Below are 55595 nucleotides of genomic sequence, written 5' to 3' on the forward strand. Positions count from 1 at the left end.
CCGGTGCGTCACCACCGGCCGGCACCCGCACCGCGACGCCGGCGCCGACCCGCCGGGCACCCACCCTCGCCGGGCGGCCGGCCCGACCCGGCACGCCGCACCCGCGGACGCCGGAAACCCTGGTGGTGCGCGGGACCCAGCCGCTGCGGGACCGGGTGGCGGCACCGGTGGCCGCCGTCGTCGACCCGGTGGCCGACCCGGTCGTCGGCACCCTCGCGCCCGCGCTCGACCCGCTGCTGCGCAGCCTCGACCCGGTGCTCGCATCCCTGGACCCGGTGCTCGCATCCCTGGACCCGGTGCTCGCGCCGCTGGACCCGGTGCTCGCGCCGCTGGACCCGGTGCTCGCGCCGCTGGACCCGGTGCTCGCGTCCCTGGACCCGGTGCTCGCGCCGCTGGACCCGGTGCTGGGCGCCCTCCGGCCGCCGGTCGTGGTCCCTCCCCCCGCCGAACGGGCGCCCCTGGCGGACGACGCGTCCATGCGGCCACCGGCCGCGGCGGTGACCAGCCCGGGGGCGGCCGTCCCGGCGGCACCGTCCGCCACGTCACCGCACAGCGGGCGGCCCGCGACCTGGCCGGCCCTGGCCGGTCCGGCCAGGTGGAGCATGGCGGAACGGTCACCGGAAAGCGTGGGAGCCACCGCTCGCCCGGTCCGCCATCCCGTCCGACCCGAGGTCACCGCGCCCCCCGCCGCGCCGGCCACCGACACCGGCGGCGTGGGTTCGCCCGGCGGCGCCCACCAGGTCACCGGTGACGCGTCGGCGGACGCTTGGACGCCTCCCCCGCGGGGAGTGCGGGTCTGCCGCCCGGACGGTCCCGACCGACCGCCGTCCCGCTCACCCCGGCCCGGGAGCAGACCCGCCTAGCGCCGTCCGGCGACAGGAGGTGGGCGGACATCCGTCCCGTCGTCGGGGGCACAGCCGCCGAGCAGGGTCGGGGCCGACCGCAACGGCGTCGTCGCGGCCGCCCGTGCCCGCCACGTCGCCGGCCGCCCCACACCGGACATCCGTGACCGCTCCGGCGCCCGCCGCCGGACTGGTGGCCCTCAGCGGGCCCCGCGTCGCCGACCACCACCGGCGCCTGGTGTCACCAGGCGGCCGGCCGGTCGGGCATACGCCTGCCGTACCCCGATCATGATCTTGATCAGGAGTCACACCATGACCTCTTCCACACCCGTCGTCCGCGCCCGATGGTGCGACGTCGACAGGGTCGTCGACCTCGTCAGCGCGAGCCTCGACCCCACCGTGATCGGCGCCTGGCTGGTCCCCGACGAGCAGGAGAGACCGCTCGTGCTGGCCGACGTGGCCCGGATCTGGACCGAACACGCGCTGCTGGTCGGCGACGTGTTCGTGCTGCGGACCGGCACGGCCGCCACCGTCTGGTTCCACCGCTACCGTCCGATCCCGGCGCCCACCCGCTACGAGGAACGGCTCGCGGCGGCCTGCGGCGCCCACCGCGACCGTTTCCTCCTGCTCGACCGGGCCCTCGCCGCACACCGCCCCACCCAGGCGCACCACCACCTGGCGATCCTGGCGGTGCCGCGGGGCCCGGACCGCGCCGCACGGGCGGACGCCGTCCTCGCCGGCAGCCAGCGGTGGATGGACACGCTCGGCCTGCCGACGTACGCGGAGACCTTCACCGAGGCCCACCGTGGCCTGCACGCCCGGCACGGATACGTCGAGCGCGACAGCTTCCCACTGCTGAACGGGATGCTGGTCCATCCGATGTGGCGGCCGGTGTCGCGGGCGGGCTGGTTGAGCGCCAACGTCTCACGCTGGCCGGCCGGCCGACTGCCGCGCCCCGGGCAGAACGACCGGGCGAGGGGGTGGGCCCCGAGGTGACCAGAGGCGGCGGCAATGCACCGCCCCGACCACGGTGTCGATGAGCCGGGACGGCCCCGGGACAGGGGCCGCCCCGCCGCTCAGCGGATCAGCGGTGACCCGTGCAGGTTCAGCGCGGGCAGCCAGCGGTTCTCGACGGCCCGACCCGGACGCGATGTCGTACCGGTGGTCCATGATCCTCCTCGCACGGCGCTGCCAGTGGGGATCGGCGTCGGCATCACGATGGGCGACGCCGGTCTCCGGCGGGCGGGAGGTCGGAAAGTGGCGGACGCGGACCGGGCCGCGTGGCGGCGACGAAGCGTGCTGCGGGTGGTGCCGCCGGCTCGGCCCCGAAAACTGGCCAAGGTGCCCTTCGTCGAGCTGGCCGACGGGCGGCTGCAGGGCGTGGTGTCCAGCGGGTCGGACGTCGAACGGGTCTACGTCGCGTCGGTCACCGCGGGCACCCACGCCCATCACTGCAGCACGAACAACAACCGGCCCTGCGGGGGCCTGCGCGGCACCCCCTGCAAGCACCTGCACGCGCTGGCCGACGAGGCCGTGCTCCAGTACGGCGTCGACCGGGTCGCCCGCTACCTGCGGGTCGACGTCGGCGACGGGGTGGACACCGGCGCCGGGCTGCTGGCCCGGATGGATTCCCGGCACGAGCCGACCCCGGCGGCGGTGGTGTTCAGCCGCTTCCTGCGCCACCTGGCCTACCTGGAGCTCCCGGCCAGCACCGCGCCGGCGCCCGAGCTGCACTGGTTCCCGTCGACCGGGGCCGGCTGCTGATGCTGGGCACGCAGCTCGCGATCCTCCGCGACGGCACGCCGGTGGGGCTGCCCGACGCGCTCGACGTCGTCGCCGGCTTCGACGACGCCCTGACCCACGGCCTCGCCCGGGTCGGCGAGGAGGATGCCGCCGCCCTGGCCGCGCTCGCCGGCGCGCTGGCCCCGACGCCGCTGGGTGACCGGGCGGCGGAGGCGGTCGGCACGGTGGCCACCGGCTCGGTGGCTCCGGAGCACCTCGCCGCACTCGCCGGGGCGCGCTCGGCGCTGCTCGGCGCGGCCCACGACGCGCTGCTCGACCGGCTCGACACCGCCCTCGGGCGGGACCGCGCACCGTGGACCGTGCCGGCCACCCCGCCGGCCGGCGCCTCGCCCGTCCTCGCCGGGGCACGGGCCTGGCTGCACGAGGTGGCCCTGACCGGTTGGCGCGGCGTCGACCACGAACTGCTCTCCGCCGCCGGGACGTCGGTCGAGGCCGCGCTGGCGGTGCCCGCGCTTCGCCGGCTCGCGGTCCTGCTCGACGGCCTCGCCGCCGAGCTGCGGGCCAGCGTGCCGGTCGCCGCGATGCCGCAGGTGCCGGCCCGCCGCTGGGCCGACCTGTGGGCCCGGGGCGTGCTGCTGGCACAGGGCGCGCCCGTCGCGCCGGTGGCGAAGGACGTGGCGCGGGTCTCCGGACGGCTGCTGCCGCTCGGCGTGGACGTCCACGAACACGACACGGCGGTGCAGGTCCAGCTGCACGCGATCCTCGAACCGGACGGCGGCGGGTCACCCCGGCTGGTGCGCGTCACGGTGGGCGCCCCGAAGGTCGAGACCATCGTCGGGCCGGCGGTCTGGCGGCTGTTGCGGGCACATCCGATCCTGCTGGCCGCGCTCGCCGAGCGGCGCGCGGTGACGGTCACCGACCTGCCGTCGTACGGCGGCGACCTGCTGTGGCGCGACGACCTGGCCCGGCTCGGCGAGCCCGCCTGCCCGTTCGCCACGGCGCGGCTCCTCCTGTCCCGCGCGACCGCGGCGGCGGCACCGCCGCTGGACCGGCACCCGGCCGGCATCGCCGAGCCCGTGCTGCTGGAGGACTACCGGGTGCGGGACGACGACGGCTGCCTCGCCCTCGACCTCGACGGCCACCGGCTCGCGGTGGCCGTCGAGCGGCTGCCGTCCAGCGGCCCGCTCACCACCGAACTGGTCGCCGCCTCCTCGGCCTGCCTGGGCCTGGTCCGCTGGGACGACGGCGGGTGGCTGGTGCAGCCGTTGGCGGTGCGGGCGACCGTGAAACGACGGGCGGTCGAGGCGCACAACGGCGACTGGGCGGGCGGCGTCACCGACCCGAAGGTGGCCAGGAGCGAGGCCAGGGCGGGCGACGCGGTCGCCGTGCTGCGCGAGCGCGCGGGACGGTTGCTGCGCCGATGACCGACTCCGTCACCCCCGGCGACCTCGCCGACGAGAACCGGCGTCAGGTGCTCTACTGGCGGCTGCTGGCCCGGCTCTTCAGCCCCGACGAGCAGCCCACGCTGGAGTCGGCCAGCATGGCCGTCGTCGACGACCTCGACCTGCCCGCCGCGCTGCTGGACCCGGCGGTCTCGGTGGACACCGTGGTGCAACGCTTCCCGGCGCTGGCCGCCGAACTGCGCGGGCTGCTGGCGCCCGCCGACGACGCCCACGCCGCGGACGACGGGCCCGACCGCGCCGCCCCGGCCGACGCCGCCGGGCGGCACCGGCCCGGCCCGGCCGAGGTACGCCGCGCCGCCCTGGTGTCGAAGCTGCTGCTCAACGTGTTCGGGACCGGGTCCGGGCCGGTCAGCGCCGGGCAGCTGGCCCGCTGGCAGTCCGACGCCGGCTGGTTCGAGCAGGCGCTCGGCGCCGAGCCGGGCGAGCTGCGCCGGCAGGGCACCGGGCTGGGCGGCACGCTCGCCGGCCTGGAGGGTGGCCTCGTCCGCCGGATGCACCTGCGGGAGGTGCTGGCCGACCCGGTGCTGGCCAGCCGTCTCACGCCGAGCATGTCGCTGATCGAGCAGTTGCTGCGGGACAAGGCCAACCTCTCGGGGGTGGCCCTGGCCAACGCCAGGGCGCTGATCCGGCGCTTCGTCGACGAGGTGGCCGAGGTGCTGCGCACCCAGGTCGAGCAGACCAGCGTCGGCACGATCGACCGGTCGGTGCCGCCGAAGCGGGTGTTCCGCAACCTCGACCTCGACCGCACCATCTGGCAGAACCTGACGAACTGGAGCCCGGAGGACGAGCGGCTCTACGTCGACCGGCTCTACTACCGGCAGACCGCCCGGCGGACCACCCCGTCCCGGCTGATCGTGGTGGTGGACCAGTCCGGCTCGATGGTCGACTCCATGGTGAACTGCACCATCCTCGCGTCGATCTTCGCCGGCCTGCCGAAGGTGGACGTGCACCTGATCGCGTACGACACCCGGGCACTGGACCTGACCCCGTGGGTGCACGACCCGTTCGAGGTGCTGCTGAGGACCAACCTCGGCGGCGGCAACGACGGGCCGGTCGCGATGGCGCTGGCCCGTCCGAAGATCGTCGAGCCGAGGAACACGGTGCTGGTCTGGATCTCGGACTTCTACGAGTTCGACCGCTCCCAGCCGCTCTTCGACGGCATCGAGGCCGTGCACCGCTCCGGGGTGCGGTTCATCCCGGTCGGCTCGGTCAGCAGCTCCGGCCAGCAGAGCGTCAACCCCTGGTTCCGGCAGCGCTTCAAGGACCTGGGCACCCCGGTGATCTCCGGTCACATCCGCAAACTCGTCTTCGAGCTCAAGAGCTTCCTCACCTAGGAGACCCATCCCTCATGTCCGAGATGCTGCGTGCCCCCGCCGAGGTCAAGTACGCCGACGAACTCGACTACCTGGAGTCGGTCGACACCGGGCCGAAGCCGTTCTCGTGGCGACTCAGCCCGCGCATGGTCCGGCTGTTCGTCCTCGGTTCGGAACGGGCCGACGGCCTGACGCGGGAGATCCCACAGAAGTGGTTCGGCGACCGCAGCTTCGTCGAGCGCAGCATCGTGACCCTCGCGTCGGACCGGGGCCTGCTGCTGATCGGTGACCCGGGCACCGGCAAGAGCTGGCTCGCCGAGCTGCTCGCCGCCGCGATCTGCCGCAACTCCACCCTGGTCGTGCAGGGCACCGCCGGCACCACCGAGGACCACATCAAGTACTCCTGGAACGTGTCCATGGTCATCGCCAAGGGGCAGTCCCGCGAGTCGATGATCCCGTCGCCGATCATGACGGCGATGGAGCAGGGCGTGGTCGGCCGGTTCGAGGAACTCACCCGCTCCACCAGCGACGTGCAGGACGCGCTGATCTCGATCCTGTCGGAGAAGTACGTCTCCATCCCCGAGCTGGACCGCGACAACATCGTCTTCGCCCGACCCGGCTTCTCGATCATCGCCACCGCGAACAGCCGCGACCGGGGCGTCAACGACCTGTCCTCGGCGCTGAAGCGGCGGTTCAACTTCGTCCGGATCCCGGTGGTGACCAACAGGCGCAGCGAGGCGGAGATCGTGCGCTTCCGTACCGAGGAGCTGTTGCGCCGGCACCGGATCGAGCTGGACGTGCCGCCGACCCTGCTGGACATCCTGTTGCAGAGCTTCGCCGACCTCCGCGCCGCCGCCGCGTCGGCGACCAGCGACGACGACAAGCTGGAGTCGGCGCTGTCCACGGCCGAGCAGATCGGCGTACTGGAGGACGCCATCCTGCACAGCCAGTTCTTCGGCGACCGGACGCTGCGGGCGGAGACGCTCGCCGGGTCGCTGATGGGGTCGCTGGCCCGGCGCAGCCCGGAGGACCTGGCGATCCTCAACAAGTACCTGCACGGGGTCGTGGAACCCCGGGCCAAGCAGGACGGCCGCGGCTGGGAGGGTTTCCTCGACGGCGGCCGGCAGGCGATCGCGTCCCTGTCGTGACCGCACCCACCGTCGCCGGTCCGTTCGGCGCGCTGCGCGAGCAGCTCACCGACACGGTCGCCGCCTTCGCCGACTCCCCCGACGCACTCGCCGACATCCTCGCCGGCATGGTCGACGACGTCGACCGCGCCCTCGGTGAACGGTTGGAGATCTTCCCGGTCTGCCACCACTCGCCGGCCTCCGCCCTGGCCATGGTGCGCCGCCTGCGTGAGAAACAGCCGCGGGTCGTCTACCTGGAACTCTGCGAGGACCTCCAACCCCTGCTCGGGGAGCTGCGCAACTGCCGCCTCCCGGTAGCCGTGCAGGCCTTCGCCTCGGAGCTGGACGGCTTCCCGGCCGACTGGGGTCCGCTCAGCGTCGTCGCGCCGGTCACCGAGGCGTCCGCCGAGTACCAGGCCATCGCGTACGCCCTGGAGACCCCCGGCGTGGAGCTGGTGCTGGTGGACCGCTCCACCGACCACGTCTTCCAGTGGGCGCCCCGCGAGCAGCCGGCCGACGCCGAGCCGACCGCCGGGGCGGGCGAGGAGGCGCTGCACGGCGACGCGGTCGGTCTGGAGATCGGCGACCTGCGGCCCCGGTTCGCGGAGCTGGAGGCGCACCTGCTGCACCACGGCAAGGTGCGGCACTGGTCGGAGTGGTGGGACCAGTACGTGGAACGGCCGCTGGCGGACGCCGACCACGACACCTACCGGCAGGTGATGGTGCTGATCGGCAGCCTGTTCCGGCGGCTGCGCCCGGCCGGCTCGGACCGGCTGGACCGCGACGAGGACCGCGAACGGTACATGTGGACCCGGATGCGCCAGCACCTCGCCGCCTCCGGCGCGGACCCCGCCGACTGTCTCTACGTCTGCGGCGCCTTCCACGCGGCGAGCCGGGTCGAGCAGTTCGGCCTCGGCTCCACCGCCCCGGACTTCGAGATCAGTCCGCGTACCGGCACCCGCTGGCGGTACGGGCTGATCCCGTCCAGCCACTCGGCCATCGAGGCGCAGTTCGGTCTGGCCCCCGGCTCCGTCTCGATCGCCGCGGCGACCTGGACGAAGGCGGTGAGCCGCTCCGGCACGGCGCCGTTCCGGCTGGACGGCCAGCACGGAACCACCACCCGTGGCCGGCGCGGGCGGGCCGCCGTCGTGCCCTCGCCCGGCGCGGAACCGGTCGCCGATCGGCTCACCGGCTTCCTCGCCGCCCCGCCCCCGCTGGACGGCCTCGACGAGGCGGAACTGCGCGGCTGGTGCGTCGACATCGTCCGGCTGGCCCGCCGCAACGGCTACCTGGCCAGCACCGCCGACGCGATCGCCGTCTTCGAGACCTCGATCCTCCTGGCCGGGCTGCGCAACCGGGCCCGGCCCACCCCGTACGACTTCGCCGACGCCGCCGTAACCTGCATCGAGAAGGATGTCGTGCCTGGCCGCCGGGACGTCCGCCGGCTCTGCGAGATCATGCTCGGCGGGGACCGGGTCGGTCAGGTCGGCTACGACGCCCTGCCGCCGCTCGCCCGCGACGTGCTCGACCGACTGCGGCCGCTCGGGCTGGACCTGGAGAAGCGCACCATCCAGCGGGCGCTGCTGGACCTGCACGCAACCCCCGGGCTGGCCGGATGCTCGGACCTGCTCTGGATGCTGCGACGGCTGCTACCGCCGGACGCGGTCCGTCCGATCATGGGCGAACGGCGGCTCGGGCACCGCTCGATTCAGGAGAGCTGGGACCTGGCCCTCGGCCGCCACCAGCGCGCCCTCATCGAGCTGGGCTACGAGGGAGTGACCGTCGAGCAGGTGCTGGAGCAGCGCCTGCGGCGGACGGCCTGGGCCGCCGACGCGACGACCGCCGACGCGCTCACCGCCGTCGAGGACGCGATCTGCCTGCTCGACGGTCCCCGCCTGGTGGAGGAGCTGGGGGCGCGGGCGGTGGAGCTGCTCGCCGGCGAACGCACCGTCGACGACGCGCCGGAGGTGCTGCGCCGGATCCGCCGGCTGCTGGCCCACTACCGGGGGACCGCGCCGAGGCTGCCGGCCTGGTGCGAGGCGTTCGTGGCCGCCGGGTACGCGCACTACTGCACGCTGCTGCCGACCGCGGTCGTGGACGAGGAGACCGGGCTGCGGCAGGTCGGCGCCATGCTGGGGTTCCTGTTCGGCATGGAGAGTCTGGCCCTCGCCCTGGGCTGCGACCGGTCCCAGCTCGAACTCGCCGTCGCGCAGTCCCACCCGGAGGCGCCGGGAAAGGTCGCCCTGCTCTGGGCGGCCCGGCACCAGCTCGGCCTGCTGCCGCTGGCCGAGCTGCGGGCCCGCTGCGCCGAGCTGCTGGCGAACCCGCTGGTGGTGCCGGCCTTCCCGCAGTACCTGTCCGGCTTCGTGCACGCGTTGGAGCCGGCGCCCGGGCTGGCGCCGTTCGTGGTGGAGACGATGTCGACCGCGTTCGCCCGGCTGCCCGACCCGGTGCTGCTGCCGTGGCTGCCGACCCTGATCACCACCCTGCGCGACCAGGGGCCGGAACTGGTGCCGCTGCTGGTCCGCGAGGCGGGGCGCACCTTCCCGGGGACGCTGCCCGCGCTGGACGCCTGGGTGCCGTCCTGGGCGGCGGCCGCGCCCGCACCGCCCCCGGCCCGCCGGGCCGCCCCGACGGCGCGGGTCAGTGCCCTGCTCGCCGGTCATCCGGAGGCCGTGGAGGCGGTCGCCGCGCTGCTCGGCTGCGACGGCGGGTGGCGGCCGGACGGGGCCCCCGCCAACGGCGGCGACCTGGCCGCCCTGCTGGCCGCGCACCCGGCCACCGCCGACGCCGTCGCCGTGCTGCTGGCGACACCGCCCGGGTAGCGGCGGGCGGTCGACCACCGGCGGGTGGGGGTGGGGTGCCGAGCCCGTCGAGGAGGGGCTCTTCGGCAGTTCGCGTCAAGGCATGACGAGCCCGCCGTCGACGGGCACGGTCACCCCGGTCACGTACGACGAGGCGTCGCTGGCCAGCCAGATCAGCGTGGCGGCGAGTTCCTCGTGCTCGCCGAGCCGCCCGGCCGGGGCCAGCGCCTTGACCATCTCGAAGGTGCCCGGCTCCAGCTGGTCGCTCATCTCCGAGGCGAAGAAGCCGGGGGCGATGCAGTTGACCCGGATGCCCTTGCGGCCGGTCCACTGCGCCGCGAGGTCGCGGGTCAGGCCGATCACGCCGGCCTTGCTGGAGGCGTACGCGGCCTGCGGGATGCCGCCGGGGCGCAGGCCGATGACGCTGGAGATGTTGACGATGGCGCCGCCGTTCGTGGCGGCCCGGGCGAACGCCTGGGCCATCCAGTAGCTACCCATCAGGTTGACGTCGACGACGGAGCGGAACTGCTCCGGCGTCTCCCGGGTGGCGGGCACGGCGGTGCCGACCCCGGCGTTGTTGACCAGCACGTCCACCCGCCCGAAATGCGCGATCGCGGTGGCGACCAGCGCCTCGCAGTCCTCGGGCCGGCTGACGTCGGTGGCGCGGGCCGCGTACCGGCGGCCGGCCGCCTCGACCAGCGCGCCCGTCTCGGGCAGGCGCTCGACGCGGCGGGCGCCGAGCACGACGTCGGCGCCGGCCTCGGCGAGCGCGCGGGCGAACGACACCCCCAGGCCGGAGGAGGCGCCGGTCACGACGGCGACCTTCCCGTCGAGGCGGAACCGGTCCATCACGCTCACCCTGGGGCTCCTCACGTTCGCGGTGCTCTGGACGCCATACCGACCAGCCGGTATGTTCGGCGTCCGGCGACGGTAGCGAGCCGCCGACAGTCGCGTCAATGGGAGCAGCCATGGACTTCGAACCGACCGCGCGGGCCGCCGGGTACGTGCAGCGGCTCCAGGAGTTCATGGACGAGCACGTCCACCCCGCCGAACCGGTGTACGCCGCCCAACGCGCCGAGTTCGCCGCGGCCGGCAAGCGCCACCACCTGCCCGCCGTCGTGGAGGACCTCAAGGCCGAGGCCCGCCGCCGGGGGCTGTGGAACCTCTTCCTGCCCGCCGTCTCCGGCCTGACCAACGTGGAGTACGCCCCCCTCGCGGAGCTGATGGGCCGCTCCATCGAACTCGCCCCGGAGGCCACCAACTGCGCCGCCCCGGACACCGGCAACATGGAGATCCTGCACATGTTCGGCACCGCCGAGCAGCAGGAACGCTGGCTGCGCCCGCTGCTCGACGGCGAGATCCGGTCGGCCTTCGCGATGACCGAGCCGGACGTGGCCTCCAGCGACGCCACGAACATCTCCACGCGCATCGAACGCGACGGCGACTCGTACGTCATCAACGGCCGCAAGTGGTGGACCACCGGCATCGCCGACCCGCGCTGCGCCGTCATGATCGTGATGGGCAGGACGGACCCGTCGGCCGACACCCACCGGCAGCAGTCGATGATCCTGGTGCCGGTGGACACCCCCGGCGTCGAGGTGGTGCGCTCGCTGCCGGTCTTCGGCTACCACGACCAGCACGGCCACGGCGAGGTGGTCTTCTCCGACGTCCGGGTGCCGGCGTCGCACCTGCTCGGCGAGGAGGGCGGCGGGTTCGCCCTCGCCCAGGCCCGGCTCGGCCCCGGCCGCATCCACCACTGCATGCGCGCCATCGGACTGGCCGAGCGGGCGCTGAGCCTCCTGGTCCGCCGCGCCACCACCCGGGTCGCCTTCGGTCAGGAACTGGCCCGGCAGGGCGTGGTGCAGCAGCAGATCGCCGAGTCGCGGATGGCGATCGAGCAGGCGCGGCTGCTCACCCTGAAGGCGGCCTGGATGATCGACCGGTACGGCGCCAAGGCCGCCCGCACCGAGATCGCCGCGATCAAGGTGGTGGCGCCCCGCGTCGCACTGGAGGTGCTCGACCGGGCCATCCAGGTCCACGGCGGGGCCGGCGTCTCCGACGACTTCCCGCTCGCGTCGATGTACGCCGGCGCCCGTACCCTGCGCATCGCCGACGGCCCCGACGAGGTGCACGTGCGCGACGTGGCCCGCCGGGAGATCCGCCGCCAACTGGAGTCGCGGTGACCGTGGCGGCCGAGCCGGCCGTCGCGGCCGAGCGACGGCGGGCACCGCGCGGCTCGGCCCGGCAGAGCATCGTGGCGGCCGCCACCGAGCTGTTCGCCCGGCGCGGCTACGAGGCGACGAGCGTCCAGGAGATCGTGGTGGCGGCGGAGGTCACCAAGGGGGCGCTGTACCACTGGTTCGGGTCGAAGTCCGAGCTGCTGACCAGCATCTACCGGGAACTGCTCGCCGAGCAGACCCAGCGGCTGCGGGAGATCGCCGCCGGCGGCGGGCCGGTGCAGGAACGGCTGCGCGCCGCCGCCCTCGACGTCGTCGAACACACCGCCGAACACCTCGCCGAGCTGACCGTCTGGGCCCGCTCGGCGCATCTGCTCGACGACGAGCACGCCGGGGCCACCCGCGGCGAGCGCCGGCGCTACCACGACCTGTTCCGTGATCTCGTCCGAGAGGGGCAGCAGGCCGGTGTGGTCCGCACCGACGTCTCCGCCACGGTGGTCACCCACACGTTCCTCAGCGCCCTGGGCAACATCCACACCTGGTTCCACCCGGACGGCCCGCTGACCTTCACCGAGGTCGGTGACCAGCTCGTGGCGCTGTTCGTCGGCGGCCTGCGCGCCCCGGTGGAGTCCGGGCCGGCCCGGGACCCGGCGCCGAGCTGAGGCCGGCCGGGGTCAGATGTTCGCCGAGTCGGCCGGCACGTCGGCCGGCAGCGACGGCGCCCCCGCCGGCTGGTCGCCGCCCCGGCAGGACAACCCCACGGTGTACGCGGTCATCGACAGCGACCCGTACGCGTACCCGTCCACCAGCACCTCGGGCCGGGACCTGGTCGCACCGGCGATCCCGGCCAGGTAGAGCAGCGGGATGAAGTGGTCCGGCGTCGGCACGGCCGACCCGAAGTCGCGGTGGGCGTCCAGCCGGGCCGCCTCGGCGGGCTCGTCCCGCATCACCTCGCGGGCCGCGTCGTCGAAGCGCCGCGCCCAGTCGAAGCCCTGGTCGACCAGCCGCGGGTCCACCCCACCGAGGTTGTGCACCACGTTGCCGCTGGCCACGATGAGCACCCCGCGCTCGCGCAGCGGCGCGAGCTGGGCGCCGAGCCCCAGATGGTAGTCCAGCCCCTTGAACGCGTTGATGCTCAGCTGCACCACCGGGATGTCGGCCTCGGGGAAGGCGTGGGTCAGCACCGACCAGGTGCCGTGGTCGATGCCCCACGAGTCCAGGTCGGCGCCCACCCAGGTGGGGTGGACGAGGTCGCTGATCTCCTCGGCCAGCTCCGGCAGGCCGGGAGCCGGGTACTCCACGTCGAACAGTTGCGGGGGGAAGCCGTAGAAGTCGTGGATCGTGCGCGGCCGGGGCATCGCGGTGACGGCGGTCGCGCCGATGTACCAGTGCGCCGAGATCACCAGGATCGCCCGGGGCCGCGGCACCGCCCGGCCGAACGCCCGCCAGGCCGACGTGTACCGGTTGACCTCCAGGGCGTTCATCGGGTTGCCATGGCCGAAGAAGGCGGCGGGCATGGTGTCGGGGCTGGTCTGACCGCTCATGCCGCTCCCTTCGGGCGATGGTCCGAGGGTAGTCCGCCGGGGCCGGCGACGCCGGGTGTACCGCACATCAGGCCGGAACGGCCCCGGGACCGCACCCCCGGTCAGGCGACGAGGTAGGCCGGGGGCACCGCGTCGGTCAGCCACACCCCGTTGGCGCTGCGGTAGAAGACGTGCCCGGCGCGGGCCATCGCCGCCGCGTCGACGGTGAGCACCACCACCGCGCCGCCCCGGCGAGCGCCGACCCGCCGGGCCGTCGCCACGTCCGGCGACAGGTGTACGTGGTGCCGGCCGCCCCGATGCAGGCCGGTGGCCCGGATCGAGTCGAGCGCGGAGGCGCCGGTGCCGTGGTAGAGGCGCTCCGGCGGCACGGTGGACTCCAGCTGGAGGTCGACCGGGATGGAGTGCCCCTGGCTGGCCCGGATCCGCTCGACCCCGTCGGTGCCCCGCTCGACGGCGAAGCGCTGCTTGTCGTTGCCGGCCACGACCGCGTCGAGGTCGGCGCGTCCGATCCGGAGGGCGGCCAGCAGGTCGGCCACGGCGACCCAGCCGGCGCCGTCCGGGGTGAGGCCGAAGGCCCCCGGCCGGTGCCGCAGCGCCAGGGACATCCGCTTGCTGAGCCGCACCAGCGCCCGATGATCCATTCCGGCATTGTCGAGCACGGGTGCGGGCGACGGCAACGGGTTGTCGCCCCGCCCCGGACGCGGCGGGGCGGGACGACCTCTGCCCCTCAGCCCAGCTCGGCGACCAGCTTCGCGGTGAGTTCGCGGACGACGTCGACCAGCAGGTCGACGTCGGCCTCGGTGGTGCGCCAGTTGACGATCGCCGGACGCAGCGCCACCCGTCCGTCGTGGACGGTGGTGCCGGCGTACACCCGACCGTCGGCGAGCAGGGCCGCGCCGAGCCGCCGGTTGAGCTCGTCGAGCGCCGGTTCGGGTACGCCCGCCGGGCGGGCCCGGAAACAGACGATGCACAGCGGCACCTCGGCGAGGCGTTCCAGCTCGGGCGTCTCGTCGACCCGGCGCGCCAGGCGCTGGGCCAGGTCGAGGTGCCGCTCCACCATGGCCCGGTACCCGTCCCGCCCGTAGGCGGCGAGAGTCGCCCAGATCGGCAGTGACCGGGCCCGGCGGGAGGAGTCCGGCCCGAGCAGGGCGTAGTCCGCACCCTCGCCCGGTGTCGGCAGGGCGCTGCCCTCCCCCGGCAGGTACGCCGCGCCGGGCATGCCGAACGCGGCCGGCAGCCGGGACGGGTCCTTGAGGAAGGCGAAGCCGTTCTCATACGGCACGTTGAGCCACTTGTGCCCGTCGCCGGCGATCGAGTCGGCCCGCTCCATGCCGGCGACCAGCCCGGCGGTGCGTGGGGAGAGCGCGGCGAAGATCCCGAACGCGCCGTCGACGTGCAGCCAGGCGCCGTGCCGTTCCGCGAGGTCGGCGAGGTCGGACAGCGGGTCGAAGTCGCCGGTGTCCACCTCGCCGGCGCTGGCGATGACCACCGCCGGGGCGGCCAGCTCGGCCAGCCGCCGGTCGAGGGCGACGAGGTCGACCCGGCCCGCGCCGTCGCGGGCGTGGACCTCGACGGTGTTGCGGCCGTGCCCGAGCAGCTGCAGCGCCTTGCGGTCGCTGGGGTGCAGGTAGCCGCCGGAGAGCACCGGCATCCGGGGCAGCCCGGCCAGCCCGTCGGCGGCGACGTCGACGCCGTGCCGCTCGCCCCACCAGTGAGTGGCGGCGGCGAGCCCGGTGACGTTGGCGAAGGTGGCGCTGGTGACCAGCGCGCCGCCGAACGCCGCGGGCAGCCCGAACAGCTCCCGCAGCCAGGTCAGCGCGACCGTCTCGACCTCGCTGGCGAGCCGCGACGAGGCGCGGAATGCGGCGTTCTGGTCGAGCAGGGCCGCGGTCCAGTCGGCGGCGAGGGCGGCTGGGGTCGTCCCGCCGATGATGAAGTGGAAGAAGCGGGGGCCCGCCGAGTGGGTGGCCGCGGCCGTGCCGACCCGCAGCAGCCGGTCCAGCGCGGCGGCCGCGCCCTCCCCCCGCTCGGGCAGCGCGTCGCCGCCGGCCGGCTGCCAGAGCTGGCCGAGCAGCGGCAGGGTGTCCGGGTCGTGCACCGGCCGGTCCGCCAGCGACGACAGGTACGGCCCGGCCGCCTCGTACACCCGGCGCAGCGCCTCGTCCCCGTCGGTGTCCCGCAGCGGATCGGTCATCGCAGGGTCCTCCTCCACGGGTCGGTGGCGGTCCGCGCGCCGCCCGGCGGGGCGAGCCACCACCGCGACGGCCCACGCCGATCTCCTCCACCCTGGCAGCGACCGGCGGAGCGCGCGCCGGCCAATTCCGCCGCCGTGGCCTGCGGAGCGGCCTGGCCGGTAAGGGGCGGACGTGAGGGCCGTCATAACGACTGGACGGCCCACCCGGCCCTGCTGCTAGCCTTCTCGGCAGGTCATGAGCGCCAGCGTCAAGCCCCGGCTCGCTGGCCGGCAACCCTCCTCCACGGTGGGGTGCTCCGGGTGAAGACCAGGCACCGGTGTGGCACCGGTGCAAGCGTGGCCTGGTTCCCAGGTCAGCACCGACCTAGGAGAACCATGTCTGCTCACCTTCACGCCCCGCCCGTCTGCGGAGCCGCGCCCGCGGCCCCGCCGGACGTACCGGCGGCCGGCGTCGCGCTGGTCAAGCGGCGACACGTCGACCTGATGCGGGTCTGCAGCGACGGCTGTCGCCGCCCGACCGCGTAGTCGACGACCCCTCTTCCTCGTACCACCGCAGCGGTGTGCCGGTCCGGCGCACCGTCTCCCGGCGCGCCCCGTGCCCGCCGACCCATCGATCCGGAGACACCTGTGCGATTCCTTCCCGCCCTGTCCAAGGTGGCCGCGCTCGGCGCCGCCGCCGTCCTCGCCGCCACCGCGCTGACCGCCTGCGGCGACGACTCGTCCAAGGCCGCTGACAACCCGTACGGCCTGCTCCAGCCGGGCGTGCTGCGCGCCGGCACGCTCACCGACGCGCCGCCGAACGTGTACCTGAAGGACGGCAAGTTCACCGGCTTCGACAACGACCTGCTCGCTGCGGCCGCCGCGAAGGTCGGCCTGAAGGTGGAGTTCGTCGGCACCGACTTCTCCGCGCTGCTCTCCCAGGTCAACAACCGCAAGTTCGACATCGGCAGCTCTTCGATCACCATCACCGAGGCGCGCAAGAAGACCGTGGATTTCGGCAACGGCTACGACTTCGGCTACTTCGGCCTCGACGTGCCCGCCGGTTCCTCGATCACCAGCTTCGACCAGCTCGCCGGCAAGCGGGTCGTCGTCGTGCAGGGCACGGTGCAGGACGACTACGCCACCGGCAAGAACCTCGACCCGGTCCGGGTGCCCGACTACAACGGCGCGATCAACCAGCTCAAGGCCGGCACCGCCGACGCCTGGATCGCCCCCGCCGAGATCGGCGAGAAGTCGGCGACGGACAGCAACGGCAAGATCAAGGTGGCGGCCAAGCAGCTCAGCCCCGCCCCGACCGCGTACGCGTTCGCCAAGGGCAACGACAAGCTGCGCGAGGCGCTGAACAAGGGCCTCGACGAGGTCATCGCCGACGGCACCTGGACCCGGCTGCAGGCGCAGTACTACCCGGGCCGGCCGATCCCGGCCGACTTCACGCCCGGCAGCGGCACCGTCGCGGTGCCGTCGGCGTCGGCGTCGACCTCCTCCTGACGGTACGGATGACGAGCGAGCGGGGCGGACGGGGACGAGACTGATGGACACGTTGAGCACCCTGTGGGAGACCTTCTTCGACGGGGACTCGATGCGCGAGGCGCTGCCCGAGATGCTGACCGTCGGGTTGCCCAACACGCTGATCCTGGCGATCTCCGCCGCCCTGCTCGGCTCCGTCCTCGGCATGCTGCTGGCCATCGCCGGCATCTCGCGTACCCGATGGTTGCGGTGGCCGGCGCGGGTCTACACGGACATCTTCCGCGGCCTGCCCGCCGCGGCGACCATCCTGCTCATCGGCGTCGGCCTGGCGCCGCTCGGCATGGAGGTCTGGGGGCACAACCCGTATCCGCTGGGCATCCTGGCGCTGTCGCTGATCGCCGGCGCCTACATCGGCGAGATCTTCCGGTCCGGCATCCAGAGCGTCGAGGCGGCGCAGCTGGAGGGGGCGCGGGCGCTCGGCTTCTCCTGGGGCGAGGCGATGCGGCTGGTGATCATCCCGCAGGGGGTGCGCCGGGTGCTGCCGGCCTGGGTCAACCAGCTGATCGCGCTGATCAAGGACTCCAGCCTGGTCTACTTCCTCGGCCTGGTGGCCAGCCAGCGGGAGCTGTTCCGGATCGGCCAGGACTACGCCGCCACCACCGGCAACGAGTCGGCGCTGCTGCTGGCCGGCCTGTTCTACCTGGTGCTGACCGTGCCGCTGACCCACGCCGTCAACTGGATCGACCGGCGGCTGCGCCAGGGCCGCGCGGTCACCGTCGACCCCGACGACGACGGCGGCCTGGCCCTGGTCGGTGAGACCGCCCTGCCCCCGCAGACCGCGACCGGAAAGGACCAGCGATGACCGGCACCGCCACCACCACCTCGGTCAGCCTCAACGTCCGGGACGTGCACCTCGCCTTCGGGGCCAACAAGGTGCTGCGGGGCGCCGACCTGGACGTCGCCCGGGGCGGCACCGCCTGCGTGATCGGCCCCTCCGGCTCCGGCAAGTCCACCCTGCTGCGCACCATCAACCGGCTGATCGAACCGGACCGGGGCGACGTGCTGCTCGACGGGCGCAGCGTGCTGCGCGACGACCCGGACGCGCTGCGCCAGCGGGTCGGCATGGTCTTCCAGCAGTTCAACCTATTCCCACACATGAGCGTGCTGCGCAACATCACCCTGGCGCTGCGCCGGATCAAGAAGCTCTCCGAGGACGAGGCCACCCGGATCGCCCGCGCCCAACTGGAGCTGGTCGGGCTGGCCGCCAAGGCGGACTCCCGCCCGGCACACCTGTCCGGCGGGCAGCAGCAGCGGGTGGCCATCGCCCGGGCGCTGGCGCTGCAACCGCAGGTGATGCTCTTCGACGAGGCCACCTCGGCGCTCGACCCGGAGCTGGTCAAGGGCGTCCTCGCCGTGATGGCCGACCTGTCCGCCGGCGGCATGACGATGGTGGTGGTCACCCACGAGATGGGCTTCGCCCGCGAGGTCGCCGACACCGTGGCGTTCATGGACCACGGCGTGGTCCTGGCGGCCGGCGAGCCGGCCGCGATCTTCGAGGCGCCGGAGCACCCCCGGTTGCGCCAGTTCCTGTCCCAGGTGCTCTGACCGACCGAGCGGTGATCGTCTGACCTCTTCCGACGGCCAGCCCGGCGTGTCGAGTCGGAAAACGTCAGACGATCATGGCCGAGACGCCGCCCCCGGGCGGGGGGCGGCGTCGTCGTAACCCAGCGGCGCGGACGCCGTCAGGTCATGTCGTCGTAGCGGCGGTCGATCGGCGCGGGCGCGGCGACCGGCGCCGGCCCGTCGACCGGTCCGGAGAAGTCGACCCGTGGGGACGCCTCGACCGGCTCGTCGTCCAGTTGCAGCGGCGACACCTCGTCGTCGCTGAGGTCGGAGTAGATCTCCTTACCCCGGCCGCGGCGCTTGTCGTTGAGGAAGGCCACCCCGACCGCGGCGAAGTAGAGCGCGCAGAGGCAGATCGCCAACGCGGTCATCCCGAACGGGTCGGGGGTCGGCGTGACCACCGCCGAGAAGGCGAAGAACACGAAGACCGCCACCCGCCACCAGCTCAGCAACTTCCGCGCGCTGGCCAGGCCGACGAAGTTGAGCATCAGCACGATCAACGGGAACTCGAACGCCACCCCGAACAGCAGGATCAGGTTGGTGACGAAGGAGATGTAGCGGGTCACCTCGAGGGTGGTCGCGATGTCGCCGCCCGAGATGTTGAGCAGGAACTCGAGCCCCTTGGTGGTGACGAAGAACGCCAGCACCGCGCCGGCCGCGAACAGCGGCGCGGCCAGCGCCGTGAAGACGTACGCGTACCGCCGCTCGTGCCGGTGCAGGCCCGGCGCGATGAACGCCCAGAGCTGGTAGAGCCAGACCGGCGCCGCGATGATCAACCCGACCCAGAGACCGATCTTCAGGTTGAGCAGGAAGACGTCCGCCACACCGAGCTGGACGAACTTGCACAGGCCGGTTTCCGGATCCCTCGCCTGCGGCAGGTTGCAGTAGGGCTCGGAGAGCAGAATCCGGACCGGCGTGGCCAGCCAGATGCCGAAGCCGAAGCCGACCATGATCGCCAGCGAGGCGCGGAAGAGACGGTTGCGCAGCTCACGGATGTGCTCCATGAGCGTCATGGAGCCGTCGGCGGCCCGTTGGAACTCGCTCGGGCCGCGCTTGCGAAGCGCGAAGGCCACGGTGGTCGGGCCCCTCGATCAGTTCTCGCGGACGCGCTGCACCGGGTCGACCGGCGGGGCGACCGGCTGCTGCGGAGCCTGCTGCGGGGCGTACTGCTGCTGCTGCGGCTGGGCGTAGGGCTGCTGGCCCGCGTGCGGCGGCAGCGGCTGGAAGCCGGCCTGCGCGTCGGCCTTCTCGGCCAGGTCGCGGTCGTCGTCGTGCAGACTCTTGGTCTCCGCCTTGATGATCCGCAGCGAGCGGCCCAGCGAGCGGGCCGCGTCGGGGAGCCGCTTCGCGCCGAAGAGCAGGATCAGCACGACCACGAGTACGGCGATGTGCCACGGCTTGAGGGCACCCATGGGAAGCTCCAGTCGCTCTGTGTCGAAAGGTGTGTCGCAGCCCATCGTACGTGCGCCGAGAGCCGTTGCCACCCGCCGGGCCGCTGCTGACGCGTCCGGCCGGTGAAGTCTTGACCACCCCCGCGTGTCCCGTCAACCACCTATGGGCGTTCATCCGTGCGCGAAAGGGCCGCGCATCGCGCAGCCGGCGCGCGGTTCACCGACCGATGTCGATCACTTACCCCGCTTGGCCTTGATCAGTTCCACGCGCTGTTGGGTCGTCTCGACCTGCCGCTGGAGCGTCTCGGCCCGCTCGGAGAGCGCCTCGGCGGCCTCGCGCAGCGCCTCCGCGCCGGCCTGGCGTTGCTGCAGGGCCACCGCCGCCCGGCGCAGCCGGGGCAGCCGCGCCAGCACCGGCCGGACCGCCAGGGCCAGCACGACGAGCGCGAACAGCACCACCGCGAGAACGATCCACTTCACCACGGCGGTCAGCCTACTGGGTGACGGCCCCCACCGCCGGGTCGGCCGACGGCGCCGCGCCGCCCACCGGCGTCCCGTACGCCTCCAGCGCGGCGAGCGCCTGGGCGCGCACCTGGTCGGCCAGTGCGGCCGGGGCGACCACGGTGACGTCCGGCCCGAGCCCGAGCACGAACCGGCGGGCCCAGCCCAGGTCGGTCACCCGCAGCGAGACCAGCCACTGGTCGCCGTCGCCGGCCTCCACCCGCTCGCACGGGTAGTACTCGGTGATCCACCGCTCCCCCCGGCCGATGCGCAGGGTGATCAGCGGCAGGTCCGGCGAGGGGCGGAACACCCCGCCGGTCAGGTCCTGCGGGCGGGCCTGCGGCGGCACCACGGCCGGCTCGTCCAACTCGGCGACCGCGTCGATCCGGTCGGCCCGGAACAGCCGGACCGCCTCGGCCCGGCGGCACCACGCCTCCACGTACGCCCGGCCGCCGACCATCAGCATCCGCAGCGGGTCGATGGTGCGCTCGGTGGTCTCGTCCCGGGCCGCCGTGTAGTAAGTGATCCGCAACGCCCGGCCGCCCTCCACCGCCGACCGCAGCGCCTCCACCCGTTGGGTGTCGCCGGGCAGCCGCACCGCCACCGGCGCGCCGACCAGGTCACCGGCCGCATTCTCGATCTTCGCCAGGGCCCGCTCCACCGCCTCCCGGTTGGCCACCCCCGGCGTCTCCGCGAGCATCCGCAGGGCCACCACCAGGGCGAGCGCCTCGTCGGGGGTGAGCCGCAGCGGCCGGTCGATGCCGGCGTCGTAGGTGATGGTCACCCGGTCGCCGTCGAAGGCCATGTCGATCAGGTCACCCGGGCCGTACCCGGGCAGCCCGCAGACCCAGAGCAGCTCCAGGTCCTCGCGCAGCTGCCGCTCGGTGACACCCAGGTCACCGGCCGCCTCGGCGATCTCGATGCCGGGGCGGGCCAGCAGGTAGGGCACCAGGTTGAGCAGCCGGGCCAGCCGGTCGGCCGAGGTGCGGGAGCCGCCCCGGGCGGCCGGCCGGGTCACCGGCGACCCCCGGCCACGGCCAGGTCGTCCTGCCGGACGGCAATCTCCTTGAGCCGTTGGATCACCGCGTCGCGCACCTCCGGCGGTTCCAGCACCCGCACGTCCGGGCCGTACCCGACGAGCTGGCCGGCGAGGGAGTCCGGATCGGCGTACGGCAGGACCAGCCGGTCGCCGTCGGGACCCGGCAGGGTCTGCACGGCCCAGCGCCGCAGGCCGGCGGCGCGGCCCGGGGCGGCCAGCACGGTGGCCCGGCCGGTGCGCTCGACCGGCCCGGACCAGCGGGCCACGTGGCTGATCAGGTCGACCCCGGCCGGCGGCTCGTACCCGCCCGGCTCGCCGGTCACCCGGACCCCGCCCACCACCCGGGACAGCCGGAAGCAGCGGGTGGCGTCCCGGTCCAGGTCGTGGCCGACCACGTACCACCGGCCGCGCCAGCAGACCACGCCCCACGGCTGCAACCGGCGGCGGGTCGGCGCGTCCCGGTCGGGCACCCGGTAGTCGAAGCCCACCTCGCGCCGGTCCCGCGCGGCGGCGGTCAGCGGCGCGAACGCCGGATCGACCGTGACCATCGGCTCCAGGCCCAGGGTGGCCTGCGGGTCCACGTCGACACCGGCCGCACGCAGCTTCGCCAGCCCCGAGGAGGCGGCGGCGGCCAGCCCGGCGTGCTGCCAGAGCCGCGCGGCGATGCCCACCGCGGCGGCCTCGTCCGGTTCCAGGGGGATCTCCGGCAGCGCGTACTCCCGGTGGGCGATCCGGTAGCCGGGCTCGGCGTCGAAGATGCTGGCCGTGCCGGTCTCCAGCGGCACCCCCAGCTCACGCAGCTCGGCCTTGTCCCGCTCGAACTTGCGCTGGAACGCCTCGTGCTCCTTCGCGTCGTCCGGATCGTGCTCGTAACCGGGCACGGTCGCGGCGATCTGCGCGGCGGTCAGGAACCGTCGCGTGGACAGAAGACAGATCACCAGGTTGACCAGGCGTTCGGTACGGCTCCGCGACACGTGTGAACGCTAGCAGCCCGCACGCCACGCCCGTGCACCCGCGCGGGCGCGGCGTGCGGCACACCGGCCACGCACCGTCGTACGCCGACCCCCGGCGGCGGCGGCCCGCCGGACTTAGGGTGAGGCCCATGTCGGAAGGCGAAGCCAGGTCCGAGAGCATCGGCACCGTCGTGGTGGCGGGCGCGGCGAACCTCGCCATCGCCGTGGCCAAGCTGGTCGCCGGGTTGATCTCCGGCTCCGCGGCGATGCTCTCCGAGGCCGCCCACTCGGTCGCCGACACCACCACCGAGGTGCTGCTTTACCTGGCGCTGCGCCGTGGCGCGCGGCCCGCCGACATTCGGCACCCCTTCGGGTACGGCAAGGAGAGCTACGTCTGGGCGTTCCTCGCCGCGCTGTTCACCTTCGTCGCCGGGGCGGGCTTCGCCATCACCCACGGCGTGACCACCATCCTGGTGCACCAGCACAGCGGGCACTACCTCGCCTCCTACGTGGTGCTGGTGGTCTCCTTCGCCATCGAGTCGGTCTCACTGGCCCGGGCCGTGCGCCAGGTGCGCAACGAGTCGCGCCGCTGGCGGACCACCCCGCACCGGTTCCTGCGGCTGACCGCCGACACCACCGTCAAGGCGGTGTTCCTGGAGGACAGCGCCGCCCTCGTCGGCCTGCTGATCGCCGCCGTCGGGGTCGGCCTGTCCCACCTCACCGGCAGCGAGCTGTGGGACGGTCTCGCCTCGATCGCGATCGGCCTGCTGCTGCTCGCGGTGGCGGTCACCCTCGCCCAGAGCAACCTGTCGCTGCTGGTCGGGCGCGCGGTGCCGGAGCGGCTGCACCGCGAGATCGAATGGGAACTCGCCGGCCTGGAGACCGTGCACCGGGTCGACACCCTGCTGACCATGCAGCTGGGCCCGGACGAGATCCTGGTCGCCGCCAAGGTCGACTTCTACGACGACGCCACCGGCGCCGACATCGAGGCCACCGCCGACGAGGCCGAGCGCCGGCTCACCACCCGCTACCCGGAGATCGGGTTCGTCTTCCTCGACCCGACCCGCTCGATGCCCGGCAGCAACGGGCGGCGCGCCCGGCGTACCCAGCACCAGGACGGCGAGCCGTCCGCCGGTCCGGGCACGCCCTGACCCGGACGCGGCGGCGGCGCCGGGCGCGGATAGCGTGCCCGGCATGGTGCGATGGCGGTCGGGAACGGTGACGGCGGTACGACGGCGGTGGGCCGGCGCGGTGGAACTCGACGTCGACCTGCCCGACGGCGCCACCCTGCGGGCCCTGGCCTACCCCGCCCTCGTCGGCGACCCGGCGCCCGGCGACCGGGTGCTGCTCAACGCGGGCGCCCTGCTGATGGGGCTCGGCACCGGCGGCTACGCCCTGGTCGTGGCGCTGCCCGACCGGCTGCCGCCGGATCCACCGCAGGCCGCTGACACCCGCGACGCCGGCCACCTGGTCAAGGCCCGCTACACCCCGTTGCAGGCGATCATGCTGGGGGTGGACGAGGAGGCGTCCCCGCACCACGAGCTGCTGGCCGGCGCGGACAGCCTGGACGGTCTGCCCGTGGTCACCGCCGACCTGCACTCGGCGCTGCCGGCGATCCTGGCCGGCGTGCGCGCCGACGCGCCCGACGCCCGGGTGGCGTACCTGCTCACCGACGGCGGCGCGCTGCCCGCCTGGTTCTCCCGCACCCTCGACGGGCTGCGCGGGCAACTGGTGGGCACGGTCAGCGTCGGGCAGGCGTTCGGCGGCGACCTGGAGGCCACCACCCTGCACAGCGGCCTGCTGGCCGCCCGGCACGTGCTGCGCGCCGACGTGGCGATCGTCGCCCAGGGGCCGGGCAACCTGGGCACCGGGAGCACCTGGGGTTTCTCCGGAGTCGCCGTCGGCGAGGCGGTCAACGCCGTCGCCACCCTCGGCGGCCGACCGGTCGGCTCGCTGCGGATCTCCGACGCCGATCCGCGCCCCCGGCACCGCGGCGTCTCCCACCACAGCCTCACCGCGTACGGACGGGTGGCCCTCGCCCCGGCCGAACTGGTGGTGCCGGAGGGCCTGGCGCCGACGCTGGCCGCGGCGGTGGACGCCGCGCTGGCCCCCCTCGCGGGGCGGCACACGCTCGTCCGGGTGCCCACCGACGGCCTGGACGCGGCGCTGCGCGCCCTGCCGGTGACGCTGTCCACCATGGGACGGGGGCTGGACGCCGACCACGCCTACTTCCTGGCGGCGGCCGCGGCCGGGCGGCACGCGGCGCGGCTGGTGGCCTGACCGCCGCGAGTCCAGCCGCCGAGGAAGATCAGCCGCCGAAAAAGATCAGGGCCAGCCAGCCGCCGACGATGACGACCAGCGCGACCGCGAGCACCCAGGTCGGCACGGTGTACTCGCCACGGCGGTTGCGCTCGATCTCGGCGCGGATCTTCTCCCGACGGCGTTCGACCCAGTTCAGCTTCTCGGCGCCGCGGTCGCGGTCGGAGGGTGAGGAAGTGTTCATCGCGACGCCAGCGTACCGGTGCGTCGGCGGCCGGTGCCCGGCACCGGCCGCCGACGTACCTCACATGCTCGCGATGAGGCGTTCCACCCGCTCGTCGTACGCGCGGAACGGGTCCTTGCAGAGCACGGTGCGCTGCGCCTGGTCGTTGAGCTTCAGGTGCACCCAGTCGACCGTGAAGTCGCGCCGCTTCTCCTGGGCGTGCCGGATGAACTCGCCGCGCAGCCGGGCCCGGGTGGTCTGCGGCGGGGTCTCCTTGGCCTCGAAGATCTCCGGGTCGGTGGCCACCCGGTCGACCTGCCCACGCCGCTCCAGCAGCCCGTAGAGGCCACGGCCGCGGCGCAGGTCGTGGTAGGCCAGGTCCATCTGGGCCACCCGGGGATGCGACAGCGGCAGGTCGTGCTTGCGCTGGTAGCGCTCGATCAGCCGCAACTTGGTCACCCAGTCGATCTCGCGGGCCACCGGGTCCAGGTCGCCGCTCTCCACCGCGCCCAGCACCCGACCCCACAGCTCCACCACCCGCTTGGCGGTCTGGTCGCCGCCCCGGCGCTCCACGAACTCGGTCGCCTTGGCCAGGTATTCCTGCTGGATCTCCAGCGCGCTGACCTCCTTGCCGGAGGCCAGCCGCACCTTGCGCCGGCCGGTGATGTCGTGCGACACCTCCCGGATCGCCCGGATCGGGTTCTCCAGGGTCAGATCACGCATCACCACCCCGGCCTCGATCATCCGCAGCACGATGTCGGCGCTGCCGACCTTGAGCAGCGTGGTGACCTCGTTCATGTTCGAGTCACCGACGATCACGTGCAGCCGGCGGTACCGCTCTGCGTCGGCGTGCGGCTCGTCCCGGGTGTTGATGATCGGACGGCTGCGGGTGGTCGCCGAGGAGACCCCCTCCCAGATGTGCTCCGCCCGCTGGGACAGGCAGTACACCGCCCCGCGCGGGGTCTGCAGCACCTTCCCGGCGCCGCAGATCAACTGCCGGGTGACCAGGAACGGGATGAGCACGTCGGCCAGCCGGCCGAACTCCCCGTGCCGGGAGACCAGGTAGTTCTCGTGGCAGCCGTACGAGTTGCCGGCCGAGTCGGTGTTGTTCTTGAACAGGTAGATCTCACCGGCGATGCCCTCGTCGTGCAGCCGCTTCTCGGCGTCAACGAGCAGCCCCTCCAGGATCCGCTCGCCGGCCCGGTCGTGGGCCACCAGGTCCACCACCGAGTCGCACTCCGGCGTGGCGTACTCCGGGTGCGAGCCGACGTCCAGGTAGAGCCGGGCCCCGTTGCGCAGGAACACGTTGCTCGACCGGCCCCACGACACGACGCGGCGGAAGAGGTACCGGGCGACCTCGTCAGGGGACAGCCGACGCTGCCCGCGGTAGGTACAGGTGACGCCGTACTCGGTCTCGAGGCCGAAGATTCGCCGCTCCATGATGTGACATTAGCCGCCCGGAGGCCCCGTTCGTCACTGTCGCGGCACAGGTCGTGCTCCCCGGTCGATCACATACCGTCCGAGTACGACATTCCGTCCGGCCCCAGGCTCGCCGTGAACGCCCGGCAGGCGTCGTACCCGGGCAGCAGGCCGGACTCGCGGGCCTGCGCCAGGGTGGGCGCGGCGGCGTCGCGGGCGGACAGCTGCGGGGCCTCCGCCGGCCACTCGATGGCCAGGTCGGCGTCGAGCGGATGCACCGCGTGCTCACCGGTCGGGTTGTAGGTGGTCGAGCAGAGGTAGCTCAGCGTCGCGTCGTCGGTCAGCGCGCAGAAGCCGTGCCCCAGCCCCTCGCTGAGGTAGACCGCGCGCCGGTCGACGTCGTCGAGCCGGACGCCCTCCCACCGGCCGAACGTCGGCGAGCCGACCCGCAGGTCCACGACCACGTCCAGCACCGCGCCGCGTACGCAGGTGATGTACTTGGCCTGGCCGGGCGGCACGTCGGCGAAGTGGATCCCGCGCACCACGCCGCGCGCGGAGACCGACAGGTTGGCCTGGGCCAGCCGCAGCGGGTGGCCGACCGCCTCGGCCAGCTTGTCGAAGCGGTACCACTCCATGAACAGCCCGCGCGGGTCGCCGTGCTGCTGCGGGCTGATCTCCCAGGCGCCCTCGATGCTCAGCTGCCGGATCTTCATCACGGTGCCACCTTCGTTCGCGACTGCGGGGCTCGCAAACCCGGCTCACTCCTCGCGCTCACCGAGCCACCTTTCGTTCGCGGCTGCGGGGCTCGCAAACCCGGCTCGCTCCTCGCGCTCACCGAGCCACCGACTGGCCGTGCTTCTCGACCAGCAGGCCGAGCAGGTAGTCGCCGTAGCCGCTCTTGGTCAGCGGCTCGGCGAGCGCGCGCAGCTGGTCGTCGTCGATCAGGCCGGCCCGCCAGGCCACCTCCTCGACGCAGCCGATCTTCATGCCCTGGCGCTCCTCGATCACCCGGACGAACTCGCCGGCCTGCATCATCGAGGCGAACGTGCCGGTGTCCAGCCAGGCGGTGCCCCGGTCCAGCACGGTCACCGACAGCTCACCGGCCTCCCGGTACGCCTCGTTCACCGCGGTGATCTCCAGCTCGCCCCGGGCGCTGGGCTTGAGGTCACGGGCGATCCCGACCACCCGGCTGTCATAGAAGTACAACCCCGGCACCGCGTACCGGGACTTCGGCTTCTCCGGCTTCTCCTCGATCGAGAGCACCTTGCCCTCGTCGTCGAAGTCGACCACGCCGTACGCCTCCGGGTTGGCCACCGGGTACGCGAACACCCGCCCGCCGACCGGGTCGCCGTGCGCGGCGAGCTGCCGGCCCAGGCCGGCGCCGTGGAAGATGTTGTCGCCCAGGATCAGCGCCACCGACTCCTCGCCGATGAAGTCCGCGCCGAGCACGAACGCCTGCGCGATGCCCTCCGGCCGGGCCTGGGTGACGTACTCCAGCCGCAGGCCCCACTGGCTGCCGTCACCGAGCAGCCGCTCGAACTGCGACTGGTCCTCCGGCGTCGTGATCACCAGGATCTCCCGCACCCCGGACATCACCAGCGTCGACAGCGGGTAGTAGACCATCGGCTTGTCGAAGATCGGCATCAGCTGCTTGGAGACCGCCCGGGTGATCGGCCAGAGCCGGGACCCGGTGCCACCAGCGAGAAGGATTCCACGCACCCGGGGAGACTACCTGCACCGGCGCGAACCGGACACCGGGGTCGCCGTCCCCCGGGGTCTCCGGCGTTTCGCGTACACTTCCGGACCCGTGAGGATTCTCGTCACCGGCGGAGCCGGATTCATCGGGTCGGAGTACGTACGGATGCTGCTGGGCGTGCCCGGCGGCGACGCCGCCGGGGTGCCCGCCGTCGAGCCCGCCGCGGTGACCGTGCTGGACAAGTTGACCTACTCCGGCAACCTGGGCAACCTCGCCCCGGTCCGCGGGGACGCCCGGCTGCGCTTCGTGCGGGGCGACATCTGCGACCCCGCCCTGGTCGACGAGGTCGTCGCCGGTCACGACGTGATCGTGCACTTCGCGGCCGAGTCGCACGTCGACCGCTCGATCGCCGGCGCCGCGCCGTTCGTCACCACCAACGTGCTGGGCACCCAGACCCTGCTGGACGCCGCGCTGCGGCACGGCACCGGCCGCTTCGTGCACGTCTCCACCGACGAGGTGTACGGCTCCATCGACGCCGGCTCCTGGACGGAGACCTGGCCGCTGGCCCCGAACTCCCCGTACTCGGCCTCCAAGGCCGGCTCCGACCTGCTCGCGCTGGCCTACCACCGCACCCACGGCATGGACGTGGTGGTCACCCGCTGCTCCAACAACTACGGGCCGTACCAGTTCCCCGAGAAGGTCATCCCGCTGTTCGTGACCAACCTGCTCGACGGCGGCACCGTCCCGCTCTACGGCGACGGCGGCAACGTCCGCGACTGGCTGCACGTCCACGACCACTGCCGGGGCATCGCCCTGGTGCAGCAGAAGGGCCGCGCCGGCGAGGTCTACAACATCGGCGGCGGCACCGAGCTGAGCAACAAGGAGCTCACCGGCCGGCTGCTCGAGGCGTGCGGCGCCGACTGGGACCGGGTCGTCCCGGTCGCCGACCGCAAGGGCCACGACCGCCGCTACTCGCTGGACATCAGCAAGATCAGCGCTGAGCTGGGGTACGCCCCGAGCATCGACCTGGACCGCGGCCTCGCCGAGACCGTGCAGTGGTACCGGGACAACCGGGCCTGGTGGGAGCCGCTGAAGGCGACCAAGGGCGCATGAGCCGGGTGCTCGTCACCGGCGCGGGGGGCATGCTCGGCCGGGATCTGCTGGCGGTGCTGGCGACCCGACCGGAGCTGGCGGTGACCGCCGCCACCCGCGCCGAACTGGACATCACCGACGCCGAGGCCGTCCGCGCCGCCGTCGCCGGGCACGACGTGGTCTTCAACGCCGCCGCGTGGACCGACGTCGACGGCGCGGAGCGGGACGAGGCCGCCGCCACCGCGATCAACGGCGACGGCGTCGCGCACCTCGCGCGGGCCTGCGCCGGCACCGGCGCCCGCCTGCTGCACGTCTCCACCGACTACGTCTTCCCCGGCGACGCGGACCACCCGTACGCCGAGGACGCGCCGACCGACCCGGTCAACGCGTACGGCCGCAGCAAGCTGGCCGGGGAGCGGGCCGTGGTCCGATTTCTCCCCGTAACCGGCTACATCGTGCGCACCGCCTGGCTCTACGGCGCGCACGGGCCGAATTTCGTGGCCACCATGCTCCGCCTCGCCGAGCAGCGTGAGCAGCTCGACGTGGTCGACGACCAGCAGGGCCAGCCCACCTGGTCGTACGCGCTGGCCACCCAGCTGGTGGCGCTGGCCGACGCGGCGCTGGCCGACCGGGCCCCCGCCGGCGTCTACCACGGCACCTGCTCCGGCCGGACCACCTGGTGCGGCCTGGCCCGCGCCACCTTCGCCCTGGCCGGGTTGGACCCGGAGCGGATCCGACCCACCACCAGCGACCGGTTTCCGCGTCCCGCCGCGCGACCGGCGTACAGTGTGCTAGGGCACGACCGCTGGGCGACCGCAGGTCTCCCGCCGCTGCCGGACTGGCGTGACACGCTGTCCGACGCCTTCGACTCCCCCACTCCACCCGCCCCGTGGAAGGTCGCATGAAGCTCACCCTGGTCACCGGTCTGACCGGCCTGATCCTGCTGGTCACCATCGTCGAGTTGCTGCGCCGCCGGCAGCTCCGCGAGAAGTACGGCATGCTCTGGCTGGCCGTCCTGCTGATCGTCATTCCGCTGTCCCTGTTCCCCCGGCTGCTGGACAACGTCGCCGGTTTCTTCGGCGTGGTCTCCGGTGTCAGCCTCGTGCTCTTCCTCGGCATCGTCTTCCTGCTGCTGGTGTGCGTGCACCTGAGCTGGGAGGTCAGCGCCCTGGAGGAGGAGACCCGCACCCTGGCCGAAGACTTCGCCCTGCTCCGCACCCAGGTCGACGCGGACCGGGCGGCCCGCACCGAATCAGCCCGAGACGAACTGGTGTCCCACGATGGTTAACGGCAAGCGCGTCCTGATCATCATCCCCGCGCTCAACGAGTCCGGCTCGATCGCCGACGTCGTCGGCGAGGTCCGCGGCGAACTGCCCGGCGTCGACGTGCTCGTGGTAGATGACGGCTCCACCGACCGCACCGCCGCGGTGGCCGCCGCCGCCGGCGCCCGGGTCGCCAAGCTGCCGTACAACCTCGGCGTCGGCGGGGCCATGCGGCTCGGCTACCGCTATGCCCGGGACAACGACTACGACGTGGCCATCCAGATCGACGCCGACGGCCAGCACGACCCGCGCTACGTGCCGAAGCTGGTCGACCTGCTCGACGAGACCGACCTGGTCATCGGCGCCCGGTTCGCCGGCGAGGGCGACTACAGCGTCCGCGGCCCCCGCCGCTGGGCCATGGTCATGCTCTCCGCCGTGCTCTCCAAGGTCGCCAAGACCAAGCTCACCGACACCACCTCCGGATTCCGCGCCGCCAACCGGCGGGTCATCGAGATGTTCGCCGGCTGGTACCCGGCCGAGTACCTCGGCGACACCGTCGAGACGCTGGTGCACACCGCCCGGCGCGGCTACCAGATCCGGCAGGTGCCGGTGGCCATGCGCAAGCGGATGGCCGGCACCCCCAGCCACTCCCCCGCCAAGGCGATGATCTACCTGGGTCGCGCGTTCGCGGTGCTCACGCTGGCGCTCATCCGCCGGTGATCCGGCGGCTGCTCCACCTCGTCCCGCCCGGCACCCTCGCCGTGGGTGCCGGGCTGGCCCTGCTCGGGCTGGCCTCCTACGTCCACCTCGCGGTGGCCGGGCACAGCCTCACCGAGGCGGACTACTCCTCCCTGTCGGTGCTCTGGTCGATCGTCTTCACCCTCGGCATCGGCGTGTTCATGCCGGTCGAGCAGGAGGTCGCCCGGGTCGTCGCCGGCCGCCGCAGCCAGGGGCTGCCGCCGGGTCCCGTGCTGGCCCGGGGCGCCGTCCTCGCCGCCGGGGTGCTCGCCGTCATGGTCGTGGTGATCCTCGCCGCGCACGGGCCGCTCACCGACCGGCTCTTCGCCGGCGATGCCTCCATGGTCACCGTGCTGATCGGCGCGCTCGTCGCGATGGCCGTCGCCTACACCACCCGCGGCGTCCTCTCCGGCCTGCAACTGTTCCCCTGGTACGGCACCCAGCTCGGCATCGACGGCGGACTGCGGATCGCCATGGTCGCCCTGCTCGGGCTCGCCGGCGTCACCTCACCCCTCTGGTACGGGCTGGTGCTGGTGATCGCCCCGCTGGCCGGCGTCCTGCTCACCCTCCCGCCGGTGCTGCGCGTCGCCGGCGGCGGCGTGCCGGTCGCCTGGCGCGCCCTGCTGCGCGGCCTCGGCCTGCTCACCGTCTCCAGCCTGCTCTCCCAGGTGGTGGTGAACGTCGGCGTGATCAACGTGCGGCTGCTCGACCCGTCCGACGTCGCCACCGCCGGGGCGCTGCTCTCCGCGCTGGTGCTGGTCCGCATCCCGCTGTTCGTCTTCGCCTCCCTGCAGGCGTCGCTGCTGCCCGGCCTCGCCACCTCCGCCACCACCGGCGACCTGCGCGGCTTCCACAGCCTGCTGCGCCGGGCGCTCGGCATCGTCACCGCGCTCGGCGTCCTCGGCGCGATCGGCGCGATCGCCCTCGGCCCCTGGCTGGTGGGCACCCTCTTCGACGCCGCCGACGTGCTCGGCCACGGCGACTTCGCCTGGCTGGCCGTGGCCACCCTCGCCTACCTGTGGGCGATGGTCCTCGGTCAGGCGCTGCTCGCCCTCGACCGGCACCGCGCCCAGGCCCTCGCCTGGATCGTCGGCGTGGCCGCCCTGGTCGCGGTGACGCTCACCCCGGCGTCGGTGGCGCTCCGCGTCGAGCTGGCCTACACGGTCGGCTCCGTCGTGGTGGCCGCCGCCATGGCGCTGCTGCTGCGCCGCCGCTCCACCCCCACCCCCACCCCGACCCGGTCCCTCGACGACGCCGTGGCGACCGGAGTATCCGGAGGCATCCGATGACCCGCCCGCAGGTGACCGCGGTGATGCTGGCCTACGGCGCCGAGCCGTACCTGGTCGACGCCGCCCGGGCCGTGCTGGACAGCACCGACGTCGAGATCGAGCTGATCGTGGTCGACAACGGCTGCACCGGCGACGGCATCGACGTCGTCAAGGGCTTCCCCGGCGTCCGGGTGATCCGCCCCGAGGAGAACACCGGCTACTCCGGCGGCTGCCGCGTCGGCGCCGCCGAGGCCACCGGCGAGTGGCTGGCCTTCGTCAACTCCGACGCGATCGTCGCCCCCGACGCCCTCGCCAGGACCGTCGCCGTCGCGGGCGAACCGGGCGTCGGCGCCGCGATGGCCTCCATCCGCCTCGCCGACAACCCGGAGCTGATCAACACCTCCGGCAACCCGCTGCACTTCACCGGCCTGTCCTGGGCCGGCGGCAACGGTGAGCCGGCCAGCGCCCACGCCGTACGCACCACCGTGCCGTCGCTCAGCGGCTGCTGCTTCGTGATCAACCGGGCGCTCTGGCGGGAGCTGGACGGGTTCGCCGCCGAGTACTTCGCCTACCACGAGGACACCGAGCTCAGCCTGCGCCTCTGGCAGCGCGGGCTACGGCTGGAGTACGTCCCGGACGCCGTCGTCCGGCACCACTACGAGTTCTCCCGCAACGCCCTCAAGCTCTACCTGGTCGAGCGCAACCGGCTGGTCACGCTGCTCACCGCGTACGAGACCCGGACGCTGGTGGTGCTCGCGCCGGTCCTGCTGCTGACCGAGGCGGCCATGCTCGCCACCGCGCTCGCCGGGGGCTGGACCAGGCAGAAGTTCCGCGGCTGGGGCTGGCTCTGGACCAACCGCGCCTGGCTGGCGTCCCGCCGCCGGCAGCTCCAGGACGAGCGGATCATGCCCGACGGGATCATCGCCGAGCTGATGACCGCCCGGGTCGCCCCGTCGAACGTCGACTCGCCCCCCGGCATGGGCGTCTTCAACGCCGTCGCCGCCGGCTACTGGGCGCTGGCCAAGCCGCTGCTGCGCAAGCGCTGACGGCATTCGGGTGAGTGGCCGTCCGGCACCGCCGGGCGGCCACCGCCGTCTCCGCGCCACCGACGGCCCGGCCCGGACGCAACCTGCGACATTTCTCGCGAGACGTCCTGAGCAGGCGGCAACGCCGGCACCGGAGGGACGGACCTGACCGGCGCGGGCCGAATCCGCCGTCGGGGCGTACCGCCGACGCGGCGGCTGGAATGCGGCTCGGCGGCCCGGACACGCCGCGGGGGCCGGGGAAGATCCCCGACCCCCGCGAACCAGGAACCGTTACGCCTCCGGCGTGTCCTCCGACCGACCCTCCAGGTCCGCCGAACCGGCGGAGGTGGTCGGCTTGTGCGCCTCCTCGGTCGGCACCGTCGGCGTCTTCGCCCGGCCGCCGGCCGGCGCGGCGTCACCCGCCGCGTCGCCGTCGAGCAGCGCGGTCAGCGCCGCCCCGGTGACCCGCCGGAACGTACGCCCCACCCGGCGCCGGTCCAGGACCGCCACCTCCAGCTGGTTGGCGGCGATGGTCCGGGAGGCGCCGCCCTCACCGCCGACGCTGCTCAGCGCCTGCACGGCCACCCGCACCGCCTCGCTCAGCGACATCTCCGGCCGGTGCTGCGCCTTCAACACCCCGGTGATCGCCTCGGCCTGACCGCCCATCGCCATCCGGCCCGGCTCGTCGTTGACCGAACCGTCGTAGGTGATCCGGTACAGCTCGTCGTCCTCGGCGGTGGCGCCGACCTGCGCGACACAGATCTCCACCTCGAACGGCTTGGACTGCTCGGTGAAGATGGCGCCCAGGGTCTGCGCGAACGCGTTCGCCAGGGCCCGGCCGGTGACGTCGCGCCGGTCGTAGCTCAGGCCGTTCAGGTCGGCCATCCGCACCCCGGCCCGGCGCAGGTTCTCGAACTCGTTGTAACGGCCGACCGCGGCGAAGCCGATCCGGTCGTAGATCTCGCTGACCTTGTGCAGGGCGCTGGAGAGGTTCTCCGCGACGAAGAGCACCCCGCCCTCGTAGCTCAGGACCACCGCGCTGCGGCCCCGGGCCACGCCCTTACGGGCCAGCTCGGAGCGGTCGCGCATGATCTGCTCGGGCGAGGCGTAGAACTGCATGGCCACGGCGGCGGTTCTCCTTCGGGCGCTGTGCTGACGACTGCTGACTGTGAGGTGGGGGCGGGCCTCAGCCGCCCGGGTTCTCCATCCGGGCGGCCACGACCGCCTCGGCGATCGCCGCCGTCTCGGAGTCGGTGAGTCGGTGGGTGCCCTCGGCGGTCGCCGTCATCACCACCGGGTAGATCCGACGGGTCAGGTCCGGGCCGCCGGTGGCGGTGTCGTCGTCCGCGGCGTCGTAGAGCGCCTCGACGGCGAGACGGGCCGCGTCATCGAGGGAGATCCCGGCGCGGAAGCGCTTCTTCAGGGCGGACTTCGCGAAGAGCGAGCCGGAGCCGATCGCGTCGTAGCCGGTCTCCTCGTACGGGCCGCCGGTGACGTCGAAGCTGAAGATCCGCCCGGCCGCCGCCGGGTCCTTCCCGGCCAGGTCGAAGCCGGCGAACAGCGGGACCACCGCGAGCCCCTGCATGGCCGCGCCCAGGTTGCCGCGGATCATCGAGGCGAGCCGGTTGGCCTTGCCGTCGAGCGAGAGCATCGCGCCCTCGATCTTCTCGTAGTGCTCCAGCTCCACCTGGAACAGTCGCATCAGCTCGATGCCGATGCCGGCCGTGCCCGCGATGCCGACCAGCGAGTACGCGTCGGCCGGGTGCACCTTCTCGATGTCACGCTGGGCGATCAGGTTGCCCATGGTGGCCCGCCGGTCGCCGGCCATCACCACGCCACCGGCGGCCGAGATGGCCACGATGGTCGTCGCGTGCGGCGCCATGTCGGCGGCCATGCCCGGCGGCAGCGGCCGTCGGCCGGGCAGCATCTCGGGGGCCACCCTGCTCAGGAACGAGGTGAAGGAGGACGTCCCCGCGTTGGTGAACACATCTGGTAGACGCCCGGATGGATCAAAACCCGCTGCCACGTGGTTCCTCTCAGGTACGTGATCGCCCTGGCCAGCCTCGTGGGACTGTCACGGAACTGGCCAAGACCACCATTGCAGTTGAAGCAGAGTATCCCGCGCACCCATCCGGTGCGATGATCGTGGTCCAGGTGTTGCGGGTCGGCGCCGCCACAGATCGCGCAGACGCCGCCCTGTTCGGCCAGAAGCTCCTGGAACTCCTTTTCTCCTATGCCATAGCGACGGCGGAGGTGGTACTCGCGGCTGCCGCCGTAGAGCCGCTGCGCGGACTCCTTGCCACGGGCATTATGGCAGGGTTTGCAGTAGCTGTGCCGGCCGCTGGCCTTGCTGGCGGTGGTGGGGAAATCCTCGACCGGCTTGATCTGCTCGCAGTCCGGGCACCACTTCAGACCCTCGCCAGGCGGCGTCGGCGACTTTCGCTGCGGGGAGATACCACGCTTGCGGCGGCTCGCCTCCGACCGGGCGTTCGCGCACGCCTTGCAGTAGAAAGCGAGCCCGTCCGCCCGTCGGTGGTCACGGTGAAAGTCGGTGAGGGGCAGCGCCCGCTTGCACTGCGGGCACAGCTTGTCCGATTCGTTGGGCAAATCGGACATATGCCTCATTGACCCCCTTTCTGGACATATCCCCTCACGAATTCTTCTGCGTTCTCCTCGAGGACGGAGTCGATCTCGTCGAGCAGGTCGTCCACGTCCTCGGTGATCTCGGCGTGCCGCTCGGCCACCTCCGGGTTCGCCTCGGTGGTGACGTCCTCGATCTCCTCGCCCTGACGGGCCTTGCCCGACTGCGACTGCCCGCCGCTGTCACGAGTGGCCATGGCTGCCTCCTCCACGATCGTCTGCGATGAACTTACCTCGCCTGAGCGACGAAAAGCCCGCCGCGCGCCGGCTCGCGGCACCCGACGGGCGTACGTCGGCGGCCGGTCAGCCGCCGGTGAGCGTCTCCAGCAGGTCCTTGGCGGTGTCGCACCGGTCGAACAGCGCGCCGACGTGCTGGCGGGTGCCCCGCTCCGGCTCCATCATCGGCACCCGGACCAGCGACTCCCGGCCGACGTCGAAGATGACCGAGTCCCAGCTGGCCGCAACCACCTCGGAGGCGTACTGGGCGAGGCAGCGGCCCCGGAAGTAGGCCCGGGTGTCCTCCGGCGGCTCCACCATCGCGGTGCGGGTCTGCTCGTCGTCGAGCAGCGTCTTCATCGACCCGCGGGACACCAGCCGGTGGTAGAGGCCCTTCTCCGGGCGTACGTCGGAGTACTGCAGGTCGACCAGCTGAAGCTTGTGCGAGCCCCAGCCGAGCTTCTCCCGCTCCCGGTAGCCCTCCAGCAGCCGCAGCTTGGCCACCCAGTCCAGCTCGTCGGCGCAGAGGAACGCGTCGCGGCCGAGCCGGTCGAGCACGCTCTCCCACCGGTCCAGCACGTCCGCGGTCTGCTCGTCGACGTCGTCGCCGTACCGGTCGTCGACAAAGGACCGGACCCGCTCCAGGTACGCCCACTGGACGTCCAGCGCGGTCAACCGGCGGCCGTCGCGCATCCGCATGAGGTGCTTCAGGGCCGGGTCGTGGCTGACCGCGCGCAGCTCGCTGACCGGGTCGGCGATGCCGAGGTCGGCGCCGAGCGCCTTCTCCTCGATCATGGTGAGGATCAGCGCGGTGGTGCCGAGCTTGAGGTAGGTGGAGATCTCCGAGAGGTTGGCGTCGCCGATGATGACGTGCAGCCGCCGGTACTTGTCGGCGTCGGCGTGCGGCTCGTCCCGGGTGTTGATGATGGGCCGCTTGAGGGTGGTCTCCAGGCCCACCTCGACCTCGAAGAAGTCGGCCCGCTGGGAGATCTGGAAGCCGCTCTGGCCGCCGTCCTGGCCGATGCCGACCCGGCCGGCGCCGCAGACGATCTGCCGGGTGACGAAGAACGGCGTCAGGTACGCCACGATGTCGGCGAACGGCGTCTGCCGGCGCATGAGGTAGTTCTCGTGGGCGCCGTAGCTGGCGCCCTTGTTGTCGGTGTTGTTCTTGTAGAGGTGGATCGGGTGGGTGCCCGGGATGGTGGCGGCACGGCGGGCCGCCTCGGCCATCACCCGCTCCCCCGCCTTGTCCCAGCGCACCAGGTCCAGCGGGTTGGTGACCTCGGGGGTGGAGTACTCGGGGTGTGCGTGGTCGACGTAGAGCCGCGCGCCGTTGGTGAGTATCACGTTGGCGAGGCCGAGGTCCTCGTCGGCGAGCGCCTCCGCGGGGTCGTACGCGGCCCCGGAGTAGGTGAAGCCGCGGGCGTCGCGCAGTGGCGACTCCTCTTCGTAGTCCCACCGCGCCCGGCCGCCCCGGTTGAGTTCCGGGCGCGCCCCGTAGGCGTTGACCACCTGGGAGGAGGTGACCATCGGGTTGGCTCCGGCCTGGCCGGGCACGGAGATCCCGTACTCGACCTCGGTGCCCATGATCCGTCTTACGCTCATCGACCTACCCACTCCGCTCGCCCCACCCGGTCCCCCGTCACGTCGAGCGTAGTCCGCCTCAGGGCGCAGGGGGGCACGCCGGCACAGCGGGAGGTGGTGTCGCGGGCGGGGCGCCGGGCACGGGGGGCGGCTCGACGGGGAGCACGTCGCACTCGGGGACGGTGAGGGGCACCCAGCTGATCCGGTGGCGCAGCGACGGGTCCTTCCTGATCAGCCGCTGGATCCGGCGCTCGGCGCGGGGGTCGGTGGCGATGAAGCGGATCGGCCCGGAGACCCGCCGGACGATCTGGTCGGTCCGGTCCGGTTCGAGGAAGTCCAGGCTGTAGACGCCGGGCTCGGTGCGCGCGGTGGTGCCGTGCAGGGCGTCGTAGCAGAGGGTCTCGGCGTAGCCCCGGTACGGGCCGCGGTCGAGGACGATGGTGGTGGTGTCGGGCAGGTCGGGGTAGCGCTGCTGGGCGTCGGCGCAGACCCAGGCCACTCTGGACGGCAGGCTCAGGTCCTGGTGGACCCAGCGCTGCGTCCAGGTCCGCTCGTTGGCGATGAGGAGGCTGGGGTGCCATCCGGTAACCCCGCAGAGCGTCACGGCGACGCCCATGACGACGATCCCGGTGAGGACGCCGCCGATGGTGGAGCCGACGCCGCGCAGCGACCGGGCGGGGCGGGGTACGGGCAGCAGCCGGACCACGGCGGCGGCGCCGACGATGAGCAGCGCGGTGGCCAGGTGGGTGGACTTGATGAAGTAGTAGCCGGGCTCGACGCCGGAGGTGGTGTTGTACTGGGCGATGCCCAGCGGCAGGGCGACACCGATCGCCGAGACGAGCAGCCAGCGCCGCCAGGTGGGATCGGCGCGGCGAACCTGGACGAGCAGGGCCACCCCGACGATGCCGCCCAGCCAGATGAGGGCGCGCCAGGCCTCGGTGCGGGCCTCGATTCCGCCGTTGATGTCCAGCGCCTCGGTCTGCTTGGCGCGGAGCACGCCGAGCAGGGGGGCGACCAGGGCGAGGGGGGCGGCGGCGAGGCCGACGACGCCGATGGTGGCCCAGCGGCGCAGGGCTTCCCGCCAGTGCCCGAGGACCCAGCAGAGCACCAACACGGCGGCGGGCGGGAGGAACAGGTAGTACGAGAAGCCGATCGCGACGAGCAGCGCGGCGAGCAGGACCGCCTGTTCGCGAGTCCCGGCGAGGGGGCGGCCGACCAGCGCGGCGAGGAGCACCGTGAGGGTGAGCCCGAGGACCTCGGTGGGGAAGCCGGAGACGAGCAGGCGGGGCAGTTGGGTGCCGAGGACGAGCGCGCCGACGACGACGGTGAGCACGGTGCGGTGCAGTGGGTGGATGGGGCCGGAGATGCGGTGCGCGGCCCAGAGCAGGGTCAGTACGAGGAACCCGAAGCCGGCCATGATCCAGCCGACGTAGTGGTCGACGGCGGCCGGGCCGCGGGGCGCGGTGCCGATGGGGGTGAGGAAGCCGTCGAGCATGGCGGTCACCAGGTGCCAGCCCTGCGGGTAGTAGAGCATCTCGGAGAGGATCTGGTCCTTGGCGGCGGCGGGGTCGACGAAGGCGTAGCCGCCGAGGCGGCCGACGACGTCGAAGAGGGCGAGATGCCGCCAGTTGTCCTCGCCGCGGGAGAGGATGGTCAGCCGGTCGGCGAGGTCGGCGGTGCGCTGCCAGGGCGCGTAGAGGTAGCCGAGCATCGCGGCGGTGCCGGCGACGGGGAACAGGTCGACCCAGCCGGGGCGCGGCAGGCGGGGGCGTCGGCGCAACGCGGTGGCGGCGAGGACGACCACGGTGAGCGCGAGGCCGGTGAGCGGCACCGGCCGCATCCCCCAGGGCCAGACCGCGAGGAGCAGCCCGCCGGCGGTGGCCGCGCCGAGCAGCAGGGCGAGCGCGAGCACGAGCCGATCGAGCAGGGTGCGGCCGCCGCGCAGGACGCTGGCGGTGGCGAGCAGTACCAGCGGGGGCAGCAGCCAGTCGCGGTGCAGGGCGTGCGCGGCGACGGGTACGCCCCAGGCCGCCACGAGCGCCGCCAGCACCACCGGCGCGTGTCGCCAGGGGTGTCGGGTCGGGGCGGGCGGGTGCGCGTCCTCGGCCGCCGTGGTGGCCGGCGGGTCGACGACGGTGAGCTCGGACGACACGAGGCTCCTCGGGCGGGTCGACGGCGGTGGAGGAAGTGTACCGACGAGTCCGGCATTCCTCCCGCTGGGGACGCATCGCCCAGATGAACGTGTCGTGACGTGCGAAGAAGGCCCGCGGCCTGCGCCACGGGCCTTCTTCGTCGTCCGGTCAGAGGTACTGGCCGGTGTTGCTGGCGGTCTCGATGGAACGTCCGGCCTCGGCGCCCTTGCCGCCGGAGACGAGCGTACGGATGTAGACGATCCGTTCGCCCTTCTTGCCCGAGATGCGGGCCCAGTCGTCCGGGTTGGTGGTGTTGGGCAGATCCTCGTTCTCGCGGAACTCGTCGACGCAGGCGTCGAGCAGGTGCTGCAGTCGCAGGCCCTTGCGCCCGGAGGTGAGGAACTCCTTGATCGCCATCTTCTTGCCGCGGTCGACGATGTTCTGGATCATCGCGCCGGAGTTGAAGTCCTTGAAGTAGAGGACTTCCTTGTCGCCGTTGGCGTAGGTCACCTCGAGGAAGCGGTTCTCCTCGGTCTCGGAGTACATCCGCAGCACGACCGCGTCGATCATCGCCGCCACGGTGGCCTGCGGGTCGCCGCCGTGCTCGGCCAGGTCGTCGGGGTGCAGGGGCAGCCCGGAGAGGATGTACTTGGAGAAGATGTCCTTGGCCGCCTCGGCGTCCGGACGCTCGATCTTGATCTTCACGTCGAGCCGGCCGGGGCGCAGGATGGCCGGGTCGATCATGTCCTCCCGGTTGGAGGCGCCGATCACGATGACATTCTCCAGCCCCTCCACCCCGTCGATCTCGCTGAGCAGCTGCGGGACGATGGTGTTCTCGACGTCGGAGGAGACGCCGGAGCCGCGGGTGCGGAAGACGGAGTCCATCTCATCGAAGAAGACGATGACGGGGGTGCCCTCGCCGGCCTTCTCCCGGGCCCGCTGGAAGATCAGCCGGATGTGCCGCTCGGTCTCGCCGACGTACTTGTTGAGCAGCTCGGGGCCCTTGATGTTGAGGAAGAAGCTGGTGTGCCGCTCCTTGCCCTCCCGCTCGGCGATCTTCTTGGCCAGCGAGTTGGCCACCGCCTTGGCGATCAGCGTCTTGCCGCAGCCGGGCGGCCCGTAGAGCAGGATGCCCTTCGGCGGCCGGAGCTGGTGCTCGCGGAACAGGTCGGCGTGCAGGAAGGGCAGTTCCACGGCGTCGCGGATCTGCTCGATCTGCGACTGGAGGCCACCGATGTCGCCGTAGTCGACGTCGGGCACCTCCTCCAGGACCAGCTCCTCGACCTCGCTCTTCGGGATCCGCTCGTACGCGTACGCCGAGCGTGGCTCGATCATGAGCGAGTCGCCGGCCCGGATCGGCGAGCCGATCAGGGTCTCCGCGAGGTGCACGATGCGCTCCTCGTCGGAGTGCGAGACCACCAGCGCGCGGTCGCCGGGGCTGCCGTCGGGACCCGTGAGGATCTCCTTGAGCATCACCACCTCGCCGACCCGCTCGTAGCCGAACGCGTCGACGATGTTGAGCGCGTCGTTGAGCAGGACCTCCTGCCCGCGCCGCAGCTCCGTGGCGTCCAGCGAGGGTGAGACGGCGACCCGGAGCTTGCGTCCGCCGGTGAAGATGTCCACCGTGCCGTCGTCGTGCCGCGCGAGGAAGACGCCGTAGCCACTCGGTGGCTGGGCGAGGCGGTCGATCTCCTCCTTGAGCGTCACGATCTGCGCGCGAGCCTCCTTGAGGGTGCTCACGAGCCGGTCGTTGTTCTCGGTCAGCCGCGCCAACTGTGCCTGGGTGGCCGCCAGCCGCTCTTCGAGCTGCCGGACGTGTCGGGGGCTTTCGGTCAACTTGCGCCGCACCAGAGCGAGTTCCTCTTGCAGGAACGCGACCTGCGTGGAGAGATCGTGGGCTTCCTTCTCCCACCGTGCGGCGCGCGAGTCCGCGTCGTCGCTGCGTGCCACGTCCCACCTCCCCGGGGGCTTGAACGTTCTGCCCTAACACTAGCCGCTATGAGGCCGATTCGGTCCTACGCAACGCCCTCGTCACCGAACCTTGATCGCCAAGGGTCGCCTCCGGGGCGGGTACGGGCGTTCGGGTACCGTCGGGGCGTGGGACGGGAGAACATGGGGGGTGCTTCGTGGCGGAGGTCGTGACGGACCAGCTGCAGGTCTGGGTGGACCAGGATCTCTGCACGGGCGACGGGCTCTGCGTGCAGTACGCGCCGGAGGTCTTCGAGTTCGACGTCGACGGCCTGGCGTACGTCAAGGGCCCCGACGGCGAGTTGCGACTGGCCCCGGGCAGCCGGGTCGACGTGCCGGAGCACCTGCGCCTGGAGGTGATCGACTCCGCCAAGGAGTGCCCGGGCGAGTGCATCCACGTGGTGCGCGGCAGCGACGGCGTCGAGGTGGCCGGCCCGGAGGCCGAGGAGGACTGACCCGCCCGACGGGGCGCCGGACGTTCGGGCCGCGGACGACCTCGTCGTCCGCGGCCCCGTGCGTGTCGGATGGGCCCTCAGAGCAGCGGGCGGCCCACCACGGAGGCGACGAGCCGGGCGAACTCCTCCAGCCGGGCGATCTGGCCGGCCCCGCCGTCGTCGAGCGTCTTGCCGAAGCGCAGCGCGTCGTGCCGGGGCGCCCCGGCGATCTCGTCGCCCGGCGGCGCCTCGTCCAGCGAGGTCAGCAGCAGGTAGACGTCGATGCTGTCGACCCGGACCTCGCCGCTGTCGGCGCGGGTCAGCCGCCGCCGGCAGCCGACCTCGGTGACGGTGGAGACCGGCACCACCCGCAGCGACGAGGTCATCGACCCGGGCGGCCCCTCCCCCGGCGGCACGTCCTCGCCGTGCCAGAGCACCAGGCGGCTGCCGTCGCAGACGACGACCTCCTGCCACACCCCGTTGACCTCGTTGACGAAGCGTTCCAGGGTGAAGCCGAGCACGGACGCGCCCCGCAGCACCCCACCGAGCGACTCCAGGGCGATGTCCGGGTCCCGTAGGTAGGCCCGCGCCGCCGATTCGAGGTCCTGGTAGGGCGACCAGTCCGGGAACACGGCCGGCAGATCCCCACCGCCGAAGCCCGGCCGACTCATGCCATCTCCCCCAGGTCGCGCCGCCGACCCGCACCGGCCGGCGGAATCCGCCCGATCACTCCCAGCCGCCCCGCCCCGCCGTCACGACCCGTCCGCCCCGCCCGAGGCGGCGGGTTCCGTCCCGGCGGCCCGGGCGGCCGCCGCCTGGCGGGCCGCCTCGGCCTCCCGCAGCGCCTGCCGGCGCTCGGCGTACGCCTCGGCGCCCTTGCTGGGCTTGCGACGCCGCGGCGGGGCGGTGACGCCCGGGGCGAGCTTACGCGCGGAGACCAGGAACGCGGTGTGCGCGATCATCCGGTGGTCCGGGCGGACCGCAAGGCCCTCGGCGTGCCAGTCGCGCACCAGCGACTCCCAGGCCCGTGGCTCGGTCCAGCCGCCACGTTCGCGCAGCGCCTCCACCAGCTCGGACAGCTGCGGGGTGGTGGCGACGTAGCCGACGAACACCCCGCCGGGCAGCAGCGCCCGCTCGACCATGTCCAGGGTCTCCCACGGAGTGAGCATGTCCAGGATGATCCGGTCGAAACCGGTCTCCGGGCAGTCGGCGACGTCGCCGACGTGCAGCGTCCAGGCCGGGTGCGGGGCGCCGAAGAAGGCCTCGACGTTGCGCCGGGCGATCTGGGCGAAGTCGTCGCGCATCTCGTAGGAGTGCAGCTCGCCGCCGGTGCCGACGGCGCGCAGCAGGGAACAGGTCAGCGCCCCGGAGCCCGCGCCCGCCTCCAGCACCTTGGCGCCGGGGAAGATGTCGCCCATCGCGACGATCTGCGCCGAGTCCTTCGGGTAGATCACCTGCGCGCCGCGCGGCATGGACAGCACGTAGTCCGACAGCAACGGGCGCAGCGCGAGGAACGCGGTGCCACCGCCGGAGGTGGTCACCACGCTGCCGTCGGGCTGCCCGATCAGCGCGTCGTGCTCCAGGATGCCGCGGTGCGTGTGGAACGCCTTGCCGGGCTCCAGGACGACCGTGTGCATCCGCCCCTTCGGGTCGGTCAGCTGCACCCGGTCACCGGGGCGGAACGGCCCGCGGTGCACCGGGGGCAGCTCCGGGACGGCGGCGGGCACCGGTGTGCCGGGATCGGCCGGGAGGGCGGAGGGATGTGCTGCGGTCACCTGTTCATCTTCCGTGTGGGTTCGAGGACCTGAGCGAGATCCCCGATGTACAGAACGCCGACGACATCTTCGCCTGCCGTCACCACGTACTGTGCGGCCGGGTGGCTCTGCACCGTCTCCATGACCCGGTCGCCGGCGAGCCCGGCCGCCAGCGCGGGCAGCCGGTCCAGCGACCGGGCCACGGCGTCCACCGCCACCCAGGGCCGGCGTTCCGGGGGTACGGCGTCCGCGGCGGCCGGGTCCACCAGGGCGACCGGCCGGCCGGCGCCGTCGACCACGATGACCGCCGCCCCGGCCGGCCCCTGCGCGGCGTGCCGGCGCTGCGCCTCGGCCAGCGGGGTGCCGGTGGGCACGCCGAAGACGGGCCGGGCCAGCCGGGCCAGGTCGATCTGCGGGACGCGGCGGCTGATCCGGGCGTACCGGATCGACTGGCCGGCGCCGCGCCACAGGGTGACGGCGACCAGCAGCATCAGCGGCAGAGCCAGCGGCACCAGCAGCCGCTCGACGGTGAGCAGCACCACCAGCACCGCCGTGCCGACCGCGACGGCGCGCCCCACCCAGCCGGCGATCTCGGTGGCCCGGTGCCGGTCCCGGGTGAGCGCCCAGACCGCGGCGCGCAGTGCCCGGCCGCCGTCCAGCGGCAGCCCGGGCAGGATGTTGAACAGCGCGACGATGACGTTGCTCAGCGCCAGCTGCAGGGCGAGCTGGTGGGCCAGGGTGTGCTCGGGCAGGGCCAGGGTGAGGCCGACGGCGAGCGCGCCGAGCACGGCGGAGACCGCCGGCCCGGCCAGGGAGACCAGCAGGTCGACCCGGGGGGTGGGGGCGTCGGAGTCCATCTCGGTGTAGCCGCCGAGCAGTTCCAGGGTGATCCCGCGCACACCGATGCCGTGCCGGCGGGCGGTCAGCGCGTGTCCGAGCTCGTGCAGCAGCACGGAGCCGAGCAGCGAGACGACGAAGCCGAGGCCGATCAGGTAGCCGCCCAGCGGGCCGAGGCCGAGCTGGTCGCGGGCGAACTCGGCGTACGTCACGGTGATCAGCAGGGTCAGCAGCAGCATCGAGACGTTGACGTGCAGCGGCACCCCGAACACCCGACCCACGGTCAGGCCGGGACGCCGGCCGGGCCGGCGTGGTGCTCGGGTGCGGGAGTTCACCGCCCCGATGCTACGCGGTGCGGATCATGCTCCGGTGCGGCGATCACGGCCCTGTCACACCGGTGCCCTAACCTTCGGGGCATGACGGCGGAACCGGTGATCGACCAGCAGGCCACTCCGGCGGCGGCGCTGCCGACCACGATCCGGGCGTCGTTGTCGCCGTCGCGGGCGGCGGATTTCAAGACCTGCCCGCTGCTCTACCGGTTCCGCAGCATCGACCGGCTGCCCGAGCGCCCGACGGTGGAGCAGGCCCGGGGCACCCTGGTGCACGCGGTGCTGGAGCGGCTGTTCGACCTGCCGGCCGGCGGGCGCACCCCGGACGCCGCCGGCGGGCTGGTCGCCCCGCAGTGGGACCGGCTGGTCACCGAGCAGCCCGAGCTGGCCGGGCTGTTCGACCCCGGCGACGAGGCGGGCACCGCCGAGTTCCTGCGCTCGGCGGCGGCGCTGCTGGAGGGCTACTTCGCGGTGGAGGACCCGCGCCGGCTGGAGCCGGCCGAGCGGGAGAGCCTGATCTCGGCCGTGGTCGACGAGCAGTTGCTCATCCGGGGCTACCTCGACCGCCTCGACGTCGCGCCGGACGGCGCGCTGCGGGTGGTCGACTACAAGACCGGCGGCGCGCCCCGGGAGGCGTTCGAGGCCCGGGCGCTGTTCCAGCTGAAGTTCTACGCGCTGGTGCTGTGGCGTACCCGGGGGGTGGTGCCGCGGGTGCTGCGCCTGCTCTACCTCAAGGACGCCGAGGTCTGCGACTACTCGCCCGACGCCGAGGAGCTGCTGCGCTTCGAGCGCACGGTGGTGGCCCTCTGGCAGGCGATCGAGCAGGCCACCGAGCGGCAGGATTTCCGCCCCCGGCCGAGCCGGCTCTGCGACTGGTGCAGCCACCAGGCGCACTGCCCGACCTTCGGCGGCACCCCGCCGCCGTTTCCGGACCGGTCGGCGGCCGCCGACCCGCTGCGCGACGCCCGATCCCGTCCGGCCGCCCCCGGCGCCGACGAGTGACTCGCCGGCGCCGCCACGCGCCCGCCCGGTCGAGCGCAGCGGCGGGGGCTGCCACCAGGGCATCCGTCGGCCGGCCGCCCGAACGGCCGAGGGCATCTCCTCCCCGAGGAGGAGGGCCGGTTCACCGTCGGCGACGAGCTCACGCGCCGGGCGGCGGCTAGCGTCGCGGTATGACCGACGGACCCGCGCGATGGTGGCAGCGCCGACCGCTCGCCGGCGACGCGCTCTTCGCCGTCGCCCTGGTGCTGCTGGAGGTCGCCTTCCTGCTGCTCACCCCACCGGAGTTCTGGCCCGGGCGGCTGCCGGCCGCGCTGGCCTGGAGCCTGCTCGCAGCCGCCCCGGTGGCGCTGCGCCGGGTCGCCCCGTGGGCGGCGGTGGGCCTCGCGGTGGCCACCCTGGCACTGCCGACCCTGCTCGGGCACGCCCCCGGCACGCAGGGCCTGACGTTCATGGTGCTGACGTACACGATGGCCGCGCACCGGCCGGCGCGGCCGGCGGTGCTCGCCGCGGTGCTGCTCTGGGTGCCGGTGGCGGTGGCCAACCTGGTCGCCCCGCCGGACGGGATCCTGGCGGTGGGCCCCGGTTACCTGCTGCTCAACAACCTGCTCACCGCCCTGCTGTCGTACGCGGTGGGGCGGGCGGTGCAGGCGCGCCGCACATCGGTGCGGGTGCTGCGGGAGCGGGCCCGGGTCGCCGAGCAGAACCAGCGTTCGCTGGCCGAGCAGGCGGTCGCCGACGAGCGGCGCCGGATCGCCCGGGAGCTGCACGACGTGGTCGCCCACCACGTGAGCGTGATGGGGGTGCTGGCCACCGGGGCGCGCCGGGTGCTGCGCCGCGACCTGGACGCCGCGGACGAGGCGATCGCCACCATCGAGGACACCAGCCGGGTCACCCTGCGCGAGATGCGCCGCCTGCTCGACGTGCTGCGCACCGACGCGGAGCCGGCGGCGGAGCTGGCCCCGCAGCCCGGCCTGGCGGGGATCGAGGCGCTGGTCGAGCAGGTGCGGGAAGCCGGACTGCCGGTGACCCTGCACGTGGAGGGCACACCCGGGCCGGTGGAGGAGGGCGTGTCGCTGACGGTCTACCGGATCGTGCAGGAGGCGTTGACCAACGCGCTCAAGCACGCCGGACAGGCCACCGCGCAGGTGCGGCTCACCGTCTCCGACGGATGCCTGACGGTGGAGGTCACCGACACCGGGCGCGGGCCGGGTCCGGGACCCGACCGGATCGGGCACGGCCTGGTCGGCATGCGGGAGCGGGTCGGCCTCTACGGTGGGACCCTGCGGACCGGTCCCCGACCGGGCGGCGGATTCCGGGTCTCGGCGAGGATCCCGGTGGAGCCGGTCGGGGTCCCGGCGTGACCGGGAAGCATCCCGGCCGCGGGCGGGCCGGGCAGCGCCGGCGCGCCCGCCACCGCGACGGCCACCGGGCCCGACGGCCCGACCAGCACGACAGGGAGACCTCATGAGCGACGGCACGGCTCCGGCGCGGCCGGTACGGATCCTGCTCGCCGACGACCAGCCGCTGCTGCGTACCGGCTTCCGGATGGTGCTGGGCACCGAGGAGGACCTGGACATCGTGGCCGAGGCCGGGGACGGCCAGGAGGCGGTGGAGCTGTCCCGGCGGCTGCTGCCGGACGTGGTGCTGATGGACATCCGGATGCCCCGGATGGACGGGGTGGCGGCCACCCGGGCCATCGTCGACGCCCGGCTGCCGGTGCGGGTGCTCATCCTGACCACCTTCGACCTGGACGAGTACGTGGTGGGGGCGTTGCGCGCCGGGGCGAGCGGCTTCCTGGCCAAGGACGTGCCGGCGGAGGACCTGGTCACCGCGATCCGCACGGTCGCCGCCGGGGAGGCGGTGGTCGCGCCACGAATCCTCAAGCGGCTGCTGGACCGCTTCGCCAACGTGCTCCCGGACCCGGCGGCCACCCCGCCGAAGGCGCTCAACTCGCTCACCGAACGGGAGCGGGAGGTGCTGGTGCAGGTGGCCCGGGGGCTGTCCAACGCCGAGATCGCCGCGGCGCTGTCGGTCAGCGAGACCACCATCAAGACCCACGTCGGGCACGTGCTGACCAAGCTGGGGCTGCGCGACCGGGTGCAGGCGGTGGTGCTGGCGTACGAGTCGGGCCTGGTGCGCCCGAAGGCGTGAGGCGACTACGTCGCGGAGCGTACGCGAGGGGTCGCCGGAGGGGCGACGACGCGGTTGTCGTCGTCACCTACCGTCACAAAAGACGGCGCGGCGCGGTTGACCATGACGTGACGTCAGGTCCTAGCGTCGGTTCCGGCGCCGTTCTGGCGGGTGGAACACGCTCGATCGGCCGCCGGCTCAGGGGCAACCCTGAGCCGGGCTCCGGGCCGACCCGCAGCGGGAAATCCGCATCCGCTCCGCCGGGAGTCGGACGGAAGCGGGGCGCGCGGCACCGAGGATGGAACCAGCCCCACCGACCAGCGGGGGCGGCGGGGACACCGCAAGCAGACGGAAGAGGTAGATGACGTGACCGCGATGGTAGGCCGGCAGGCGCAGGCCGCGGCCAGGGCCAGCGACGTGTGGAAGGTGTACGGCAGCGGTGAGGCGCAGGTCGCCGCACTGCAGGGGGTGAGCGCCGAGTTCGAGCGCGGCCGGTTCACGGCGATCATGGGCCCGTCGGGTTCGGGCAAGTCGACGCTGATGCACTGCCTGGCCGGGCTGGACTCGGTCACCCGGGGCACCGTGCACATCGGCGACACCACGGTGACCGGGCTCGGCGACGCCGGCCTGACGAAACTGCGGCGGGACAAGGTCGGTTTCGTCTTCCAGCAGTTCAACCTGCTGCCGACGCTGACCGCCGAGGAGAACATCCTGCTGCCGATGTCGATCGCCGGCCGCAAGCCCGACCAGGCCTGGTACGACACGGTGATCGACACGGTGGGCCTGCGGGACCGGCTGGGGCATCGCCCGGCGCAGCTGTCGGGTGGTCAGCAGCAGCGGGTGGCGTGCGCCCGGGCGCTGGTCGCCCGACCCGAGGTGATCTTCGCCGACGAGCCGACGGGCAACCTGGACTCCCGCTCCGGCGCGGAGGTGCTGAACTTCCTGCGCAACTCGGTCCGCGAGCACGGCCAGACCATCGTGATGGTCACCCACGACCCGACCGCCGCCGCGTACGCCGACCGGGTCATCTTCCTCGCCGACGGGCAGGTCGTCTCGGAGCTGATCGAGCCGACCGCCGACACCGTGCTGGACACCATGAAGAAGCTCGACACGCCGGCCGAGGTGGCGAACTGATGTTCCGCGCGACGTGGAAGAGCCTGCTGGCGCGCAAGGTGCGCCTCATCCTCTCCGGCCTGGCCGTGGTGCTGGGCGTCATGTTCGTCTCCGGCGCGTTCGTGCTCACCGACACGCTCGGCCGCTCGTTCGACGCGGTCTTCGCCGACGCGTACGAGGGGGTGGACGTCAACGTCTCCGCCAAGCCGAAGGTCGCGCTCAGCGAGACCGAGGGTGAGCAGGTGGCCGGGTCGATCCCGGCCGCGACGCTGGAGAAGGTGCGCACGGTCGGCGGGGTGGCCGAGGCCACCGGGATCGTCGCCGCCGACGGCGCCCGCCTGATCGGCAGCAACGGCAAGGTGGTCACCTCGTTCGGGCCGCCGCAGCTCGGCCAGAACTGGGTGGGCGAGAGCGACCTGGTCAGGATGCGTGAGGGCCGCGAGCCGCGCGCCGACGACGAGATCGTCGTCAACGGGGCGCTGGCGAAGGCGGCGAAGGTGAAGGTCGGCGACCGGGTGGGCGTGCTGACCCTGGAGCCGAAGAAGGAGTTCACCCTGGTGGGTGTCTTCGGTTACAGCGGTGACCGGGACTCCCTGGGTGGCGCCAACGAGGTCGCCTTCACCACCCCGGTGGCGCAGCGGCTGATGCTCGGCGAGCCGGACGTGTTCACCAACATCAGCGTGAAGGCCGCCGACGGGGTCGGCGAGGCCGCCCTGCGCGACGACATCGCCGGCGCCCTCGGCGGCGACTTCGAGGTCAAAACCGGCGAGCAACTCTCCGCCGACGCCTCGGCCGGGCTGAAGGAGGGGCTGTCCTTCTTCAACAAGATCCTGCTCGGCTTCGCCGCGGTGGCGCTGCTGGTCGGCACCTTCCTCATCCTCAACACCTTCTCGATCATCGTGGCCCAGCGGACCCGGGAGCTGGCCCTGATGCGGGCCATCGGGGCCAGCGGTCGGCAGATCATCGGCTCGGTGGTGCTGGAGGCCGTGGCGGTGGGCCTGATCGCCTCCGTGCTGGGCCTGGCCGCCGGCGTCGGGGTCGGGGCGCTGCTGGCGTACCTGTTCGGCAAGCTGGCCGGCGGGCTCGCCCTGGCCGGGATCGGGGTGCCGGCGGCGGCGGTGATCGGCGCGTTCTCGGTGGGTCTGGTGATCACCGTGGTGGCGGCGCTGCTGCCGGCGCTGCGGGCGTCGCGGATCCCGCCGATCGCGGCGATGCAGGACGTGGCCACCCCGGACCGCCCGCTGACCAAGGTGACGGTGGCCGGCGGGATCGTCACCGCGATCGGCGCCGGCCTGCTCTTCCTGGGGCTCAGCGGCAACGCCGGGGACAACACCCTGGCGACCATCCTCGGCGGGGTGCTGTTCGCCTTCATCGGGGTGGCGCTGCTGACCCCGCTGATCAGCCGGCCGGTGGTGTCCCTGCTCGGGGCGCTGTTCGCCTGGTCGGTGCCGGGCAAGCTGGGCCGGCTCAACTCCGGCCGCAACCCGCGCCGCACCGCGATCACCGCGGCCGCGCTGATGGTCGGCATCGCGCTGGTCACCGGCGTGACGGTGATCCTCGACTCGGCCAAGGGCAGCATCAGCGCGCTGGCCGAGGACCAGATCAAGGCCGAGCTGGTGATCTCCGGGGCGCAGGGCGGTCCGCGACCGCCGAGCTTCGACCCGGCGGTGCTGGACAAGGCGGCGGCCATCCCGGGTGTGCAGCTGGTCGACGGCGAGTACGGCGACATGGCGGTGGTCAACGGCGAGCGCACCTGGGTGGCGGCGTCGAGCAACGCCGCCGCGCTGGAGCGGATCTTCGGGGCGAAGGCCACCGCCGGTGACATCAGCCGGCTGGGGCCGGACCAGATGCTGTTCAGCTCCGACACCGCGAAGTCCCGCAACGTGTCGGTCGGCTCACAGGTCACCGTCCAGCTGTCCCGGGGCCAGGCGCACACGTACACGGTCAGCGGGATCTACGAGAGCTCGCAGCTGACCAACCCGGTGACGCTGCCGCCGCAGGCCGTACGGGACTTCGCCATCCCGCAGCCGATCCAGGGCTTCCTGCAGCTCGCCCCCGGCACCCGGGTCGCCGACGTGCAGCCGCAGGTCGAGACGCTGCTCGCCGACAGCCCCGAGGTGTCGGTGGCCGACCGGGCCGCCTTCATCAAGCAGCAGACCAGCATGCTGGACACCCCGCTGCAGATGATCCAGATCCTGCTGGCGCTGGCCATCGTGATCGCGGTGCTCGGCATCATCAACACGCTGGCCCTGTCGGTGCTGGAGCGGACCCGGGAGCTGGGACTGCTCCGGGCGATCGGGCTGCGCCGGGCGCAGACCATGCGGATGATCACCGTCGAGGCGGTGGTGATCTCGATCTTCGGCGCGCTGCTCGGCGTGGTGGTCGGCACCGGCCTCGGCGCGGCCGTGGTCGAGGCGCTCAAGGACGAGGGCATCACCGATTTGATCCTGCCCTGGGGCCAGATGGGGCTCTTCCTCGGGCTGGCCGCGATCATCGGGGTGATCGCCGCGGTGCTGCCCGCGGTGCGGGCCGCGCGGATCAACGTGCTGGGCGCCATCGCCCACGACTGACCCGAAGCACTCCACGACGAGGGGCCCCGCCGACCGGCGGGGCCCCTCGCGCATGGTCAGGCCAGCGGCTCGCCGAGCAACGCGGCCAGCAGCTCCAGGTCCGCCCCGGTCAGGCTCTCCACCTGGTGTACGCCGTCGATCGGCGCGATCGGCACCTCCGCCGGCACGGCCAGCACCGCCGCACCGGCGGCAAGCGCACTGGCCACCCCGGTCGGCGAGTCCTCGATCGCCACGCACCGGCCGATCGGCACGCCCAGCAGCCGGGCCGCGGTCAGGTACGGCTCGGGATGCGGCTTCGCCGAGTCGACCTCGTCGCCGCAGACCACCGCGTCGAAGCTGTCCCGCCCGAGGGTGTCCAGGGCCACCTCGACCAGCGGACGTCCGCTGGAGGTGACCAGCGCGGTGGGGATGCCGGCGGCGCGTACCGCCCCGAGCAGGGCCAGCGCCCCGGGACGCCAGCGCAGCCCGGTGCGGAACAGCTCCAGGATCCGGGCGTCGATCCAGCGGGTGCTGACCTGCGGGTCCCGCTCCGGCTGGCCGAGGTCGTCGTGCAGGATCCGCATCGACTCGGCCATGCTCGTGCCGATCATGGCACGCCGCGCTGCGTCGGAGAGCGTGCCGCCGTACTCGGCCGCCAGCTCACGCAGCGCGACGTCCCAGAGCTTCTCGCTGTCGACCAGGGTGCCGTCCATGTCGAAGAGCACGGCGGCGGGGTGTGGGCTGCTCAGCGGGGGCCTCCTCCGGCTTGGCTGTTGTCGGGGCGATCCTCTCAGCCCGACCCCGACCGCCCGCCGGCCTCCCCGCCGAAGGTGACCTGTCCGATGCCGCTCAGCCGAGGTCGCAGGCGTCCAGGGACTTCTCGTAGCCGCGGAAGAACGAGTCGGTGCGCTGCTCGGCGGTGCCGTGCGAGCCCTCCGCGAACCACGGCTGGTCCGGGTCGTCGCCGACCGCGAGCAGCCCCTCGCGGAACTCGTCGAGGTCGCCCGTGTCCAGCGTGAGGGTGCCCGAGCGGACCGAGTCGCCCAGGTACGCCCCGGCCATGCAGTCGGCCTGCAACTCCTGCTGGATGGTGAAGCTGTAGCGGATGCCGAGGCGTACCTGGATGCCGTGGGCGTGTTCGTGGCCGAGCAGGTAGAACACGAAGGCGTCGCCGACCTGCCGGAACGCGGCCACCGCCCAGTTGACGTCGTAGGCGATGAAGTCGCCCTGGGAGCAGTAGACGGCGTTGTTGCGCGGCAGCGCCTGCCCGCCGCAGGCGACCTCTCCCTCCCGCTGGTAGGGGACGATCCGGCGGATCGGGCGGAACTGCTGACCGGAGGCCTTGAACTGGGCGGCCCAGTAGCGCTCGGCGATGTCCACCGCGTCGCCGATGTCGGTCTTGAACTCCTCGACGCTGGTGGTACCGTCGGCCCGGGTGGTCTGCGGGCTCGGCGAGGTGGCCGGCCCGGACTGCCGTGGTGCGGGGTCCCGCGGCTCCTGCGGGCCGCTCTCCCCCACCCCGCCGACGGCACACCCGGCCGCCACCACCAGCGCCACCAGCGCCGCCGCGAGCGAGCCGGGCGACTGCCGTCCCGAGCGTGCCGTCACAGTTACCCTCCCAGGCGTCGCGGTCGATGCGGTCGCTGTACCCCGACCGCGGATTGATCATGCCGGGCGACGGTCCCCGAGACCACGGGCGGATGGCCACGGGTCAGCTGCCCCCAGGAGAAGCAGCGCCACCGCCCGTCCGAGTCCAGGTGGGGCTGGACGTGCCGGCGCCGGCGGCGCTCCCGTCGTAGGTGGCGCTGCCTACCACGATCCGGAATTATGGCCGCGATGTGTGACGTGGCCCTGGGAGGCGTGCCGGGCCGCTTCGTACCGCTGCTGCTCCACCAGCGCAGCCTGCCCGGCACCCCGGTCCTCGGCGGAGGCTGTCCGCTGCCGGTCCCGCCAGGCGACCCAACCGACCGCCGACGCCACGACCGCGCCGAGCACCCCGAGTATCACCCACGTAGTCGCCATGGATCGATGGTAGAACCGTAAGGCTAAGCTGCGCGCCCATGACGGCGACCAGTTTCGACGATCACGAGCGGGAACGCTGGGCGGGACGCGGGGCAGCGTACGAGCGCAGTTTCGGGCGGCTGTGCGCGTACCGGGCGGGGGTGCTGCTGGACGGGGCGGGCGCCGGGGCCGGCATGCGGGTGCTCGACGTGGGCACCGGGCGCGGCACGGTGGCGGCGCTGGCGGCCGGGCGCGGCGCCGAGGTGGGCGCGGCCCTGGCCTTCACGCCTGCGGCCTGGCGCGCGTTCGTCACCGAGATTGCCGCACGCACGGGTCCCTGAACGCACGCACCCAAGCCCTCGGTCGGGACGGTCGCTTTCTGGCGCTGAGCCGGCCCCGGCGAACCGCTGCGGATACCTGTCCGGTCCACGCCACGCCGCCTCGGCCGCCGCTCTCGTCGGCCGACCGTCACCTACCCTCGGGAACGGTGTCCGGGTCGCCTCGTCGGCTCCGACGTTCCCGGTGACGGCCCGCCCGGGGTCGGCCGAGAGGAGTGACACGTGAAGTACATGATCATGCTGTACGGCTCGCAGCGGGACTACGACGCGATGGCGGGCCGACCCGGCGACAACCCGCCGCCGATGTCGCCGGAGCAGGTCGCGGCGATGCACGCCCACATGGAGGCTGTGCACAAGGAGATCGCGGAGTCGGGCGAGCTGGTCGACGGCCGGGGGCTGACCGCTCCGGTGCACGCCCGGCGGGTCCGGTTGCGCCAGGGTGCGCCCGTGGTCACCGACGGCCCCTACCCGGAGACGCAGGAGGTGCTGGCCGGCTTCACGATCGTGGAGTGTGACAGCTTCGACCGGGCCAGCCAGATCGCGGCCCGGTTCGTCAACCCGGACGCTGAGGGCGAGTACGTGGACGTGCGGCCGGTCGCCGGGGGCATCGAGGACCTGAACGGCTGATGACCGTCGAGGCCGTCGAGGACCTGCTGCGCCGCCTGACGCCGCAGGTCCTCGGCGCGGTGGTCCGCCGGTACGGGCACTTCGACACAGCCGAGGACGCCACCCAGGAGGCGCTGCTGGCGGCCGCGACCCGCTGGCCCGTCGACGGCGTACCGGATGATCCGCGCGCCTGGCTGATCACCGTCGCGGCGCGGCGCCTGACGGACCTGCTCCGCAGCGAACAGGCCCGGCGGCGGCGCGAGGACGACGTCGCCCGGCGGCTGCCGCCCGAACGGTGGCTCGCTCCCCCGGCGGACCGCCGGGCCCCGGACGACGACAGCCTGGTGCTGTTGTTCCTCTGCTGCCACCCGGAGCTACCGCCGGCGGCGCAGATCGCGCTGACCCTGCGGGCTGTCGGCGGGCTGTGCACCGCCGAGGTGGCCCGGGCGTTCCTCGTCCCGGAGGGCACCATGACCCGCCGCATCACCCGCGCCAAGCAGCGCATCCGGGACAGCGGGGTGCCGTTCGGCCTGCCCACCGCCCCGGAACGACAGGCCCGCCTGGACGCCGTCCGGCACGTGCTCTATCTGATCTTCAACGAGGGGTACGCCAGCACGTCCGGGCCGCTGCTGCGCCGGGTGGACCTGTCCACCGAGGCGATCCGGCTCACCCGGATGCTGCACCGGCTGCTCCCCGACGACGCCGAGGTGACCGGGCTGCTGGCGTTGATGCTGCTCACCGACGCGCGGGGCGCGGCGCGGGTCGGGCCGGGCGGTGAGCTGGTCCCGATGGCCGAGCA

General features: G+C 73.3%; 55 protein-coding genes, 1 pseudogene and 1 riboswitch (1 of these 57 running past the window's edge). Of the genes and pseudogenes, 30 read left to right on the top strand and 26 right to left on the bottom strand.

Features of this window, described 5'->3' with window-relative positions; genetic code table 11:
- The 7 genes and pseudogenes from AB0I41_RS20265 to AB0I41_RS20295 all read left to right on the top strand — a co-directional run.
- Positions 1–863 (top strand): annotated as a pseudogene (locus AB0I41_RS20265) (hypothetical protein); the annotation flags it as partial.
- A 291-nt stretch (positions 864–1154) separates the two neighbouring features.
- The gene (locus AB0I41_RS20270) at positions 1155–1838 is read left to right on the top strand and encodes a hypothetical protein (protein ID WP_357109593.1); all 684 of its coding nucleotides are present in this window, start codon (positions 1155–1157) and stop codon (positions 1836–1838) included.
- A gap of 300 nt (positions 1839–2138) precedes the next feature.
- The gene (locus AB0I41_RS20275; RefSeq protein ID WP_357109818.1) at positions 2139–2606 is read left to right on the top strand and encodes a hypothetical protein; all 468 of its coding nucleotides are present in this window, start codon (positions 2139–2141) and stop codon (positions 2604–2606) included.
- Positions 2606–4009: a hypothetical protein gene (locus tag AB0I41_RS20280; RefSeq protein ID WP_357109596.1), complete on the top strand. Its 1404-nt coding sequence runs from the start codon at positions 2606–2608 to the stop codon at positions 4007–4009. The genes AB0I41_RS20275 and AB0I41_RS20280 overlap by 1 nt, the downstream gene beginning before the upstream one ends.
- The gene (locus tag AB0I41_RS20285; protein ID WP_357109599.1) at positions 4006–5382 is read left to right on the top strand and encodes a VWA domain-containing protein; all 1377 of its coding nucleotides are present in this window, start codon (positions 4006–4008) and stop codon (positions 5380–5382) included. Before AB0I41_RS20280 ends, AB0I41_RS20285 begins: the two co-directional genes overlap by 4 nt.
- A 14-nt stretch (positions 5383–5396) precedes the next feature.
- The gene (locus AB0I41_RS20290) at positions 5397–6509 is read left to right on the top strand and encodes an AAA family ATPase (protein WP_357109602.1); all 1113 of its coding nucleotides are present in this window, start codon (positions 5397–5399) and stop codon (positions 6507–6509) included.
- Positions 6506–9313 carry a hypothetical protein gene (locus AB0I41_RS20295; protein ID WP_357109605.1) on the top strand — a complete coding sequence of 936 codons (2808 nt, stop codon included), beginning with the start codon at positions 6506–6508 and terminating at the stop codon, positions 9311–9313. The genes AB0I41_RS20290 and AB0I41_RS20295 overlap by 4 nt, the downstream gene beginning before the upstream one ends.
- A 75-nt stretch (positions 9314–9388) precedes the next feature.
- Here the strand turns inward: AB0I41_RS20295 and AB0I41_RS20300 are convergent, their stop codons facing one another.
- Positions 9389–10141, bottom strand: a complete 753-nt coding sequence (locus AB0I41_RS20300; RefSeq protein WP_357109820.1) for a glucose 1-dehydrogenase — start codon at positions 10139–10141, stop codon at positions 9389–9391.
- A gap of 119 nt (positions 10142–10260) precedes the next feature.
- On the opposite strand from AB0I41_RS20300, the gene AB0I41_RS20305 reads away from it, so the two are divergent.
- Both AB0I41_RS20305 and AB0I41_RS20310 read left to right on the top strand, forming a co-directional pair.
- Entirely contained in the window at positions 10261–11475 is a 1215-nt protein-coding gene (locus AB0I41_RS20305; RefSeq protein WP_357109607.1) for an acyl-CoA dehydrogenase family protein, read from the top strand.
- Positions 11472–12131, top strand: a complete 660-nt coding sequence (locus AB0I41_RS20310) for a TetR/AcrR family transcriptional regulator (protein WP_357109610.1) — start codon at positions 11472–11474, stop codon at positions 12129–12131. Before AB0I41_RS20305 ends, AB0I41_RS20310 begins: the two co-directional genes overlap by 4 nt.
- A gap of 12 nt (positions 12132–12143) precedes the next feature.
- Here the strand turns inward: AB0I41_RS20310 and ygiD are convergent, their stop codons facing one another.
- The 3 genes from ygiD to AB0I41_RS20325 all read right to left on the bottom strand — a co-directional run bounded on the left by ygiD (position 12144) and on the right by AB0I41_RS20325 (position 15207).
- Positions 12144–13013: a 4,5-DOPA dioxygenase extradiol gene (gene ygiD / locus AB0I41_RS20315; RefSeq protein ID WP_357109613.1), complete on the bottom strand. Its 870-nt coding sequence runs from the start codon at positions 13011–13013 to the stop codon at positions 12144–12146.
- A gap of 101 nt (positions 13014–13114) precedes the next feature.
- Positions 13115–13654 carry an RNA 2'-phosphotransferase gene (locus AB0I41_RS20320; protein WP_357109615.1) on the bottom strand — a complete coding sequence of 180 codons (540 nt, stop codon included), beginning with the start codon at positions 13652–13654 and terminating at the stop codon, positions 13115–13117.
- 86 nt (positions 13655–13740) lie between these two features.
- Entirely contained in the window at positions 13741–15207 is a 1467-nt protein-coding gene (locus tag AB0I41_RS20325; RefSeq protein ID WP_357109618.1) for a pyridoxal-dependent decarboxylase, read from the bottom strand.
- A gap of 231 nt (positions 15208–15438) precedes the next feature.
- A riboswitch (SAM riboswitch) is annotated at positions 15439–15550 on the top strand.
- Between the two features lie 32 nt (positions 15551–15582).
- Here AB0I41_RS20325 and AB0I41_RS20330 point away from each other — a divergent pair.
- The 4 genes from AB0I41_RS20330 to AB0I41_RS20345 all read left to right on the top strand — a co-directional run bounded on the left by AB0I41_RS20330 (position 15583) and on the right by AB0I41_RS20345 (position 18279).
- A complete protein-coding gene (locus AB0I41_RS20330) occupies positions 15583–15732 on the top strand; it encodes a hypothetical protein (RefSeq protein ID WP_357109621.1) in 150 nt (49 codons plus the stop codon).
- Between the two features lie 102 nt (positions 15733–15834).
- A complete protein-coding gene (locus tag AB0I41_RS20335) occupies positions 15835–16695 on the top strand; it encodes an ABC transporter substrate-binding protein (RefSeq protein WP_357109624.1) in 861 nt (286 codons plus the stop codon).
- A gap of 43 nt (positions 16696–16738) precedes the next feature.
- Positions 16739–17536 carry an amino acid ABC transporter permease gene (locus AB0I41_RS20340; RefSeq protein WP_357109626.1) on the top strand — a complete coding sequence of 266 codons (798 nt, stop codon included), beginning with the start codon at positions 16739–16741 and terminating at the stop codon, positions 17534–17536.
- Positions 17533–18279: an amino acid ABC transporter ATP-binding protein gene (locus AB0I41_RS20345; protein ID WP_357109629.1), complete on the top strand. Its 747-nt coding sequence runs from the start codon at positions 17533–17535 to the stop codon at positions 18277–18279. The genes AB0I41_RS20340 and AB0I41_RS20345 overlap by 4 nt, the downstream gene beginning before the upstream one ends.
- A 137-nt stretch (positions 18280–18416) precedes the next feature.
- On the opposite strand, the gene tatC is transcribed toward AB0I41_RS20345, so the two are convergent.
- From tatC to AB0I41_RS20370, 5 genes are all read right to left on the bottom strand, one after another.
- Positions 18417–19370: a twin-arginine translocase subunit TatC gene (gene tatC, locus AB0I41_RS20350; protein WP_357109632.1), complete on the bottom strand. Its 954-nt coding sequence runs from the start codon at positions 19368–19370 to the stop codon at positions 18417–18419.
- Between the two features lie 18 nt (positions 19371–19388).
- Positions 19389–19709 carry a Sec-independent protein translocase subunit TatA gene (tatA, locus tag AB0I41_RS20355; RefSeq protein WP_357109635.1) on the bottom strand — a complete coding sequence of 107 codons (321 nt, stop codon included), beginning with the start codon at positions 19707–19709 and terminating at the stop codon, positions 19389–19391.
- Positions 19710–19922: 213 nt separating this feature from the next.
- Positions 19923–20171, bottom strand: a complete 249-nt coding sequence (locus tag AB0I41_RS20360) for a hypothetical protein (protein WP_357109638.1) — start codon at positions 20169–20171, stop codon at positions 19923–19925.
- Between the two features lie 10 nt (positions 20172–20181).
- A complete protein-coding gene (locus AB0I41_RS20365; RefSeq protein ID WP_357109640.1) occupies positions 20182–21207 on the bottom strand; it encodes a YafY family protein in 1026 nt (341 codons plus the stop codon).
- Positions 21204–22202, bottom strand: a complete 999-nt coding sequence (locus AB0I41_RS20370; protein ID WP_357109642.1) for a WYL domain-containing protein — start codon at positions 22200–22202, stop codon at positions 21204–21206. The genes AB0I41_RS20365 and AB0I41_RS20370 overlap by 4 nt, the downstream gene beginning before the upstream one ends.
- Positions 22203–22330: 128 nt before the next feature.
- Between AB0I41_RS20370 and AB0I41_RS20375 the strand changes: the two genes are divergently transcribed.
- Both AB0I41_RS20375 and AB0I41_RS20380 read left to right on the top strand, forming a co-directional pair.
- Positions 22331–23332, top strand: coding sequence for a cation diffusion facilitator family transporter (locus tag AB0I41_RS20375; RefSeq protein ID WP_357109645.1), 1002 nt, complete (start codon positions 22331–22333; stop codon positions 23330–23332).
- 43 nt (positions 23333–23375) lie between these two features.
- On the top strand, positions 23376–24461 hold the full coding sequence (locus AB0I41_RS20380) for a DUF3866 family protein (RefSeq protein WP_357109648.1): 1086 nt from the start codon (positions 23376–23378) through the stop codon (positions 24459–24461).
- A gap of 28 nt (positions 24462–24489) precedes the next feature.
- Here AB0I41_RS20380 and AB0I41_RS20385 read toward each other — a convergent pair whose 3' ends face one another.
- The 4 genes from AB0I41_RS20385 to rfbA form a co-directional block, all read right to left on the bottom strand.
- Entirely contained in the window at positions 24490–24684 is a 195-nt protein-coding gene (locus AB0I41_RS20385) for a hypothetical protein (protein ID WP_357109651.1), read from the bottom strand.
- 60 nt (positions 24685–24744) lie between these two features.
- Positions 24745–26103 carry a Pup--protein ligase gene (gene pafA, locus AB0I41_RS20390; protein ID WP_357109654.1) on the bottom strand — a complete coding sequence of 453 codons (1359 nt, stop codon included), beginning with the start codon at positions 26101–26103 and terminating at the stop codon, positions 24745–24747.
- A 68-nt stretch (positions 26104–26171) separates the two neighbouring features.
- Positions 26172–26795: a dTDP-4-dehydrorhamnose 3,5-epimerase family protein gene (locus AB0I41_RS20395; RefSeq protein ID WP_357109657.1), complete on the bottom strand. Its 624-nt coding sequence runs from the start codon at positions 26793–26795 to the stop codon at positions 26172–26174.
- A 118-nt stretch (positions 26796–26913) separates the two neighbouring features.
- Positions 26914–27801, bottom strand: a complete 888-nt coding sequence (gene rfbA / locus AB0I41_RS20400) for a glucose-1-phosphate thymidylyltransferase RfbA (protein ID WP_357109659.1) — start codon at positions 27799–27801, stop codon at positions 26914–26916.
- Positions 27802–27889: 88 nt separating this feature from the next.
- Here rfbA and rfbB point away from each other — a divergent pair, with 88 nt between their 5' ends.
- From rfbB to AB0I41_RS20430, 6 genes are read left to right on the top strand one after another with little or no spacing between them, the layout of a single operon-like run.
- Entirely contained in the window at positions 27890–28891 is a 1002-nt protein-coding gene (gene rfbB, locus AB0I41_RS20405) for a dTDP-glucose 4,6-dehydratase (RefSeq protein ID WP_357109662.1), read from the top strand.
- Entirely contained in the window at positions 28888–29775 is an 888-nt protein-coding gene (gene rfbD / locus AB0I41_RS20410; protein ID WP_357109665.1) for a dTDP-4-dehydrorhamnose reductase, read from the top strand. Before rfbB ends, rfbD begins: the two co-directional genes overlap by 4 nt.
- Positions 29772–30158: a DUF2304 domain-containing protein gene (locus AB0I41_RS20415; RefSeq protein WP_357109668.1), complete on the top strand. Its 387-nt coding sequence runs from the start codon at positions 29772–29774 to the stop codon at positions 30156–30158. Before rfbD ends, AB0I41_RS20415 begins: the two co-directional genes overlap by 4 nt.
- On the top strand, positions 30151–30852 hold the full coding sequence (locus tag AB0I41_RS20420; RefSeq protein WP_357109671.1) for a glycosyltransferase family 2 protein: 702 nt from the start codon (positions 30151–30153) through the stop codon (positions 30850–30852). Before AB0I41_RS20415 ends, AB0I41_RS20420 begins: the two co-directional genes overlap by 8 nt.
- The gene (locus AB0I41_RS20425; protein WP_357109673.1) at positions 30849–32159 is read left to right on the top strand and encodes a polysaccharide biosynthesis protein; all 1311 of its coding nucleotides are present in this window, start codon (positions 30849–30851) and stop codon (positions 32157–32159) included. Before AB0I41_RS20420 ends, AB0I41_RS20425 begins: the two co-directional genes overlap by 4 nt.
- Positions 32156–33184 (top strand): glycosyltransferase family 2 protein, encoded by a 1029-nt coding sequence (locus AB0I41_RS20430; RefSeq protein ID WP_357109676.1) that lies wholly within the window; start codon positions 32156–32158, stop codon positions 33182–33184. The genes AB0I41_RS20425 and AB0I41_RS20430 overlap by 4 nt, the downstream gene beginning before the upstream one ends.
- 270 nt (positions 33185–33454) lie before the next feature.
- On the opposite strand, the gene prcA is transcribed toward AB0I41_RS20430, so the two are convergent.
- From prcA to arc, 7 genes are all read right to left on the bottom strand, one after another.
- Positions 33455–34288, bottom strand: a complete 834-nt coding sequence (gene prcA, locus AB0I41_RS20435; protein WP_357109678.1) for a proteasome subunit alpha — start codon at positions 34286–34288, stop codon at positions 33455–33457.
- A 61-nt stretch (positions 34289–34349) separates the two neighbouring features.
- Positions 34350–35189, bottom strand: a complete 840-nt coding sequence (prcB, locus tag AB0I41_RS20440) for a proteasome subunit beta (protein WP_357109681.1) — start codon at positions 35187–35189, stop codon at positions 34350–34352.
- On the bottom strand, positions 35108–35779 hold the full coding sequence (locus tag AB0I41_RS20445; protein WP_357109684.1) for an endonuclease VII domain-containing protein: 672 nt from the start codon (positions 35777–35779) through the stop codon (positions 35108–35110). Before AB0I41_RS20445 ends, prcB begins: the two co-directional genes overlap by 82 nt.
- Positions 35780–35784: 5 nt before the next feature.
- Entirely contained in the window at positions 35785–36000 is a 216-nt protein-coding gene (locus AB0I41_RS20450; RefSeq protein ID WP_074477166.1) for a ubiquitin-like protein Pup, read from the bottom strand.
- Positions 36001–36106: 106 nt separating this feature from the next.
- The gene (dop, locus tag AB0I41_RS20455; protein WP_357109688.1) at positions 36107–37624 is read right to left on the bottom strand and encodes a depupylase/deamidase Dop; all 1518 of its coding nucleotides are present in this window, start codon (positions 37622–37624) and stop codon (positions 36107–36109) included.
- Between the two features lie 58 nt (positions 37625–37682).
- On the bottom strand, positions 37683–39755 hold the full coding sequence (locus AB0I41_RS20460) for a hypothetical protein (RefSeq protein WP_357109690.1): 2073 nt from the start codon (positions 39753–39755) through the stop codon (positions 37683–37685).
- A gap of 148 nt (positions 39756–39903) precedes the next feature.
- Positions 39904–41685, bottom strand: a complete 1782-nt coding sequence (gene arc, locus AB0I41_RS20465) for a proteasome ATPase (protein ID WP_357109693.1) — start codon at positions 41683–41685, stop codon at positions 39904–39906.
- Positions 41686–41861: 176 nt separating this feature from the next.
- On the opposite strand from arc, the gene AB0I41_RS20470 reads away from it, so the two are divergent.
- Positions 41862–42158 carry a ferredoxin gene (locus AB0I41_RS20470; protein WP_091106683.1) on the top strand — a complete coding sequence of 99 codons (297 nt, stop codon included), beginning with the start codon at positions 41862–41864 and terminating at the stop codon, positions 42156–42158.
- Positions 42159–42235: 77 nt separating this feature from the next.
- On the opposite strand, the gene AB0I41_RS20475 is transcribed toward AB0I41_RS20470, so the two are convergent.
- From AB0I41_RS20475 to AB0I41_RS20485, 3 genes are all read right to left on the bottom strand, one after another.
- Positions 42236–42808, bottom strand: a complete 573-nt coding sequence (locus AB0I41_RS20475) for a hypothetical protein (protein WP_357109696.1) — start codon at positions 42806–42808, stop codon at positions 42236–42238.
- A gap of 81 nt (positions 42809–42889) precedes the next feature.
- Positions 42890–43864 carry a tRNA (adenine-N1)-methyltransferase gene (locus AB0I41_RS20480; protein ID WP_357109822.1) on the bottom strand — a complete coding sequence of 325 codons (975 nt, stop codon included), beginning with the start codon at positions 43862–43864 and terminating at the stop codon, positions 42890–42892.
- Positions 43865–43908: 44 nt separating this feature from the next.
- A complete protein-coding gene (locus tag AB0I41_RS20485) occupies positions 43909–45063 on the bottom strand; it encodes a site-2 protease family protein (protein ID WP_357109699.1) in 1155 nt (384 codons plus the stop codon).
- 81 nt (positions 45064–45144) lie between these two features.
- Between AB0I41_RS20485 and AB0I41_RS20490 the strand changes: the two genes are divergently transcribed.
- The 5 genes from AB0I41_RS20490 to AB0I41_RS20510 all read left to right on the top strand — a co-directional run bounded on the left by AB0I41_RS20490 (position 45145) and on the right by AB0I41_RS20510 (position 51872).
- Positions 45145–46059, top strand: a complete 915-nt coding sequence (locus AB0I41_RS20490; RefSeq protein WP_357109702.1) for a PD-(D/E)XK nuclease family protein — start codon at positions 45145–45147, stop codon at positions 46057–46059.
- Positions 46060–46229: 170 nt separating this feature from the next.
- On the top strand, positions 46230–47420 hold the full coding sequence (locus tag AB0I41_RS20495; protein ID WP_357109705.1) for a sensor histidine kinase: 1191 nt from the start codon (positions 46230–46232) through the stop codon (positions 47418–47420).
- Between the two features lie 103 nt (positions 47421–47523).
- Complete coding sequence (locus AB0I41_RS20500) at positions 47524–48210, top strand: response regulator transcription factor (RefSeq protein ID WP_357109708.1); 687 nt, start codon at positions 47524–47526, stop codon at positions 48208–48210.
- Between the two features lie 345 nt (positions 48211–48555).
- Positions 48556–49323, top strand: a complete 768-nt coding sequence (locus AB0I41_RS20505) for an ABC transporter ATP-binding protein (protein WP_357109711.1) — start codon at positions 48556–48558, stop codon at positions 49321–49323.
- On the top strand, positions 49323–51872 hold the full coding sequence (locus AB0I41_RS20510; RefSeq protein WP_357109714.1) for an FtsX-like permease family protein: 2550 nt from the start codon (positions 49323–49325) through the stop codon (positions 51870–51872). The genes AB0I41_RS20505 and AB0I41_RS20510 overlap by 1 nt, the downstream gene beginning before the upstream one ends.
- Positions 51873–51928: 56 nt before the next feature.
- Here AB0I41_RS20510 and AB0I41_RS20515 read toward each other — a convergent pair whose 3' ends face one another.
- The 3 genes from AB0I41_RS20515 to AB0I41_RS20525 all read right to left on the bottom strand — a co-directional run bounded on the left by AB0I41_RS20515 (position 51929) and on the right by AB0I41_RS20525 (position 53873).
- The gene (locus tag AB0I41_RS20515; RefSeq protein WP_357109717.1) at positions 51929–52576 is read right to left on the bottom strand and encodes an HAD family phosphatase; all 648 of its coding nucleotides are present in this window, start codon (positions 52574–52576) and stop codon (positions 51929–51931) included.
- 124 nt (positions 52577–52700) lie between these two features.
- Complete coding sequence (locus AB0I41_RS20520; protein ID WP_357109720.1) at positions 52701–53459, bottom strand: neutral zinc metallopeptidase; 759 nt, start codon at positions 53457–53459, stop codon at positions 52701–52703.
- 201 nt (positions 53460–53660) lie between these two features.
- Complete coding sequence (locus AB0I41_RS20525; RefSeq protein ID WP_357109723.1) at positions 53661–53873, bottom strand: hypothetical protein; 213 nt, start codon at positions 53871–53873, stop codon at positions 53661–53663.
- A 38-nt stretch (positions 53874–53911) separates the two neighbouring features.
- On the opposite strand from AB0I41_RS20525, the gene AB0I41_RS20530 reads away from it, so the two are divergent.
- The 3 genes from AB0I41_RS20530 to AB0I41_RS20540 form a co-directional block, all read left to right on the top strand.
- A complete protein-coding gene (locus AB0I41_RS20530) occupies positions 53912–54193 on the top strand; it encodes a hypothetical protein (protein WP_357109726.1) in 282 nt (93 codons plus the stop codon).
- Positions 54194–54421: 228 nt separating this feature from the next.
- The gene (locus tag AB0I41_RS20535) at positions 54422–54817 is read left to right on the top strand and encodes a YciI family protein (RefSeq protein ID WP_357109825.1); all 396 of its coding nucleotides are present in this window, start codon (positions 54422–54424) and stop codon (positions 54815–54817) included.
- Positions 54817–55595 carry the 5' portion of a sigma-70 family RNA polymerase sigma factor gene (locus tag AB0I41_RS20540; RefSeq protein ID WP_357109729.1) on the top strand. Its footprint extends 463 nt past the window's final position, so only the first 779 of its 1242 coding nucleotides appear in the window; the start codon lies at positions 54817–54819; its stop codon lies off the right edge, out of view. The genes AB0I41_RS20535 and AB0I41_RS20540 overlap by 1 nt, the downstream gene beginning before the upstream one ends.

Origin of the sequence: Micromonospora sp. NPDC050200, assembly GCF_040656135.1 — a bacterium.
In the GTDB taxonomy this organism is placed as follows: domain Bacteria; phylum Actinomycetota; class Actinomycetes; order Mycobacteriales; family Micromonosporaceae; genus Micromonospora.

Coding starts and splice junctions, on each gene's coding strand:
- AB0I41_RS20270 (WP_357109593.1), top strand. CDS start 1,155: ATGACCTCTTCCACACCCGTCGTCCGCGCCCGATGGTGCGACGTCGAC.
- AB0I41_RS20280 (WP_357109596.1), top strand. CDS start 2,606: ATGCTGGGCACGCAGCTCGCGATCCTCCGCGACGGCACGCCGGTGGGG.
- AB0I41_RS20285 (WP_357109599.1), top strand. CDS start 4,006: ATGACCGACTCCGTCACCCCCGGCGACCTCGCCGACGAGAACCGGCGT.
- AB0I41_RS20290 (WP_357109602.1), top strand. CDS start 5,397: ATGTCCGAGATGCTGCGTGCCCCCGCCGAGGTCAAGTACGCCGACGAA.
- AB0I41_RS20300 (WP_357109820.1), bottom strand. CDS start 10,141: ATGGACCGGTTCCGCCTCGACGGGAAGGTCGCCGTCGTGACCGGCGCC.
- AB0I41_RS20305 (WP_357109607.1), top strand. CDS start 10,261: ATGGACTTCGAACCGACCGCGCGGGCCGCCGGGTACGTGCAGCGGCTC.
- ygiD (WP_357109613.1), bottom strand. CDS start 13,013: ATGAGCGGTCAGACCAGCCCCGACACCATGCCCGCCGCCTTCTTCGGC.
- AB0I41_RS20320 (WP_357109615.1), bottom strand. CDS start 13,654: ATGGATCATCGGGCGCTGGTGCGGCTCAGCAAGCGGATGTCCCTGGCG.
- AB0I41_RS20325 (WP_357109618.1), bottom strand. CDS start 15,207: ATGACCGATCCGCTGCGGGACACCGACGGGGACGAGGCGCTGCGCCGG.
- AB0I41_RS20330 (WP_357109621.1), top strand. CDS start 15,583: ATGTCTGCTCACCTTCACGCCCCGCCCGTCTGCGGAGCCGCGCCCGCG.
- AB0I41_RS20340 (WP_357109626.1), top strand. CDS start 16,739: ATGGACACGTTGAGCACCCTGTGGGAGACCTTCTTCGACGGGGACTCG.
- AB0I41_RS20345 (WP_357109629.1), top strand. CDS start 17,533: ATGACCGGCACCGCCACCACCACCTCGGTCAGCCTCAACGTCCGGGAC.
- tatA (WP_357109635.1), bottom strand. CDS start 19,709: ATGGGTGCCCTCAAGCCGTGGCACATCGCCGTACTCGTGGTCGTGCTG.
- AB0I41_RS20375 (WP_357109645.1), top strand. CDS start 22,331: ATGTCGGAAGGCGAAGCCAGGTCCGAGAGCATCGGCACCGTCGTGGTG.
- AB0I41_RS20380 (WP_357109648.1), top strand. CDS start 23,376: ATGGTGCGATGGCGGTCGGGAACGGTGACGGCGGTACGACGGCGGTGG.
- AB0I41_RS20385 (WP_357109651.1), bottom strand. CDS start 24,684: ATGAACACTTCCTCACCCTCCGACCGCGACCGCGGCGCCGAGAAGCTG.
- pafA (WP_357109654.1), bottom strand. CDS start 26,103: ATGGAGCGGCGAATCTTCGGCCTCGAGACCGAGTACGGCGTCACCTGT.
- AB0I41_RS20395 (WP_357109657.1), bottom strand. CDS start 26,795: ATGAAGATCCGGCAGCTGAGCATCGAGGGCGCCTGGGAGATCAGCCCG.
- rfbD (WP_357109665.1), top strand. CDS start 28,888: ATGAGCCGGGTGCTCGTCACCGGCGCGGGGGGCATGCTCGGCCGGGAT.
- AB0I41_RS20415 (WP_357109668.1), top strand. CDS start 29,772: ATGAAGCTCACCCTGGTCACCGGTCTGACCGGCCTGATCCTGCTGGTC.
- AB0I41_RS20420 (WP_357109671.1), top strand. CDS start 30,151: ATGGTTAACGGCAAGCGCGTCCTGATCATCATCCCCGCGCTCAACGAG.
- AB0I41_RS20430 (WP_357109676.1), top strand. CDS start 32,156: ATGACCCGCCCGCAGGTGACCGCGGTGATGCTGGCCTACGGCGCCGAG.
- AB0I41_RS20445 (WP_357109684.1), bottom strand. CDS start 35,779: ATGTCCGATTTGCCCAACGAATCGGACAAGCTGTGCCCGCAGTGCAAG.
- AB0I41_RS20450 (WP_074477166.1), bottom strand. CDS start 36,000: ATGGCCACTCGTGACAGCGGCGGGCAGTCGCAGTCGGGCAAGGCCCGT.
- dop (WP_357109688.1), bottom strand. CDS start 37,624: ATGAGCGTAAGACGGATCATGGGCACCGAGGTCGAGTACGGGATCTCC.
- AB0I41_RS20475 (WP_357109696.1), bottom strand. CDS start 42,808: ATGAGTCGGCCGGGCTTCGGCGGTGGGGATCTGCCGGCCGTGTTCCCG.
- AB0I41_RS20490 (WP_357109702.1), top strand. CDS start 45,145: ATGACGGCGGAACCGGTGATCGACCAGCAGGCCACTCCGGCGGCGGCG.
- AB0I41_RS20495 (WP_357109705.1), top strand. CDS start 46,230: ATGACCGACGGACCCGCGCGATGGTGGCAGCGCCGACCGCTCGCCGGC.
- AB0I41_RS20500 (WP_357109708.1), top strand. CDS start 47,524: ATGAGCGACGGCACGGCTCCGGCGCGGCCGGTACGGATCCTGCTCGCC.
- AB0I41_RS20510 (WP_357109714.1), top strand. CDS start 49,323: ATGTTCCGCGCGACGTGGAAGAGCCTGCTGGCGCGCAAGGTGCGCCTC.
- AB0I41_RS20525 (WP_357109723.1), bottom strand. CDS start 53,873: ATGGCGACTACGTGGGTGATACTCGGGGTGCTCGGCGCGGTCGTGGCG.
- AB0I41_RS20530 (WP_357109726.1), top strand. CDS start 53,912: ATGACGGCGACCAGTTTCGACGATCACGAGCGGGAACGCTGGGCGGGA.
- AB0I41_RS20535 (WP_357109825.1), top strand. CDS start 54,422: ATGATCATGCTGTACGGCTCGCAGCGGGACTACGACGCGATGGCGGGC.